The organism is Streptomyces durocortorensis (genome assembly GCF_031760065.1).
Classification (GTDB): domain Bacteria; phylum Actinomycetota; class Actinomycetes; order Streptomycetales; family Streptomycetaceae; genus Streptomyces.
Window position 1 is genome coordinate 57,672 of record NZ_CP134500.1, and the last position, 57,671, is coordinate 115,342.

General features: G+C 72.7%; 40 protein-coding genes (1 of these 40 only partly in view). 18 read left to right on the plus strand and 22 right to left on the minus strand.

What is annotated here, in order from left to right; all coding sequences use genetic code 11:
* The 4 genes from RI138_RS00265 to thpR all read left to right on the plus strand — a co-directional run.
* Positions 1-67: the final stretch of an ArsR/SmtB family transcription factor gene (locus RI138_RS00265; RefSeq protein WP_311118220.1), read on the plus strand. 932 nt of this gene lie to the left of the window's left edge; 67 of the gene's 999 nt are visible here — the last part of the coding sequence; its start codon lies off the left edge, out of view; its stop codon occupies positions 65-67.
* A gap of 610 nt (positions 68-677) precedes the next feature.
* Positions 678-2,021, plus strand: a complete 1,344-nt coding sequence (locus RI138_RS00270) for a COG1361 family protein (protein ID WP_311118221.1) — start codon at positions 678-680, stop codon at positions 2,019-2,021.
* Between the two features lie 236 nt (positions 2,022-2,257).
* Complete coding sequence (locus tag RI138_RS00275) at positions 2,258-2,632, plus strand: hypothetical protein (protein WP_311118222.1); 375 nt, start codon at positions 2,258-2,260, stop codon at positions 2,630-2,632.
* 179 nt (positions 2,633-2,811) lie between these two features.
* A complete protein-coding gene (gene thpR / locus RI138_RS00280; RefSeq protein ID WP_311118223.1) occupies positions 2,812-3,432 on the plus strand; it encodes an RNA 2',3'-cyclic phosphodiesterase in 621 nt (206 codons plus the stop codon).
* A gap of 3 nt (positions 3,433-3,435) precedes the next feature.
* Here the strand turns inward: thpR and RI138_RS00285 are convergent, their stop codons facing one another.
* Positions 3,436-3,963 carry a MarR family winged helix-turn-helix transcriptional regulator gene (locus tag RI138_RS00285; protein WP_311118224.1) on the minus strand — a complete coding sequence of 176 codons (528 nt, stop codon included), beginning with the start codon at positions 3,961-3,963 and terminating at the stop codon, positions 3,436-3,438.
* Between the two features lie 112 nt (positions 3,964-4,075).
* Here RI138_RS00285 and RI138_RS00290 point away from each other — a divergent pair, with 112 nt between their 5' ends.
* A complete protein-coding gene (locus RI138_RS00290) occupies positions 4,076-4,486 on the plus strand; it encodes an Ohr family peroxiredoxin (RefSeq protein ID WP_311118225.1) in 411 nt (136 codons plus the stop codon).
* Here RI138_RS00290 and RI138_RS00295 read toward each other — a convergent pair.
* A complete protein-coding gene (locus RI138_RS00295; RefSeq protein WP_311118226.1) occupies positions 4,476-6,053 on the minus strand; it encodes an alpha/beta fold hydrolase in 1,578 nt (525 codons plus the stop codon). The genes RI138_RS00290 and RI138_RS00295 overlap by 11 nt on opposite strands.
* A gap of 92 nt (positions 6,054-6,145) precedes the next feature.
* Here RI138_RS00295 and RI138_RS00300 point away from each other — a divergent pair, with 92 nt between their 5' ends.
* A complete protein-coding gene (locus tag RI138_RS00300) occupies positions 6,146-7,111 on the plus strand; it encodes a MerR family transcriptional regulator (RefSeq protein ID WP_311118227.1) in 966 nt (321 codons plus the stop codon).
* Positions 7,112-7,314: 203 nt separating this feature from the next.
* Here RI138_RS00300 and RI138_RS00305 read toward each other — a convergent pair whose 3' ends face one another.
* Positions 7,315-7,749, minus strand: a complete 435-nt coding sequence (locus RI138_RS00305; RefSeq protein WP_311118228.1) for a hypothetical protein — start codon at positions 7,747-7,749, stop codon at positions 7,315-7,317.
* 98 nt (positions 7,750-7,847) lie between these two features.
* On the opposite strand from RI138_RS00305, the gene RI138_RS00310 reads away from it, so the two are divergent.
* Entirely contained in the window at positions 7,848-8,741 is an 894-nt protein-coding gene (locus RI138_RS00310; RefSeq protein ID WP_311118229.1) for an alpha/beta fold hydrolase, read from the plus strand.
* A gap of 141 nt (positions 8,742-8,882) precedes the next feature.
* Here the strand turns inward: RI138_RS00310 and RI138_RS00315 are convergent, their stop codons facing one another.
* From RI138_RS00315 to RI138_RS00330, 4 genes are all read right to left on the minus strand, one after another.
* A complete protein-coding gene (locus RI138_RS00315) occupies positions 8,883-9,962 on the minus strand; it encodes an alpha/beta hydrolase (RefSeq protein WP_311118230.1) in 1,080 nt (359 codons plus the stop codon).
* Positions 9,959-12,592, minus strand: a complete 2,634-nt coding sequence (locus RI138_RS00320; RefSeq protein ID WP_311118231.1) for a thioester reductase domain-containing protein — start codon at positions 12,590-12,592, stop codon at positions 9,959-9,961. Before RI138_RS00320 ends, RI138_RS00315 begins: the two co-directional genes overlap by 4 nt.
* Before the next feature lie 35 nt (positions 12,593-12,627).
* Positions 12,628-21,690: an SDR family NAD(P)-dependent oxidoreductase gene (locus tag RI138_RS00325; RefSeq protein WP_311118232.1), complete on the minus strand. Its 9,063-nt coding sequence runs from the start codon at positions 21,688-21,690 to the stop codon at positions 12,628-12,630.
* Between the two features lie 200 nt (positions 21,691-21,890).
* On the minus strand, positions 21,891-23,624 hold the full coding sequence (locus tag RI138_RS00330) for a fatty acyl-AMP ligase (RefSeq protein WP_311118233.1): 1,734 nt from the start codon (positions 23,622-23,624) through the stop codon (positions 21,891-21,893).
* Between the two features lie 179 nt (positions 23,625-23,803).
* Here RI138_RS00330 and RI138_RS00335 point away from each other — a divergent pair, with 179 nt between their 5' ends.
* Positions 23,804-24,448, plus strand: a complete 645-nt coding sequence (locus tag RI138_RS00335; protein ID WP_311118234.1) for a TetR/AcrR family transcriptional regulator — start codon at positions 23,804-23,806, stop codon at positions 24,446-24,448.
* Between the two features lie 71 nt (positions 24,449-24,519).
* On the opposite strand, the gene fabI is transcribed toward RI138_RS00335, so the two are convergent.
* On the minus strand, positions 24,520-25,299 hold the full coding sequence (gene fabI, locus RI138_RS00340; RefSeq protein WP_311118235.1) for an enoyl-ACP reductase FabI: 780 nt from the start codon (positions 25,297-25,299) through the stop codon (positions 24,520-24,522).
* Positions 25,296-26,159: an alpha/beta hydrolase gene (locus RI138_RS00345; RefSeq protein ID WP_311118236.1), complete on the minus strand. Its 864-nt coding sequence runs from the start codon at positions 26,157-26,159 to the stop codon at positions 25,296-25,298. The genes fabI and RI138_RS00345 overlap by 4 nt, the downstream gene beginning before the upstream one ends.
* Before the next feature lie 146 nt (positions 26,160-26,305).
* On the opposite strand from RI138_RS00345, the gene RI138_RS00350 reads away from it, so the two are divergent.
* The 9 genes from RI138_RS00350 to RI138_RS00390 are packed head-to-tail and all read left to right on the plus strand — an operon-like array spanning position 26,306 to position 35,003.
* A complete protein-coding gene (locus tag RI138_RS00350) occupies positions 26,306-26,479 on the plus strand; it encodes a hypothetical protein (RefSeq protein WP_311118237.1) in 174 nt (57 codons plus the stop codon).
* The gene (locus tag RI138_RS00355) at positions 26,476-27,426 is read left to right on the plus strand and encodes a hypothetical protein (RefSeq protein WP_311118238.1); all 951 of its coding nucleotides are present in this window, start codon (positions 26,476-26,478) and stop codon (positions 27,424-27,426) included. The genes RI138_RS00350 and RI138_RS00355 overlap by 4 nt, the downstream gene beginning before the upstream one ends.
* Positions 27,423-27,773: a 4Fe-4S dicluster domain-containing protein gene (locus tag RI138_RS00360; protein WP_096625188.1), complete on the plus strand. Its 351-nt coding sequence runs from the start codon at positions 27,423-27,425 to the stop codon at positions 27,771-27,773. Before RI138_RS00355 ends, RI138_RS00360 begins: the two co-directional genes overlap by 4 nt.
* Complete coding sequence (locus tag RI138_RS00365; RefSeq protein WP_373558719.1) at positions 27,766-29,535, plus strand: fatty acyl-AMP ligase; 1,770 nt, start codon at positions 27,766-27,768, stop codon at positions 29,533-29,535. Before RI138_RS00360 ends, RI138_RS00365 begins: the two co-directional genes overlap by 8 nt.
* On the plus strand, positions 29,532-29,798 hold the full coding sequence (locus RI138_RS00370) for a MoaD/ThiS family protein (protein ID WP_096625184.1): 267 nt from the start codon (positions 29,532-29,534) through the stop codon (positions 29,796-29,798). The genes RI138_RS00365 and RI138_RS00370 overlap by 4 nt, the downstream gene beginning before the upstream one ends.
* 2 nt (positions 29,799-29,800) lie before the next feature.
* A complete protein-coding gene (locus RI138_RS00375) occupies positions 29,801-30,637 on the plus strand; it encodes an acyl-CoA thioesterase family protein (protein WP_311118239.1) in 837 nt (278 codons plus the stop codon).
* Positions 30,634-32,376 carry an acyl-CoA dehydrogenase family protein gene (locus RI138_RS00380; RefSeq protein ID WP_311118240.1) on the plus strand — a complete coding sequence of 581 codons (1,743 nt, stop codon included), beginning with the start codon at positions 30,634-30,636 and terminating at the stop codon, positions 32,374-32,376. Before RI138_RS00375 ends, RI138_RS00380 begins: the two co-directional genes overlap by 4 nt.
* Positions 32,377-32,688, plus strand: coding sequence for an acyl carrier protein (locus RI138_RS00385; RefSeq protein WP_311118241.1), 312 nt, complete (start codon positions 32,377-32,379; stop codon positions 32,686-32,688).
* Positions 32,685-35,003 (plus strand): acyl-CoA dehydrogenase family protein, encoded by a 2,319-nt coding sequence (locus tag RI138_RS00390; protein WP_311118242.1) that lies wholly within the window; start codon positions 32,685-32,687, stop codon positions 35,001-35,003. Before RI138_RS00385 ends, RI138_RS00390 begins: the two co-directional genes overlap by 4 nt.
* 52 nt (positions 35,004-35,055) lie before the next feature.
* Here the strand turns inward: RI138_RS00390 and RI138_RS00395 are convergent, their stop codons facing one another.
* The 12 genes from RI138_RS00395 to RI138_RS00450 form a co-directional block, all read right to left on the minus strand.
* Positions 35,056-35,490, minus strand: coding sequence for a nuclear transport factor 2 family protein (locus tag RI138_RS00395; protein ID WP_311118243.1), 435 nt, complete (start codon positions 35,488-35,490; stop codon positions 35,056-35,058).
* Positions 35,491-35,500: 10 nt separating this feature from the next.
* A complete protein-coding gene (locus tag RI138_RS00400) occupies positions 35,501-36,685 on the minus strand; it encodes an FAD-dependent monooxygenase (protein ID WP_311118244.1) in 1,185 nt (394 codons plus the stop codon).
* A 1-nt stretch (position 36,686) separates the two neighbouring features.
* Positions 36,687-43,964, minus strand: a complete 7,278-nt coding sequence (locus tag RI138_RS00405; RefSeq protein ID WP_311118245.1) for a non-ribosomal peptide synthetase — start codon at positions 43,962-43,964, stop codon at positions 36,687-36,689.
* Between the two features lie 98 nt (positions 43,965-44,062).
* Positions 44,063-45,514, minus strand: coding sequence for a DHA2 family efflux MFS transporter permease subunit (locus RI138_RS00410; protein ID WP_311118246.1), 1,452 nt, complete (start codon positions 45,512-45,514; stop codon positions 44,063-44,065).
* A gap of 172 nt (positions 45,515-45,686) precedes the next feature.
* Positions 45,687-47,141, minus strand: coding sequence for a class-II fumarase/aspartase family protein (locus RI138_RS00415; RefSeq protein ID WP_311118247.1), 1,455 nt, complete (start codon positions 47,139-47,141; stop codon positions 45,687-45,689).
* The gene (locus tag RI138_RS00420; protein WP_311118248.1) at positions 47,138-49,108 is read right to left on the minus strand and encodes an FAD/NAD(P)-binding protein; all 1,971 of its coding nucleotides are present in this window, start codon (positions 49,106-49,108) and stop codon (positions 47,138-47,140) included. Before RI138_RS00420 ends, RI138_RS00415 begins: the two co-directional genes overlap by 4 nt.
* Before the next feature lie 64 nt (positions 49,109-49,172).
* Positions 49,173-50,069, minus strand: coding sequence for a prephenate dehydrogenase (locus tag RI138_RS00425; protein ID WP_311118249.1), 897 nt, complete (start codon positions 50,067-50,069; stop codon positions 49,173-49,175).
* Positions 50,069-50,986 carry a phytanoyl-CoA dioxygenase family protein gene (locus tag RI138_RS00430; protein ID WP_311118250.1) on the minus strand — a complete coding sequence of 306 codons (918 nt, stop codon included), beginning with the start codon at positions 50,984-50,986 and terminating at the stop codon, positions 50,069-50,071. The genes RI138_RS00425 and RI138_RS00430 overlap by 1 nt, the downstream gene beginning before the upstream one ends.
* A 50-nt stretch (positions 50,987-51,036) precedes the next feature.
* A complete protein-coding gene (gene hppD, locus RI138_RS00435) occupies positions 51,037-52,104 on the minus strand; it encodes a 4-hydroxyphenylpyruvate dioxygenase (protein ID WP_311118251.1) in 1,068 nt (355 codons plus the stop codon).
* A 16-nt stretch (positions 52,105-52,120) separates the two neighbouring features.
* Positions 52,121-53,386, minus strand: a complete 1,266-nt coding sequence (locus RI138_RS00440) for a beta-ketoacyl-[acyl-carrier-protein] synthase family protein (RefSeq protein ID WP_311118252.1) — start codon at positions 53,384-53,386, stop codon at positions 52,121-52,123.
* Entirely contained in the window at positions 53,383-55,032 is a 1,650-nt protein-coding gene (locus tag RI138_RS00445) for a class I adenylate-forming enzyme family protein (protein ID WP_311118253.1), read from the minus strand. Before RI138_RS00445 ends, RI138_RS00440 begins: the two co-directional genes overlap by 4 nt.
* Positions 55,033-55,204: 172 nt before the next feature.
* Positions 55,205-55,468, minus strand: coding sequence for an acyl carrier protein (locus RI138_RS00450; protein ID WP_096625159.1), 264 nt, complete (start codon positions 55,466-55,468; stop codon positions 55,205-55,207).
* Between the two features lie 18 nt (positions 55,469-55,486).
* Between RI138_RS00450 and RI138_RS00455 the strand changes: the two genes are divergently transcribed.
* The gene (locus RI138_RS00455) at positions 55,487-56,155 is read left to right on the plus strand and encodes a 4'-phosphopantetheinyl transferase family protein (protein ID WP_311118254.1); all 669 of its coding nucleotides are present in this window, start codon (positions 55,487-55,489) and stop codon (positions 56,153-56,155) included.
* Here the strand turns inward: RI138_RS00455 and RI138_RS00460 are convergent.
* The gene (locus RI138_RS00460; protein WP_311118255.1) at positions 56,125-57,585 is read right to left on the minus strand and encodes a class I adenylate-forming enzyme family protein; all 1,461 of its coding nucleotides are present in this window, start codon (positions 57,583-57,585) and stop codon (positions 56,125-56,127) included. The two genes, RI138_RS00455 and RI138_RS00460, sit on opposite strands and share 31 nt — an antisense overlap.
* Positions 57,586-57,671: the final 86 nt, after the last annotated feature.

Genomic DNA, 57,671 nt, shown 5'->3' on the forward strand with positions numbered 1-57,671 from the left:
CGGCCGCTCCGTCCTCTACGCCCGCACCACCACCGCCGAGACTCTCCTTCAAACTGCCTCCGGCTGAGGCTCCGAAAGTCCACCCCCGAAGGACTTCCGGGGCCGACCGCCAAGGTTCCCGGCCGGGAGTTCCGGTGCGCCGCGGGGCGGTCTCGCCTCCTTCACCACCGAGGTGGCCGTGCTACTCCGCGCGGTCCCTTCCGGCGCCTGGCTGGACTGGGCGGATGGCGTCGTTCCGGACCACTCCTGTGGCACGTCTCCGGCCGTCGACAGGCCACAAATGCCCTGGGTGTCGGCCCCGGCGCCGACAGAGCCGAGCTGATGCGGTACAAGTCGCCTGCGCGCGCAAGACATCACCCAGATCCCCGTCGCCCCGCGAACCAGCCGGTCCACCGTCGACCGGATCAGCCCCCGGTGGTACGTGCAGAACGCCCACCCACTCCGCACGTGCCCCATGCGCTGCGAGCGACCTCACCCCATGGCGGAAGTCCCTGACGAGAATCCATCACAGAGTCGGGCCACACGCCGGTTACGCGGTTCGACGGCGGGGGCCGATGTGTTCGCAGGGCCCGGGTCTGATCGTCGTACAACCCTGGGTCTTTCTTGATCGTCTTACCACTGCCGGTGGCGTACCAGCCACCAGGCGGGAGTGCACAGTGCCCAGTTACTGGAGAACCATGAGACCCGTCACCATCCACCCCTTCGTACGCCTCGGCGCCAGTGTCGTCGCCACCGCCGGAATCCTGCTGGCCGGCTTGTCCGCACCGGCGTCCGCCACGGAGTCCGACCAGCTGTGGATCGAGGCGCCGTACGAGACCAGCCTGCAGACAGGCGCCGAGACCGGCACCCCGGTCGATGTCGGCCTCTACCACGACAACGACAACTTCACCGTCACGGACGGGCGTCTCACCGTCGACGTCTCCGGCATCGCCGACGTGGGCGAGGTGACCTGGCCCGAGAACTGCGTACCGAGCGGGACGACCGCCGTGTGCACTGTCGCTCAGGTGCCCACGATCGGTCCGGAGTACAGCCCTCAGGTACGGCTCGATGTCCGTGCCGCCGACGGTGTCGAAGCAGGTGCCCAGGGCCGTATCACCTACGCCGCGACCGCGACGGGCGGGCCGGAGGGATCGTTGGAAGCACCCCTGGACTCCTTCGAGACGACGCTCACCGTTACCTCCGGCCCGGATCTCGTCCTGGGCGGGGTCACCCCCATCGAGAACACCGCACCGGGCACCGTCCACACGGTCCCGCTCTCGGTGACCAACAAGGGCAAGGAGCCCGCCCAGGGCTTCACCCTGGACATGACCGCCTCGTACGGGATCGGATTCGGCTCCCGCCACGACGCGTGCGCCTACACGCAGACGGGCGGTGACTACGCCCCCATGGCCCGCGCCCAGTGCGCCTTCGACCAGGTGCTCCAGCCCGGTGACACCGTCACCCTGCCCCAGCCGCTGAAGATCTCCGTCGCGGGCCACGCGCTCAAGGAGCGCCTCGACATCAGCGTCCAGCCCGGAGGCGGTGCCCCCGACTCCGACGAACAGGACAACTACGAGTCCCTCACCGTGAACGTGCCCAACACCGCCGACTTCGCCGTGCGCGGCTCCCGGGTCAGTGGTGCCGCCGGGGACACCGTCAAGGCCGCCCTCACCTTCCGTAACAAGGGGCCGGGCTGGGTCGGCAACCTCGGTTCCGGTGACTCGGTCGCCCTCGTCGACTTCACGGTTCCCGAAGGCGTCACCGTCACCCGCGCGCCCACAGCGTGCCAGCCCCGCACGGAGGCCGGCGGTTCCCGGACGGGCCGCGTCGGCGCTCCCCGCTACATCTGCGAAATGCCGTACTGGGTGCTGGAGAACACCGTCCGCACCTTCCGCTTCGATCTCCGCATCGACACCGTCATCCCCGACACCAAGGGCCGCGTGAGCCTCCAGCCGGTGATCACGGGCACCGGCTTCCCGCACGATCCCAAGCCCGGCAACAACAAGGGCTGGGTGACCGTCAACCCGACCCCCACCGCGTAGCAGCCGATACCCGGTGAGGGAACCCCCGCCCCACCCACCCCGGAACGCCCACCTGGGCCTCCAGTCCGCCGGACGGGTGGGGTGGGGTGGAGGTCCGTGAGGGGGCGGCGGGGCGGCCCGTCGCTCAGCTGCGGGGAGCAGCTGATCACCGTCAGCCCGGCACCGCTCACGCTCCCCCGGAGGCCGGGCCGGGGATCCGAGCGCACCATGGAAGTGAGACCCGCGGAAGGCCGATCATGGACCCGGCACAGCGTCGCTGGGGTGGCGAGCCTGAGCCCGAACCGCCTACCCCCCACTGGGAACAAGGCGCTCGTCCAGGCGGCCCGGCAGCTCCGGGAGCAGCCCCGCCCAGCCGGAGGAAGCACCGCGTCTTCTTCTGGTGCTTCCTGGCCGTCCAGATCCTCTTCATCGTCTGGATCGTCACCGGTATCGCCGCGGTCAGCGGAACACCGGCCGAATGCCAAGGACTCACCGGCAACGACCTGCAACTCTGCAAGGACGCCCGGGACGTCGGTGCCGCCATCGGCGTCGGGTTCATCGTCGGACTCTGGGTAGCCGTGGACTTCATCCTCGCCCTCACCTACTCCATCCACCGGCTGACCCGCCGGTAGCCCCACGTCATCGGCTCGCTGCAAGGCAGCACGGGCAGCCCCTTCCGCAGTCCCCATCGCACCGCGGCCTGATGTGGCCTGCCCCGTCCTGCCCTGCGGAGGCTGACGTCCCTGACCGCGTCGCGCACCGCCGCCACCCGCACGACCGCCCGGGACGGTCGGCACGTACGGTACGGCAGGTGAACCAACCGCCCGACGCACTGGCCGGCCCCTCTTCAGACGTCCCTGCCCGGACCTCGACAACCCGCGTGTTCCTCGCACTCGCCCCGCCCGACGACGCGAAGGACGAACTGGCACAGGCCTTGCGCCCGGCCTACGACGCCTACCCCCGCATGCGGTGGAACCGCATCGAGGACTGGCACATCACCCTGGCCTTCCTCGGTGAAATCCCCGTCACCACCGTCCCGCCCCTCATGCCTCCGCTCGCCCGGCTCGCCGCACAGCACCGGCCGCTGCAACTCGCGATGCACGGCGGAGGCCACTTCGACCAGCGGGTCCTGTGGAGCGGGGTCACCGGGGAACTCGAAGGGCTCCACCGGCTCGCCGACGACGTACGCACGACTGTCAGGGACTGCGGCGTCCGGTTCCCCGAGCGGCCGCTCCGGCCCCACCTCACCCTCGCCCGGTCCCGCCGGGGCGACCACACCACCGCCGCCGAGGCCGCCGCCACGCTCACCTCGTTCGCCGGCCACACCTGGCAGGCCGGGCACCTCCATCTGGTCGGGAGCAACACCGGCCGGGGCCCCGGCCCCATCCACTACCGGACCATCACCACCTGGGACCTCGGCCACAGCGTCTGACACTCAGTAGGTGTCGGCGGCCTTCCCAAGAGTCGCCGTGAGACGGCCCAGTACCTCCTGCAGTCCGAGCACCTCCTCCACGGACAGGCCGGTGGCGGCGAGCACGCCTCGGGGCACGGACAGTGCCCGGTCGCGCAGTTGCGTGCCGTCTTCGGTCAGGTCGATCAGGACGGAGCGTTCGTCCTCACGGCTGCGTTCGCGCCGGACCAGTCCGGCCGCCTCCAGTCGCTTCAGCAGCGGCGAGAGCGTCCCGGAATCCAGGTGCAGCCGCTCCCCGATGGCCTTGACCGGCTGCGGGCCGTCCTCCCACAGGACCAGCATCACCAGGTACTGCGAGTAGGTGAGGCCGAGGTCCTTCAGCGCCTGCCGGTAGAAGCCGCCGAACGCACGTGACGCGGCATGCAGCGAGAAGCAGACCTGGTGGTCCAGCCGCAGCAGTTCCGCGTCAGGGACCGCCGAGAGGTCGGGGTCGGCGGAGGGGTCGGGAGGCGAGGCCTTCGCGGTGGCGGGCGCCTTCGGGGCAGCGGTCATGGAACCAGCGTACCGCCGACCATGTGATTCAGTTGCACACAACTGCGTTGTGTGCAATCTTCATGGCAGCGGCCGCGACCACCCCGGTCGCAGCCCCAGAGGAGGGTCACCCATGGACGCGTTGTACACCGCCGCCGCCACCGCCAACGGCCGCGAGGGCCGGGCCGTGAGCTCGGACGGCCAGATCGACCTGCCCCTCGCCCTGCCCCCGGCCCTCGGCGGCAACGGCAAGGGCACCAACCCCGAACAGCTCTTCGCCGCCGGCTACGCGGCCTGTTTCGCCAGCGCGATGGCGGCGGTCGGCCGTGAGCTGAAGGTCGACACCAAGGACGCCTCCGTGACCGCCGAGGTCTCCATCGGCAAGGACGGCGACGGCTTCGGCCTCGCGGTCGTCATGCGCGTGGAGCTGCCGGACTCCCTCGCGGGCGAGGCCGGCCAGAAGCTGGTCGAGGCCACCCACGCCTACTGCCCCTACTCCAAGGCCACGCGGGGCAACATCGACGTCGAGCTGGTCATCGAGTAGCCGTAGCCGTCAGGCGGGCCAGCACCGCGGCCACGGCGCGGTGCACGGCCTTGCGAGCGTCGTCGTCGGCCGGGTCGAGCGTCTCGAAACCGTGACGCCCCCGCGGTACGTCGATGACCTCGACGTTCGCCCCGCAGCGCTCGGCCTCCTTCAGGAACTCCTCGACCGTCGCGGCGATCGCGGCGCTCTCGCGTCCCGCTCGGACCACCACCACCGGCAGCTGCCCGGCGTGGGCCACCGCCCGGACCGGATGGAAGCGGGGCTCCGCCAGCCCCCAGCCCGGCAGCGGCGACAGGATCGGATAGTTCGCCGCCACGCAGCGCAGCCATGCCGGACGCGCCGTCAGCCAGTCCGCGGCCAGCGGGCCCCCGCCGGAGAAGAACCACAGGGCGACCCGGTCCGCGTCCACCCGCGGGTCGGCCCGCACCCGCTCCAACGCGTCGGCCACGTCCGCGGCCGCCCGCTCGTAGTCGGTCACCGCGTGCAGGCGGTGGTCGAGCGTCACACCCACGGCTCCCAGCCCGGCGACGTGGCGTGCGTACCCCTTCAGAGTCGGCCAGTCCCGAGGGGTGGGCCGCGCCTCGGCGGGCACCGGGCCGCCGTGCACGAACACCACGGCCGGGTGTGGCCCCGGGCCGTCCGGCAGGTAGAGGTCGGTGTTCCCGGTCCGTTCGCGGGGGCGTTCGGGTACGTCGAGGAGGAACGGGCGCAGATGGGCGGGCGGGCCGGCCGCATCGGCGGAGCTCAGCCGGTGGCCCCCGCCCGCCGCCGCCTCCGTGAGGACCTCGGCCAGCCGCGTCGGGCAGGACAGCATCGGCCAGTGTCCCGTGGGGAGTTCGAAGAAGGTCACCCGCGGCCCGGCCAGCGCCTGGAGGGCCGGTTCGCCGACGTCCACCATCATCTGGAGCATCTCGATTCCCGGTCCGTTGCCGGTGCACAGCACGCCGGTCACGGGCACCGCCGCCACGGCTCCGGTGAGCCTCATCGGCTGGAGGAGTGTGCCCAGCGGCTGCGGCGCCGCGAGGGCGGTGAGCCCGTCGAGCGCCGCTTCGGAGAGCCCCGCGGTGCTCCCCCAGCGGGACCACTCGTCCCGGGCCGGGGGCGGCAGGGCACCGGTCGTTCGCCCTCCGCCCCCGGCCAGCTCCTCGCGCAGGCGCCCGTCGGGTACGGCGGCCAGCGCCGGGACGCCGTCCTGCGGCATCCCCGCGTCGAGGTGAACGATCCGGGCGATCGACCGCGGGCGCCGGTCGGCCGCGCCCAGCACGGGGTGGATGCCGTAGTCGTGACCGACGAGGACGATCTCCCGGCCCGGCTCCGCTCCCTCCCGCGCCTCCGCATCCGTAGCAGCCTTCGCCTTCGCCTTCGCTTCCACTGAGTCGATCACCGCCAGCACGTCCGCGACATGGGTCTCCAGGTCGACGACCGCGCCGGGATCCTCGGGGCGCCTGCCCAGTCCGGTAAGCGCCACCGTGTGCACCTCGGCGCCGTCCGCGGCCAGTCGCGCGGCTGTGTCCCGCCATACGTACGGGCCGGTGAAAGCCCCTGCCACCAGGATGAATACGGCCATGGCCCCTCCTCGTCACGCTGTCTCCCGCATACCGGCCCGATCTCCGGCAGCGCTCGCCGGTACCGTAGGAACTCCCCCTGAGGGAGGTTCAAGTGTTCTCGTCGTACGACGGCCTGTGCAGCATCGGCGAACTGGCCGAGCACGCGGGCGTCAGCGTCAAGACCGTCCGTTTCTATTCGGACAGCGGACTGCTGCCGGAGGCGTCCCGCAGTGGGGGCGGGCACCGCAGGTACGCTCCGGAGGCCGTGGAGCGGCTGAGTATGATCCGCTCCCTGCGCGGCCTCGACCTGGCGCTTCGCGACGTGCGCCGCGTCCTTGACGGACAGCAGGATGAACAGGACGGGGCGGGGAGCGTTCTGGAGGACGCCGTGGCCGGTCGGCTGCGTGCCCTGGGCTCCGAGCTCGCGGCGTTGCGCTGGCGGGAGGCCGCGCTCCGGCTGGTGCAGGAGTGCCCGGCCGCCGAGCGGGCCGCCCGGCTGCGGCTGGTGGGGGCGGTCGCAGCCCCGCCGAGCACCGCGCCCCTGGCCCGTTTCTGGCGTGCGTGGCTGCCGCCCCGGATGCCCGCCCGGTCCGTCAGCACGTTCCTGGAGGCGGCGGTGCCGCAGCCGCCCGAGGGCCCCCGGCCGGCGCAGGTCCTCGCCTTCGCCCGGCTGCACGCCTTCGTGACCCGTCCGTGCGGGGACCGCGGCAGCGGCCCCTGCCAGCCCCGGGCGCACCGCGGCGCGGGGGCCCGTGCGTCGGCGGTGCTGTACGCGGGGCTGGCCGAGGCGTACGGGCTGGCGGGCGGGGCGATGCGGCGGGGTGCCAAGCCCGCGCCCGGTGAGGCGCTGGACGGTTTCGTGGACGCGTACGCGAGCACGTACGGCACCCACGACAGTCCGGGCTTCCGCCGCGTTCTGGCGGGCCGGCTCGCGGCCGATCCGCGCATCGACCGGTACTGGGAGCTGACCGCCGAGGTGATCAGCACTCCCGGCGGCCGTCCCGAACCGACTTCGGGGTCCGCGCACGACTGGCTGCTCGACGCCCTGGACGTACAGGTGAGGGAGACGGGCGGGTAGGGCGGGCGCGCCATCGGCGGAGCGTCGGGCTCCGGCGTCCCCTCCGCCGCACAAGGCCCTCATCCGTTCATCCGTACCAGGGCCTCCGCCGTATGCGACCCTCAGCCGTTCATCCGCACAAGGGCGCCTCCGCCGTATGCGACCCTCAGCCGCCATCCGCACAAGGCCCTCAGCCTCACAGGGACTCTCAGCCGCCGAGGGGGTCAGGCCGGCCAGGCGGAGCGGCCCGAGAGCAGCGAACGTGCGGCTTCCTCGGTGGCGTCCCGGTCGAAGTGCTCGGTCCGCCAGGTGGTCGAGCGCATACTCCCCCGGTCCCGGTAGGAGCGCATGATCCTCCCGTGGTCCTTACGGGCCACAAAGGCGTAGAGGTCTCGTTCGGCCCGCCACACGGAGACGGAGCCCGAGCGCGGGCGCAGCGGATGGGGGTCCGCCCACAGCCAGAGGCCGACCGCGCCTTCGAGGTCCTGCCAGACCTGCCGCAGGGCGATTCCCGCGACGGTGACGCCCGGCGCCGTCCACGGGCGGTGCGGGGTGAATTCGGTGACGCTCACGACGGCCTCGCCGTCCGCTGAGCCCCCGGACGCGGGCTCCCCTGCCGGGCCGGGCTTCCATGGCGTGAACCAGATGGTGGCCGACATGGCGTTCCCCTCGTGAGTGGCCGGCTGCGGCTCTTATAAAAGCACGTCCGTTCGTGCTAACATATCACGCTCCTGATGCCGACCGAGGAGTTCCGAGCATGGCTCGCACCGAGGCACTTGCCAGCACCGCGCTCAACATCGCCTCCCGAGTCTCGGGACGGCTTGCGGGCGCGGGCGCCTACGCCCTTTTCCACATGCCGCTCGCCCGGAGCAGGATGCGGACGAGCGAACGGGAGCTGTTCGGCACGGCGGAGACCACACGGCTGAAGGTCAGCGGCAAGTCAGCGGTGGTCTACCGCTGGGGCAACGGCGAGAGGCCCGTGCTCCTGGTGCACGGCTGGCAGTCGCGCGGCTCGCGGTTCGCCGACTTCGTTCCCGGGCTTCTGGAACGCGGCTACAGCGTCATCACCTTCGACGCGCCCGGTCACGGCGACGCGAGCGGCCGCAGCACCACCATCCTGGAGTACCGCCACATCCTCACCGAACTCCACGAGCAGTACGGTGAGTTCGAGGCCGTGGTCGCGCACTCGCTCGGCGCCCTGGGCTCGATCTTCTCCTTGGCGCACGGGGTGAAGGCGAAGCGGATCGCCACCATCAGCGGGGTCTGCGACTTCGAGTATCTGATCGAGGAGTTCTGTGCCGCCGTCCCCCTGCGCCCCCAGCTCAAGGCGCTGCTGCGCGAGCGCGTCGGGGAGAACCTCTTCTCCGTCCTGCCGGTCGAGGAGCGGCCGTTCTCCGCGGTGAACGCGGTCACGGCCCTGGACATGCCTCTCCTGGTCGTGCACGACGAGGACGACCCCAGGATCCTGGTGGAACAGGGGCACCGGCTCGCCGGTGCGTTCGGCGATCAGGCTCGGCTCGTCGTGACGAGCACCCTCGGGCACCGTCGGATCCTGGGCGACCCCGATGTCGTCCGGACCGTCCTGGACTTCGTCGCGCAAGGGCCGGACCGGGCCGCCGAGGCGGGCACCGAGGCTGCCGCGACCCCCTGAGGCGCCCTGGGCGACGCGTGCCGGACCTCCCGGCACCCGCTTGCTCGCGTCTCCCGTTCTTCCCCTTCTCCCGTCTCCCCAGCTCTACGCGCGACTGGACCCCGGAGGGCTCCTCGGCCTCCGGGGTCCAGTCGCGCGTCGTCACCTGTGTTCGTCGAGGAACTCCAGGATGTGCCCGAACACGTCCAGCGCGGCGCCCCGTCCGATGAACGCGTCGAGGTGGCCGTAGCCGGGGATCTCCGTGTACCGCACGTCCAGTTGCGGCTGACGGGCCGTGAGGACCTGGTAGCAGAGCTTCTGGGAGTCCAGCCACATGCCGTTCTCGCTGCCGGAGATCAGCAGCACGGGGCAGTCGATCCGGTCGGCGTGGTCCAGGGCGTTCTCGGGCAGTGCCCGGTAGCGGTCGTCGTTCTGGTGCCAGCGCACCATGCTGCGGGCCAGGGCGACCCGTCGCAGATGCGGCAGGATCCACAGCGGGGCCGGGCCGAGGAGCTGGGCCAGCCGGTCGTGGGTGGTGTCGTGCAGATTGTCGTGCACGTACAGCGAAGCACCCACGCCCCAGGCTGAGTTGCACAGGATCTGGCAGGTCGGGTCGGGGCAGTCGGCGCCTCTGGACGCCAGGGCGAACAGCGGCGTGTAGCGCGACCAGAACCCGACCTTGCGGAAGTCCACCGGGATGTGGTCGAAGCGGGACCGGAGCAGTTCACCTGCCATCGTCATCTTCAGCGACGTCCGGCCGGCCAGCTTGGGCGTCAGGAACACCCCTTGCGCCACCACGCCCGCGAGACCCGGCACCAGCCCGGCGGCCATGCTCATCGACAGCGAGAGCGCGCCGATGCAGTGGGCAACGGCGAACAGCGGCCGGCCGCCGATCTCCCGGCGGATGTGCCTGACCGCGGCGGGGATGTCGTAGAGGGCCACGTCGTCGTACGTGTACCGGCGGCCGGTCTCGTTCCACGGGAGTCGGCAGCTGCCCCGCCAGTCGAGCAGCCACGGCTCGTATCCGTCGTCGAGCAGGACCTCGACCATGTTGCGGGTCTCGGGCAGCAGGAACATGTCCGAGGACGCGGTGTGGCCGTGCAGGAGCAGCACCGCGGGCCGGTCCTCGCGGACGCCGGGCCGGACCCTGGTGAGCCCCAGCCGCAGGCCGTCGTCCGCCCGGAAGGGTGTCTCCTCGATGTGCGCTCCGTCGAGGCGCGCGTACAGAGGCCGCAGGGTCATCGCTTGCGCTCCCTCGGGGTCGGGGCTGGGGGCGGGGTCGGGGTCCGGCGCAGGTCGAGCAGGTCCGCGCCGACCCGGGCGAACGGGCCTGCCATCCCGCGGCCGATCTCCAGGCCGAACCAGGTGAGCCAGGTCATCTTCGCGAGCCGCTTCTCCTGGCCGGACAGGCGGGGATCGACGCGGATGCCGTCGATCTGGTCCCGCAGGTAGCTGTCGGTGGGAACGACGATCTCGCCGTGCAGCGTGGCTGGTTCACCCTCGCGGCCGATCTCCACGGTCAACGCGCGTGTCTGCCGCCACAGGTCGCGCCGCGCCCGGGCGAACTTCCGGCCCTCCAGCCACCACCGGCCGCCGTCGCCGTCGCACAGCCGCAGCCGGTAGCGCAGCAACGGGTGCCGCAGGCCGTGGTCGAGCGGGATGCCATCCTCGGGGCGGACCCACAGGTCGCCGTGCTCGACCACAAGGGGGTCCGGGTGCAGCAGCGGGCAGGAGATCTCCCCGCGGACGTCCACCCGGCGCTCCTCGGCCAGCTGGTACATACCGGCGATGGACAGGGTGAACGCCGCCGAGCACGGGGTGCGCGCGGCGCCCCCGACCCGGCCCAGAGCCCCTTCCATGGTCTCGGGGAACCACAGATAGGGCTGGTCGGTGCGGGCCGGGAGCCGGGCGAGACCGTCCCGGGCCAGCTTCTCGAAGGTCCTCAGCTGCTCCTGCATGCCGTAGCGGGTCGAGGCCGGCAGATTCTGTTCGGCCACGAACGCGTCGGTGCGCTCGGCGGTGGCCGCGGGCGCCGTCAGGGACGCCTCGCAGAGCTTCGCGGCGGTGGGGCTCGCCAGGACCCTCGCCAGGAATTGGAGTTCGGGGACGGGGTCGGCCCGGAGCCGGGCCACGACGTCGCTCCGCCACTCCTCCCAGCCCTGGACCCGTACGTTCATGCCGCCGAACCGCATGTCGTGGACGACGTCCGCCAGGGAGTTCGGCGTGCCGCTGAGGTGGTAGGTCCGGCCCCAGGCTTCGGGTTCGCAGATCGCGGCCACCGCCACCCGGCTCACCCAGTCCACCGGGGCGGCGTTGAGAAACCTGAACGCGGGGACCGTACGGAACCGGCTGAACACCGACATCATGCCGCTGCTGAGGTCCTGGGGGTTGCTCGCCCCGGTCCTGGTGTGGCCGCCGATGCCTCCCGGGCGCAGCAGCGTGACGGCCAACCCGTGCTCCCGGGCCCGCCGCAGGACCGCCTCGGCGGCCCACTTCGACTTGTCGTATCCGGCGACCAGGGCGTCGATGTGGGCGACGGGGTCGTCCTCCCCCATGGACTCGATGCCGACCTCGTTGAAGACCGCGATGGAGGAGATGTGGTGCAGGGGCTTGGGCCGTCCGGCGGCCGCCAGTTCCGCGAGCGTCAGCGGTCCGAGCACGTTGCTGGCGCGCAACGACCGGTAGCCGCGCAGGAAGTCGACCGCCGCGGCCACGCTCACCACGGCGTCCAGTCCCTCGGCCAGCGCCTCCCAGCGTTCGTCCGGCAGCCCGAGATGCGGCTGCCGGATGTCCCCCGGTACGACCGTCACGCGTCTGCGGATCTCCCCGGACCACGGCAGGGCGAAGCGCTTGAGCGCCTCGCCGAGGCGCCGGGTGCCTTCCTGCTCGTCGGCGGCCCGCACCAGGCAGTACACGTGCGCTTCGCTGTGCCGCAGCAGATCGAGCAGCATGTGGCCACCGAGGAACCCGGTCGCCCCGGTCAGCAGGACCGTGCGGGGCACGGCGGGCTCCGGCCGACGCACCCAGGGCAGGCCGTCGGCGCGGGCCAGGTCGGCGAGGATCAGCTCCAGATCCTCGTCGGCTCCGGTCGGCGCGGACGCGGGGGCGGGGAGGGTGGTGTTCCTGGCCTGCACCGCGCGCGGCACAGACGCCGACACAGGCACAGGGGACGCAGGCACAGGCAGCTTGGCCGGCTCCACCGGTACGGGCAGGGCGGCTCGCTCGGGCGATGGCGGTGGTGCGGCACGCTCGGGCGGGACCGGCAGCGACGCTTCGTCGGACTCCGACGATTCGGCTCGGTCCGCCGGGACCGCCGGCGACGCTTCGTCGGACGTCGGCGGTTCGGCTCGGTCCGCCGGTATCCGTACCGGCTGTGCGTCTCGCTCCGCCGACTGCGCTCCCGCTCGCTCAGGCCGCATCGGCTCGGCCTGCGGCCGGATTCCGTTCGTCCGGAGCGCTCGTTCGGCCAGGCGTCGGGGCCGGGCGTCGGCGAACACGTCGTCGAGGCTCAGCTCCAGGCCGAGGTCCCGGGACAGCTTCACCACGAGCGCCACGGCGTCGACCGACGTACCGCCCGCGTCGAAGAAGTCGGTGTCGGGTGCCATCTCCGCGCCCGGCAGCAGACGGGCCGCCTCGGCGGTGATGGCCCCGGCCAGCCGCTCCGTCTCCCCAGTGCCGCCGACCGCCGGAGGCTGCACCGGGTCCTCCTGGCCCGCCCGGTCCGCCGCGTCCGCCGGTTGTGCCCCCGGTCTGACTCTGGCCAGCAGGTCGGCCACGCTGAGCGGGCCTCCGCCACTCTCGGCCCGCTCGCCGGTCCGCTGCTGCCCGGTGCCCGGGCGGCGGGCCGGCGTGTCCTCGTTCAGTTCCCCCATGGTGTGCCTCTCACGGTGTGGGCTGCCTTCCGTCATCACTGCCGCCAGGACCGGAACGCCCGCAGCTGCCGCGGAGTCGTCTCGGCCTCGATGCCCGGGTCGTCCGGGGCTCCGCCGCCGAGCGCCGCGATCAGGCGCCGGGCCGGAAGGTTGCGAGGGGTGGGCTCCGCCGTCAGCCGCACGGTGGCGCGGCCGAGGGTCTCGGCACGGTCGGCCAGCCACTGGAGCAGCCGCTCCTCCACGCCGCGGCCGAGCACGCGGCAACTGAGCAGCCAGGCCAGGACGTCCAGGCGGGAGGCTTCCTGACGCAGCGCCAGCAGGCCGATCTGGCCGTAGTCGCCGAACCGGTCGCGGGCCGCGACGGTCCAGACCTCGCCGTCCTCCCGCCACCGCTGAAGGTCGCCGCCGTCGGCCGACCGCTCGCGCAGCGTGAACTGGTTGGTACGCCGGATGAGCTGGGCCGCCCGCTGCGTGTCCGGCTCGGCCAGCGGACGGATGTCGAGCTCCAGCTCCAGCTGTTCGAGGAACTCCTCGAACCCGGCCTGTTCCCGGGCCGCGTCGCGGGCCCGCTCCTGGCGGTAGAAGTCCGCGCGCAGCCCGTCCTCGGCCGTGGCCGCAGCGGGTATCAGGGGCCACAGCCGGGCCAGGAACGGTTCGAGTTCGCCGGCCGCCGGGCAGGTCACGGAGAGCACCTCGGGCAGTGCGGACCGCATGGCGGCGATCTCCGCCGGGTTGTCGTCGAGGAAGAGGAAGCTGTCCGGACCCAGGTTCATGGTCCGGGCGGCCGCCTCCAGGCGGTCGGCTTTGCGGCCCCATCCGGCGTCAAGCACGCTGAAGTGTTCCGCCCGCAGCACGCTGTCGGGACGCTCCAGGACGGCCCGTACGGTGGCTTCGTCGTTGTTGCTGATCAGGACCAGCAGGGTCCCGGCGGCGCGCCACCGCAGCAGTCTCCGGGCCAGGAGCGCCCGGGCTCCGCCGAGGTCCACGCCCTCCGGTCCGCTCTCCCCCGCCACTCCGCTCCACAACGTCTCGTCGCCGTCCACCGCGATCACCTTCGGCGGGGTACGGCGGACCGTCGCGGCGGTCTCGGCGAGCGTGAGGGCGACGGCCGCCTGGAACTCGGGGGTGAACGGCAGGTGGGCCAGCGTGTCCGTACGCTCGTCGAACCGCTCCTCGACGACATGGTGGCGGGTCCAGTCCTCGGGGCGCAGGACCGCGATCCCGGGCAGGTCCGAGAGCACGGCGGCGACATCCCGCTCCCACCGCTCGTACCGGGCCTCACGCCGTCCGGACGGCAGGAACCCGACGATCAGCGGCAGCCGCGTCCGCTCCGACAGGGCTCGCAGGGCGTCCGGATAGGCCGTGCGGAGTTCGTCGAGCAGTTCCTCGCTCACCGGCCCGAACCGTTCCAGGTCGACCGCCCGCACCAGGACGGTCCCGATCTCCGCCGAGGGGTCGGCGAACACCCCGGACGGGTCCTTGAGACTCGCCAGCACCTGGTGGTAGGGCGCCTCGACGACCTGGGGCGGGGTGCTCGGCGTCCCGTCGGCGGGGTCTGCGGCCCAGGCCGCCGCGCAGAGCAGGGGGAGGTCTCCCAGGGCGAAGGTCGCCGCGACGGGGAGCGTACGGGGCCGGGCGGGCGGCGGGGCGGTCGCGGTCACGCTCGTACCCGCCGCCGGGTGCTCCGGCCGGACCGGGGCGGCCGGGTCGTCGGCCACCTCCTCCAGGAGCTGGAGGAAGTCGGCGGCGAGCGCGGCGCAGGCCGCCTCTTCGATGATGTCGAGGTTGTGGTCGAAGCGGAGCTGACCGGCGTCCGGCGTCATGATGATCATGAGGTCGAGGTCGGAGTGCCCCGTCCCGACCGGAAGGATCTCCAGGGCGTCGAGTTTCGCAGAGGACCGGATGTAGTTGAAGTAGACCTCGACCATCGGAGCGTTCTCCCGGTGCAGCCCCTGCTCGGCGAGCACGGCCAGGGTGTCGGAGAACATGGCGCCCTTCGCCAGCACCCGGTCGAGCCGACTGTCGGTGCGGCGCAGCACCTCCTCGATCCGCTCCCCCGCCGTGGCCTGCGCGGGGAAGGGCACGGGCACTCCGAAGAAGCCGACGGCACCGGGGGCGTCGACATGGATGCGGGTGTCCACCGGGACGGCCAGCACGAACCGGTCGCGCTGCTGCTTGCGGGCGAGCAGCACCGTCAGTACGCCCAGGGAGAAGGCGGCCGGGGTGATCCCGAGCTGTCGCGCCCGGGACGACACACGCGGCATGAGTCCTTCGGGTATCGCCAGGGTGAGGCTGCCCGCCCGGAACGACCGTACGGCCGGGCGGGGGTGTGTGAGCGTCAGGTCGAGACGGCGGCTTCCGGCGAACTCCTCCCGCCGGGCGGCCGCATCCGGCGGCCCCGCCGAGGCGCGCGACGGGCGCGGGGACGTGGGCTGTGCCTCCAGCAGCAGGTCGATGTCACGGTTGGAGACCCCCTCCCCGAGGGGTGTACCCGACAGCTCGGCGTCGATCTCGGCGGCGACGATCAGGAGCGACTGCAGATCGCTGACCGCGTGATGGGCTCCGAGGAGCAGTGTCTGTCCCGCTTCGGCGCCGTCGATCAGCTCGAACCGCCACAAGGGTGCGGTCGTTACGTCGAAGGGTGCGCCGAGCAGTTCACTCAGCCGGTGCCCTGCGTCCAGCTCGGCGTCGGGCGCCAGGTTCGACCATCGGAGCGGGGAACGGGCCGGGGCCCTCTCGGTTCTCATCCGCCGGTCGGAGCCGGTGTCGTTGACGATGGAGGTACGCAGTGCGGCGTGCCGCCCCGCGAGGCGGGTGAGGATGTCCGTGAGCCGGGCGCGGGTGGTCGGCTCGGTGAGCCGGAACGCGAGGCCGATCGTGTGCGCGGCGCTCGGAGTGCCGTGCTGGGCCGCGCGCAGGAGCCGGACGACGTCGCGGGTGGCGGGCCTCAGCTCGACGTCGTGTGTGTGCGGGTCGGTCTCCGGGTCTGTGCCCGACGCCGGGCGTCCGAGGCCGGTGTCCGACGTGGGGCGTCCACGGCCGGTGTCCGATGTGGGGCGGCTCCCGGAGGTGTGGCCGGTGGCGGGCTCCGCGGCGGAGTTCCGCGCGGACAGCGCGGTGTGCAGTTCCTCGGCGAGACCGCGGATGTCGGCCGCCGAGAACACGGCGGACGCGGACAGTTCCACACCGAGGTCACGGCCGAGGGTGTTGCGCAGGCGGACGATCATCAGGGAGTCGAGCCCGATCTCCTTCAGGCCCTCGGTCGCGGCGACCTCGTCGGCGCCGCGCCCGGTCAACTCGGCCACCGTTGCCCGTACATGGGATTCCAGGAGGCCGGTCCGCTCCGTGTCCGTCCGGGCTGCCAGTACCTCGCCGAGCACTCCTGCGGCGGCCTCGGCGGCCACGGGTGCGGCGACAAGGCCATGCAGGAGGGGGCGGGTCCGCACCTCGTCCGGGTCGCGGGCGAGGGCATCCCGGTCGAGGGCGAGGGGCACGAGCTGGCGGCGAGCGGTGGACAGCACCCGGTCGAACATCTCGCCGCCCTGCTGCGGGGAGAACGGGACGAGGCCCGAACCGCTGGCCGCGGCGGTGCGCTTCGCCGATCCGGCGACCATGCCGATGTCGGCCCAGGTCCCCCAGTCGAGGCTGAGGGCGGGCCGGCGGACGAGGGAGAGGTGGTGCGCCCAGGCGTCCATGAAGGCGTTGGCCGCGGAGTAGGGGCTCTGTCCGGCCGAGCCGAGCAGCCCGGCGGCCGAGGAGAACAGGACCGTGGTCTCCGCTTCGGGGACCAGCTCCGTGAGCAGTACGGTGCCGAGCACCTTGGGGGCCATCACGCGCCGGATGCGCTCCGGGGTCAGGTGGTGCAGGGTGGCGTCGTCGAGCACGCCCGCGGTGTGGATGACCCCGGTCACGGGGCCGCAGTCCGCGCGGAGGGCGTCGAGGGCGGCCCGCAGTCCGCCACGGTCGGCGACGTCGGCCCGTACGAGCCGGACGGCGGTTCCGCGCCGGCGCAGGCTCTCGATCCAGCGTGTCGCGGCCGCGTCGGGTGCGCTGCGGCTCAGCAGGGCGAGCTGCCCTGCCCCTTGGCCCGCCAGGCGTTCGGCGACGACCCGGCCGAGACCGCCGAGTCCGCCGGTGATCAGATACGTTCCGTCGCGGCGGACCGTTCCGCTCCCTGCCTGGTCGGGACCGGTGTGCACGAGGCGCGGTACGAGACGGCCGTTGTCGCGCAGGGCCACGAGGTGTTCGTCGTCCGCGTGCCGCAGCTGGGTCCACAGCGCGTCCTCGCCTCCGTGGGGCGGGAGGTCGACGAGAGTGGTGTTCAGTTCCGGGTGCTCCTGGGCGACGGCGGTGCCGAAGCCCCAGCCGATGGCCTGCTGGGGGTGCGTCACCTCCGTGCTTCCACCGGCTGCTTGGCTGCCCCGGGTGATCAGGAAGAGTCGTGGGGACGGGTGGTACGCGCGTCCGGAGAGCGCCCGCACCAGGTTCAGGGTGCTGACGGAGCAGAGCAGGGCGGCTTCCGCGGCCGTCCCGGCCGATTCGACGGCCGGGGCGTCCAGGGCGAAGAGATGGACCACCCGCGCGGGCGGTCCCTCGGCGAAGGCCTCGTCGAGGAGCCGCGGGAAGTGCTGCGGGTCTCCCGGGTCGACGGTGTACCGTCCGGGTGCCTCGACGGTGTAGGCGCCGCCCTTGCGGGCGATCACGTGCGGGGTGGCGCCGAGGCGGCGGGAAAGGCCGTCGGCCACGCCCGTGTCGTCGGCCAGGATCAGCCAGCTGCCCGGGACGGGCTGTTCGTGCGCGGACTGTTCCCGTGCGGGCTGTCCCTGTGCGGGCTGTCCCTGTGCGGACTGCGTCTGTGACGGCTGTCCCTGTGCCGACTGGCTCTGTGACGGCTGTCCCTGTGCGGCGGGGCGGGGCTGCCAGCGCACCTCGAAGAGCGCTCCGTCCAGGGTGGACAGCGCGGCGAGCTCGACCCCCTCGATCTCCAGGAGCAGTTGTTCGTTCTCGTCGAGGAGCCGGACGTCCAGGGTGACGGCGTCGTCGTCCACGGCGCGCAGGCGGCATGCCGACCAGACGGGCGCGGTACGCAGGCCGGTGAGGCGCAGCCGCCCGGCCCTGCGCGGCACGAAGGCCCTGCCCTTGAGGGCGTCCCCCACCAGGGCCGCGGTGTGCAGGGCCGCGTCGATGAGGACCGGGTGCACCAGATGCCCCGCGCGGGGTGTCCGCGCCAGCCTGCCCAGCGCCCCCGACGGCCCGCCCCAGCCCCCCTCCAGCATGCGGAAGGCCGGGCCGTAGTCGATGCCGAGCGCCGCGAGGGCCGCGTAGGCGTCGGTCACGTCCGCCTCTCGGGCGCAGTCCTCCCGTAGCCCGGCCGGGGTCATGGCCGGCTCGTGTCCGGGTTCGCCGGTGGCGGGGACGACGCGGCCGCCGACGTGCCGGACCCAGGGTGCTCGCCGGTCGCCGGCCGGTCGCGAGGCGATACCGAAGGGCCGGACACCGTGTTCGTCGGCGGGTTGCAGGACCAGCTGGAGCTGTACGGGGACGTCGTCCGTCAGCTGGAGCGGCCGCTCGAACGCCACGTCGTGCAGTTGGACGTCCGACGCGGCCTGGAGCACCGACACCGCTTCGAGGGCCATCTCCAGGAAGGCGGCCGCGGGCAGCCAGACGGCCCCGGCGACCCGGTGGTCCGACAGATAGGACGAACGCCGGTCACGCAGGTCGATACGGGTGTCGAACAGGTGCCGGTCCGGTACGTCGCTGGACTCGACGTGGACGTCGACGAGAGGTGTCCCGTGGGGCCCGGTGGGCGCGGTGTCGGTCCAGTGGCGCCGTTCGGACCATGCGTAGGTCGGCAGGTCCGCCCAGGGTCCGTCGGGCACGAGGCGCGGCCAGCTGATCCTGCCGCCGGCGGTGTGCAGTTCGGCGGCGGCCCGGTCCAGGCAGCCGGGTCCGTCCTCGCCGCGCTTCAGGGAGCCGACGGCGATCAGGTCGTGGCCGGTCTCCTCGGCGACGGCCCGGGTGGCGGTGATGAGGGCCGGGTGCGGGCTGAGTTCGACGAAGTGGCGGTAGCCGTCGGCCGCCATGCGCTCGACGGTGGCGGCGTAGCGGACGGGTTCGCGCAGATTGCGGTACCAGTACGCGGCGTCCAGCGGCTCGCCCGAGACGCGTTCGGCCAGGACGGTGGAGTACCAGGCGACGTCCGTGGGTCGGGTCTCGATGCCTTCCAGGTCGTCTAGGAGCGACGTGCGTACAGGGGCGACCTGGGCGCTGTGCGAGGCGTAGTCGATCTTCACCTTTCGGGCGAAGATCCGCTCGCCCTCCAGCTCGGCGAGCAGTGCCTCCAGGTCCTCCGCATCGCCGGACACCACGGTCGAGGTGGAGCTGTTCACCGCGGCGACGGACAGGCGGCCGCCCCACGCGTCGAGACGGGCCTCGACGTCCGCCCGGGACAGGGCCACCACGGCCGTCCCGCCCGTCCCGGCGATCGTCGTGAGGGCCTGGGCGCGCGTCGCGATCACTGCGGCGGCGTCGTTGAGGCTGAGCGCCCCGGCGACGCAGGCCGCGGCGGCCTCGCCCTGGCTGTGGCCGACCACAGCGTCCGGCCGCACCCCACGGGACCGCCACACCGCCGCGAGCGCCACCATGACGGCGAACAGCGCGGGTTGCACGACATCGACGCGGTCCAGGGACGGCGCGCCCGCGTCGCCGCGGAGCACCGCCAGGACGGACCAGCCGGTGTGCGGGCGCAGAGCGGCGTCACAGCGGTCGATCTCGTCGGCGAACAGCGGGGACGCCTCCAGCAGATCGCGCGCCATGCCCGCCCACTGCGTCCCCTGGCCGGGGAAGACGAAGGCCACTTTGCCCTCGGTTCGCGCCTGCCTGGGCCCCACGACGAGCTCCGGCGACGCCTGCCCGGCGGCCAGCGCGCGCAGTCCGGTCAGCAACTCCTCGCGCTCCCGTGCCACGAGCACCGCACGCCGCTCGAAGTGGGTACGGCGGTGGGCCAGGGTGCGGGCGACGTCGGGCAACGGCAGTGCTGGGTCGGCGGACAGCGCGCCGAGGAGCCGGTCCGCCTGCCCGTACAGCGCGGGCAGGGTGCGGGCCGACAGCGGGAAGAGGGTGATGGGGCGCTCGGGGGTGGGGGCTTGTCCGGCGGCCGCGGCGGGCGGTTGGCCGGAAGCCGGTGCGGGCGCTGGACCCGTGGCCGAGGCGTCCACGCGTCCGGCGGCCATGCCGTGCGCTTCTTCGGCGGCCGGTGCGGGCGGTTGTTCGGACGCCGGAGCGGCTGCTCGCCCGGAAGCCGCGTCGGCCGCTCCCCCGAGAACCGCGTCGGCCGTTCGCCCGGACGCCGCGTCGGCCGGCCTCCCGGAAGCCGGTTCGGCCAACCGTTCCTCCGGGGCCTCTTCCAGCACCACGTGGACGTTGGTACCGCTGATTCCGTAGGCGCTCACCCCCGCCCGGCGGGGCCGTGGGCCGCGTGGCCAGGGGCGTGGGCGGGTGCACAGTTCCAGGCCGCCGCCCTCCCAGTCGATCTGCCCGGTCGGGGTCTCGGCGTTCAGGGAGGCCGGGATCCGCTCGTGCTGCAACGACAGCACCGTCTTGATGACGCCCGCGATGCCCGCCGCGGCCTGTGTGTGGCCGATGTTGGACTTCAGCGACCCCACGGCGAGCGGCCGGTCGGCGGGGCGGCCGGGGCCGAAGACCCGGGCCAGGGCCGTGCCCTCGATGGGGTCGCCCAGTGGCGTGCCGGTGCCGTGCGCCTCGACGTAGTCCATCTCTTCGGGGCGCAGGCCCGCGGCCTTGAGCGCGGCCCGGACGACGCGTTCCTGGGCGGGGCCGCTGGGGGCGCTGAGCCCCTGGCTGCGGCCGTCCTGGTTGGCGGCGGAGCCCTTGACGACCGCGAGCACCCGGTCGCCGTCGCGGCGGGCCTCGCTCAGCCGTTTCAGCAGGACCAGGCCGCTGCCCTCGCCCCAGACCACGCCGTCGGCGTCCTGGGCGAAGGGGCGGCACCGGCCGGACGCCGACAGGCCGCGGAGTCTGCTGAACTCGACGTGGCCGCGCGGACTGACCATCAGCGTCGCGCCCCCGGCCAGAGCCAGGTCGCAGGTGCCGTCGAGCAGTGCCTGTGCGGCCAGGTGCAGTGCGACGAGCGAGGAGGAGCAGGCGGTGTCGACGGTGATGGCGGGGCCCTGGAGGCCGAGGTGGTAGGCGATGCGGCCGGAGGCCACGCTGGAAACCGTGCCGGTGCCGACGTACCCGTCCAGTTGCTCCATCCCGGCCGCGCCCAGATAGCCGCTCTGGTAGAGGCCGATGTAGACGCCGGTGGCACTGCCGTTCAGTGACGCGGGCAGGATTCCCGCCCGTTCGACCGCCTCCCAGGCGGTCTGAAGCAGCAGACGCTGCTGGGGGTCCATCGCGGCCGCCTCCTGGGGCGGGATGCCGAAGAACTCCGCGTCGAAGCCGTCGATGGCGTTCAGGTATCCGCCGCGCAGCGAGTACGCCTTGCCCGGGGCGTCCGGGTCGGGGTCCAGGAGTGCCTCGGTGTCCCAGCGGTCGCCGGGGGCGTCGGAGACGAGGTCCGCGCCGGCGGCCAGCCGCCGCCACAGAGCCTGCGGGTCCTCGGCACCGGGGAAGCGGCAGGCCATCGAGAGGACCGCCACCGCGTCGGTTTCCGGCGGTGCCCCCGTGTCCCGCTCCGGTGGGCCGGACACCGGCGATGCCCCCGGTTCCCGCTCGCGTGAGCCGGACGTCGTCGTGGCGGAGGGGCTGTGCGGGGCGGAGCCCCTGGCTGCCGACGGAGGCGGCAGGTCCGGGGCGTCGACGCTCGCGGCCGCCCGGGCGATCGAGGCCACGGTGGGGTGGTCGTAGACGAGTGTCGGACTCAGGGGCCGGCCGAGTTCCTCGGAGAGCCGTACGCCCAGCGTCACCAGTTCCCGTGATCCGAGGCCGAAGTCGGCCATCGGCCGGTCCCGTTCGACCTGTGTCTCTTCGAGACCGGCCGCGGCGGCGACGGCCTGGGTCAGCCAGGCCTCGATCCTTTCGGGCGTGGCGGCCCGGGGCGGTGCGGGCGGGGTCTCGATGGGCTTCTTCGCGGGCATGAGGGCAACCGTCTCCGCAGGCTGGGGTCTGGGGATTCTTCTTCGCGCCCGGTCGGCGGGCCGTGCGCCGCCGGTCCGTTCTGGTCCTCCGTGGGCGGGGCCGTGCAGCGTCGGTCCTCCGTGAACGGGGCCGGGCATCGCGCGGCGGGCGCCGGCGTACGGTGCCGGGGCGCGACCGGGTCTCCGGGCCGGGATTCCGGTCAGCTCGTGGCGGCGGGCGGCTGGGCTTCCGCGACCGTCGCGAGCGTGCCGTCGAGGTAGGCAGCCCGGCAGGCCTTGCGCTGGATCTTGCCGCTGGAGGTCTTGGGGAGGGTCCCGGGACGGATCAGGACGGCCTGCCGCAGTGACAGCCCGTGGGCCTCTCCGACCGCACCGCGGATCGCCGCCTCGACCTCGGCGCACTCGGGGCGGGTCGTCGCTGTCGTCTCGGCGACGACGACCGGGTGTTCGCCGTCGGTCCCGCCGTCGACCGAGAACGCGGCGATGCAGCCCGGGCGGATCGCCCGGTGGGCCGTCTCCGCCGACAGTTCCAGGTCCTGGGGGTAGTGGTTGCGCCCGTCGATCACGAGCAGGTCCTTGAGCCGACCGGTGATGTACAGCTCCCCACCTCGGAGGAAGCCCAGGTCGCCCGTGCGCAGGAAGCCGCCCCGGCCGTCCTTCAGGGAGGCCCGGAACGCCTCGCGGGTCGCCCGCGCGTTGCGCCAGTACCCCTGGGTGACGCTCGGCCCGGCGACCCACACCTCCCCGATCCCGCCCTCGGGGCACTCCTGTTGCTCGTCGTCGGCGATGACCACGGTGAGGCCGGCGCCGGGCGGGCCGCAGCTGACCAGCTCGCTGCCCGTCTCCGTTCGCTCACCGGGCCGCGGGGCCGTCATCGGCTCCAGGCCGACCGGTCCGCCGCTCACCATCAGCGTCGCCTCCGCGAGGCCGTAGCCGGGGTGCAGTGCCTCTCGGCGGAACCCGGCCGGGGCGAAGGTGTCCGCGAACCGCCGCAGCGTCGCGGCCCGTACCGGCTCGGCCGCGTTCAGCGCCACCCGCCACCGGCTCAGATCGAGGCCTTCGAGCAGCCCGGGCGTGGCGTCGCGCAGACAGAGTTCGTACGCGAAGTTGGGCCCGCCGCTGGTGTGCGCCCGGTACCGCGACAGCGCCGTCAGCCAGCGCTCGGGCTTCTGCAGGAAGTGCAGCGGGGAGAAGAGGGTGGATGTCCCGCCCAGGAAGAGGTTGTTCAGCACCGGGGCGATGAGGCCGAGGTCGTGGTGGACGGGAAGCCAGCTGACGTAGAGCTCCCCGCCCCACTCCTCGACCGTCTCGGGGGTGTGGCCCATGCCCCGGGACAGGACGCGCTGATTGTCCATCAGGTTCGCGTGGCTCACCATCACTCCGCGCGGGGCGGAGGTGGAGCCCGAGGTGTACTGGAGGAAGGCCAGCGAGTCCGGTGCGATGGCGGGCGGGCGCCAGGCGGCCTCCGCCTCGTCGGGGATGTCCTCCGTGGCGATGCAGAGGGCGGTGTCCAGCTCCGGGAGGTGTTCGGCCGTCGCGCCGAGCTCGGCGATCACCTGTTTGCTGCCCAGGATCACCGTGGCGTCCGCGTCGGCGATCAGTCGCCGTACCCGGGCGACGGCCCGTTGGCTCTGCTTGCGGCCCTGGGGCGGCAGGCCGGGTACCGCCACGACGGCGGCAGCCAGGCAGCCCAGATAGGTGCCGATGAACTCCAGGCCGGGCGGATGGAGCAGGATCGCCCGGGTTCCGGCGAGGCCCTGCTCCTGCAGATGGCCGCCGATGGCCCGGGAGCGCCGGGCCAGGTGGCCGTAGGTCCATTCCTGGACCTCGCCGTCGCAGTCCCCGTCGGCCAGGAAGCGGAAGGCGATCTTCTCGGGGTGCAGCGACGCCTGCGTCAGCAGTACGTCGACCATCGAGCGAGCCGATTCGGGCATCGGTTGGTCCCTCCCCCATTGCACGGCGTACCGGCGGTGAACGGAACGGACGGTAATCTTATCGCACGACCGTTCGCACACTTATACTCTCACACACTGAACGCACAGTCGTCTACTTTCTCAGTACACTGAACCTTGCACGGCACCACGAGGGTCCGGCCCAGGAAGGGTAGGCAGACATGGCAGCGACACACACCGACGGGCGGATCGCGCGCGGGAACCAGACGCGTCAACTGATCCTCAAGCGCGCCGTGGACATCGCCTCCGTCGATGGCCTGGAAGGCCTCTCCCTGGGACAGCTCGCGACCGAGCTGAAGCTCAGCAAGAGCGGGGTGTTCGCCCTGTTCGGCTCCAAGGAGGACCTCCAGCTCGCCACGGTCCGGGCCGCCATCAAGGTCTACCTGGAGCATGTCGTCCAGCCGGCCCGCGATCTGCCGCCGGGGATCGGCCACCTGTGGCGGGTGTGCGACGGCTGGCTCGACTACTCCCGGCAGCGGGTGTTCCCGGGTGGCTGCTTCTTCTACTCGGTCTCGGCCGAGTACGACGCCCGGCAGGGCAAGGTCCACGACATCCTCGCGGCGGCACGCACCAACTGGGTCACGTTCCTCGAACAGTCCGTGCGGGACGCGCAGGTGGCGGGCGAGATCGACGCGGAGGCCGACGTGCCCCAGCTCGTGTTCGAGCTCGCCGCGCTCATGGAGATGGCCAACGCCGAGTCCGTCCTGCACAACGAGTTCAGCAGCTACGACAAGGCGGCCAAGGCCATCCTCAACCGTCTGCGCGGGGTGGCGACCGACCCGTCCCTGGTCCCCGGCTCCCCCTGACACGACGGCCGTCACGCGGTCGGCGAGGACCCGGAAACGAAGCCCTCGCCGACTGCCGCCGAAGGACGGTGTCACGCCCCGATGGCGTGCACCCCTCCGTCGACATGGACGATCTCGCCCGTCGTACGGGGGAACCAGTCCGAGAGCAGCGCGACGACCGCACGGGCCGCGGGCTCCGGATCGGACAGGTCCCAGCCGATGGGGGCCCGGGTGTTCCACACCTCGCGGAACGTCTCGAACCCCGGGATGGACTTGGCCGCCATCGTCTTGATCGGCCCGGCGGCCACCAGGTTGCAGCGGATGCCGTGCGGCCCGAGATCCCGGGCGACATAGCGCGAGGTGGATTCGAGGGCGGCCTTGGCCACCCCCATCCAGTCGTACGCGGGCCAGGCGACCTGCGCATCGAAGTCCAGGCCCACGATCGACCCGCCGCGCTCCTCCATGAGGGGCAGGGCCGCCACGGCCAGGGCCTTCAGGGAGTACGCGGACACCTCGACGGCCGTGGCGACGGAGTCCCACCCGGCCTGGAGGAAGTTGCCCCCGAGCGCGTCCTGCGGGGCGAAGGCGATGGAGTGCACCACCCCGTCGAGCCGGGCGTCCGGGCCGACGCTCTCCCTGATCCGGCCCGCGAGGCTCTCCAGGTGCCCCTTGTCCTGGACGTCGAGTTCGATCAGCGGCGCAGGCCGGGGCAACCGCCTGGCGATGCGTTCGACCAGACCGAGCCGGCCGTACCCGGTGAGCACCACCTCGGCGCCCTGCTCCTGGGCGATCCGGGCGGTGTGGAAGGCGATGGAGGACTCCATCAGCACCCCGGTCACCAGAATCCGCTTACCCGTGAGTATCCCGCTCATCGCGCCGCCACCTCGGCCTTCCGCTCCCGCACGCCCTCGCCCGCCGTGACGAAGTCCGCTATCTCCTGGACGACTTGGGGCGCGCCCAGGATGCGCTGGTGCCCCAGCCTGCGCGTGACGACCAGCCGGGCCCGGTCGCCGAAGGCCTCGGCGATGCGCCTCCCCTGGCCGACATCGACCATGGTGTCGTCCTCGTCGTGGATGACCAGGAGCGGAACCGTCACGTTTCCGGAGCCGCGGAAGACCGAGAAGCGGGACCACATGTCCGCCTCCCCCGGGTACACCTGCCTCTCCAGGCGGCCCCGCACCTCCGCGTCGAGGTGCGGTTCGAGGTTCAGCCCGACGGTGAACGCGTCCACCAGGTAGGCGAAGTCGGGGACCGCGCTGATCGCCACGACCCGACGGGCGCGCACCCCTTCCTGAAGGGCGACGAAGGTCGCCGTGGCACCGAAGGAGTGCGCCACGATGGCCTCGAACTCGCCGTGCACTCGGTGGAGTTCGGTGATGATGTCGAGGTAGTCCAGCATGGTGGCGGTCTCGCCGGTGGCCTCTCCGTGGCCGGGCGCGTCGAACACCACCGGACTGAAGCCCAGCTCCAGCAGCCGGTCGACGGCCTTCGCGTAGCGCGACGCGCGCGACTCCCAGCCGTGGATGAGGAGCACCGGACGCTCACCGTCGCCCCACCGGTGGACGACCGCCACCTCGCCATTGACGGTCAGTTCGCTCGTCCGGGCGCGCTCCATGACGCTCCGCTCGTCGGGCCTGGGCCTGCTGCGGCCCTGAGGCCGCCGAAAGAGGTCGAACAACTGCTCACCCCGGTCGCTCAGGGCCACGTCTGCGGCTGCCGTAGCGGGATCCATTCCACACCCTCCAGATCGATCGCGAACGGCCGAGATATTAGCACGATCGTTCGCTCACATTTAGCGATCAACCGCACGGAACCATAAACATGCACGGACGGTCGTGCTAATGTCTCCACGGTCAACTCTCCCCTTTGGAGGCCGGTATGACGCCCCCGCACTCCGCTTCCCCCGTCGGTGAAGCGCTCGACACCAGCCCCGGCCCGAACCAGTGGATCAAGGACCACTTGGACGGCCTGATCGATGAGCACCTGCTGCCGGACACCCCCTCGTCCGTCACCGCCACCCCGTCACCGTCCGAGGAGAAGCTGCTGCCATGACCGATGCGGACACCACACAGCGCCTGGGTATCGCCGTCGCCTCCGGAATGCTCAAGGGCGTGTACGGCCACGGCGTGCTGTCGGCCTTCGAGGAGCGGGGGCTGCGCGCGCAGGTGTACGGGGCGGCCTCCTCCTCCGGGCTCTCCGGGGGCCTCGCCGCGATCGGCCACGCCCGGCAGACCGGCGTGGACTACTGGATCGGTGCGGCCGGGGGCGTGGCGGAGAAGGGCATGAGCCGCGTCGCGCTCGACAGCATCGAGGAATACGGCCCCCTGCTGCGCGAGGGGCTCTTCCGCCCCGGGGCACCGGAGTTTCTGCTGGCCACCAGCAAGGTCACCAACGCGGCGGCAGCCGAGACCACCCAGGGGCCGGGGGCCAAGGCGCTCGGCAAGGAGCTGCTGCGCAACGTCTTCTCCGGGGACCGGAGCTGGGTCCAGGCGAACCTGGCCGCCGCCGTGTTCTCCTCGCACGCCGAGGCGGGGGGCGAGGAGCCCCGGCTGACGGCGGAGAACTACGACGCGGTCGCCTACGCCTCGACGCGCATGCTGCACGCCTGGGCCCTGCCGGCCGAGGTCGGCGGAGAGGCCTACGTCGACGCCTCCTACACCTGCTCCTGCCCGGCACGGGAGGTGGCGGCCAAGGGCGTGTCCGTCCTGATCGCGGTCGGCAACGACCCCTTCCCGCTGTTCCGGGACCTCTACGCCTCCGAGGAGGTCGCCGACGGCTCCGTCCTGGACGGGGCGCAGGTCCTGGTGATCAAGCCGGAGGAGGACCTCAAGCACCTGGGCGTCGACTACGCGGCGGCGTCCCCGGAGGGCCTGGTCAAGGCCTACGAGCGCGGCCTCGACGAGGGACACCGCTTCGTCGAGCGGCACGCCGGACTGCTCGGCGCGTTCATCGCGGGCAGCGGCGGCCGGACGGACGGGGCAGAGGAGGCCGGAGCGTGACGCACGTGGTCACCGAGCAGTGCGTCCACTGCAAGTTCGCGGAGTGCATCACCTACTGCCCGGTCGCCTGCTTCCGCGAGGCGGGGACGTTCCTGGTCATCGATCCCGACGAGTGCATCGACTGCGGGAACTGCGTGGAGGCGTGTCCCGCCGACGCGATCTACCCGGAGGACGAGCTGCCGCCCGAGCTCATGCCCGCCCTGGAGTGGAACTCCCGCCTGTCGGCCGAACTGCCCCTGGCCACCACGCGCGTTGTTCCGCTGCCGGACGGCGAGGAGTGGCGGGGGAAGCCCGACAAGTGGGCCTCGCTGCCGACGGAACAGGCACCGGGTGTCCTCCTTGAGTGAGCACAGCTTCGCCTCTCTGCTGCGCGAGCGGGCGCTCCTGCGGCCCGATGCCGTCGCCTACCGGTTCGTCGCGGACGACGAGTCCGCCGAGGAGATCACCTACGGTGAGCTCGACGAGCGGGCCCGGGCCGTCGCGGCTGCCGTGCTGGCGGCGGACCGGGGGCGGACCGGGCCGGCGCTGCTGCTCTTCGCTCCGGGGCTCGACTACCTCGCGGGCCTCTTCGGCTGCTTCTACGCGGGCGTGCCCGCAGTGCCCGCCTTTCCGCCGGACGCGAGCCGGCTGTCCCGTACCCTGCCGCGGCTCGCCGCGATCATCGAGGACGCCGGGGCCGATGTCGTCCTGACGACCTCGGATCTCGCAGCGCTCATGGCGGACTGGCTCGCGACGGCGGTCGACGGGCATGTCCCGCAGGTGATCACGACCGACGCACCGGCCGAGGACGGCGGGCCCGTCCCGGCGGTCCGCCCGGACGGCCTCGCACTGCTCCAGTACACCTCGGGCTCCACGGCGCTCCCCCGCGGCGTGATGCTCAGTCACACCCGGCTGCTGGCCAACTGCCAGGAGATCGCGCGCGCGTTCGGGATGCACCCGGGCAGCTCGGGCGGGCTGTGGCTGCCTCCGTACCACGACATGGGGCTGATCGGCGGAATCCTCGCCCCGCTGGCCGCCGGGATCCCGGTGACCCTCATGTCGCCGGTGACCTTTCTGCGCCGTCCGACGGCGTGGCTGCGCATGGTCTCCCGGTACGGTGCGACGATCACCGGCGCGCCGAACTTCGCGTACGACCTCTGTGTGCGCCGGGCCACGGACGCCGAGGTGGCCGAGCTGGATCTGTCCGGCGTCGAGGTCGCCTTCACCGGCGCCGAGCAGGTACGCGCCGAGACGATGGAGCGCTTCGCCGGGCGTTTTAGGCAGAGCGGCTTCCGGCCCGCCTCGTTCTACCCGTGCTACGGGCTGGCCGAGGCCACCCTGTTCGTCACCGGCGGCAAGCCGCTGGACGGCTGGCGCACGGTGGAGGTGGCCCGGGACGCGCTCGCATCGGCTGCCGCCGCCGTGCCCGCCGAACCCTCGCAGAGCTCCCGTTCGCTGGTGGGCTGCGGGTACCCGGGGCCCGGCACCCGGCTGCTGATCGCCGATCCGGCCACCCGAGAGCCGCTGCCGGACGGCGCGGTCGGCGAGATCTGGGTGGACTCGCCCGGGGTCGCCGACGGCTACTGGCGGCGCCCGGAGGAGAGCGCCAGGACGTTCGGCGCGAGCGCGACGACCGGGGACGGCCCCTATCTGCGCACCGGTGACCTCGGGTTCCTCCGGGACGGCGAGCTGTTCGTGACGGGACGGCTCAAGGACCTGATCGTCGTCAACGGGCGCAACCTCGATCCGGTCGACGTCGAGCGGGTCTGCGAGGCGTCCGTGCCGGGCATCCGCCGCAACTGCGGAGCTGCCTTCGCGGTGGACGGCCCGGACGGGGGCACCGAGCGCCTGGTGGTGGTCTACGAGACCGGCACCGGCGACGAGGAGGGGCACCGGGCGGCCGTCGACGGCATACGGCGGGCCGTCACGCGGGAGTTCGGCATTCCGCCGTACGCCGTCGTCCTGATCGCACCGCGGACGATCCCCAAGACCTCCAGCGGGAAGGTGCAGCGTCGGCTGACCCGCCGTATCTGTCTCGCGGGCGGGCTCCAGGAGCTCTTCCGCGACGAGCGGGCGCCGAGTCCCGCCACCGGGCCACACGATCGCATCGACGAAAGAGCCGCACGATGATCTTCAAGGTGAGGGGCGTCCTGCTCCGGTTCACGGACTACGAGAACGAGATCGAGATCGAAGCGACGACGGTCCGGGCCGGGCTGGCCGGGCTGACCGAACGCTACCCCCACCTGGGCGAGGTGCTGCTCGACCGCACGGGCGAGGTGCGCCCGACACATCTGATCGCTCTGAACGGCGAGCGGCTCACCAGGAGCGAGCTGGAGCGCGAGGCGGCCGAGGACGACCGGGTGGACATCGTCACCGCGGTCTCCGGAGGCTAGGGATGGCGCGCAGCTCCGCCTACGAGACCGTGCTCGACGCGGGTCTTTTCACCCCGGACCAGTTGCAGCCCACCGCGGTCGGCCGGCTCGCCTTCCAGGCGGGGACCCGCTGGATGCGCGATCACGTGTGCAGCCATCGCATGCTGGTGAGCGAGCACCGGGTGGGGTTCGTACTGTGGTCCTACCAGCTGGAGTACGTCCAGCCGCTGCGGTTCCTTGACGCGGACGAGGCGCTCGTCGAGGTGACCGCGCGCGTCCGCGGCCCGCGCGCCTCGCAGCTGGAGGTCACGATGACGCTCGAAGGGCCGGCCGGAGTCGCGGTGCGCACCCGGGCCGCGTCCGTACCGCTGGGGCTCAGCGGCGACGCGGCGCTCTCCGGCTCCCCCGTGCCACTGCCCGCCGCGCTCGTCGCCGCCTTCCGCGACGACGAGATCGAACGCGCTCCGCACCGGTCGCGGGTCCCCGCCCTGCGGGCCGGTTTCGAGCGCGACGGGCAGCGACTCGCTGTGGATGTCTCGGAGTTCCGTGTGCACCGCCATCACTGCGAGGTAGCCGATCAGTGGTACTGGGCCGAGACCCTCGGCTTCGCGGCGGGCGCGCGCGAGGAACTGGTGCGCAGGCACGGCAGGGCGGTCCCCGAACTGCGCCGGGCGCAGGCCGGGCCGGTCCGCCGGATCGATGTGACCTGGCTGCGGGCCGGACAGCTGTGGGACCTGATGCGGGTGCGCACGAGCGCCCACCGGACCACTGAGGGGCTCGCCTTCGTCCATGAGCTGGGGCTCGCCGAGGACGAGGGCGGACCCGGCGGTCCGTACGCCGTGGTGGTGGAGCGAATATGACCCTCCTGGACGACGGACCGCAGGCCGGGCCCGGGACGGCACCGCCCGTGTTCCGCGCGGCGGAGCGGATCGAGCGGGCGCTCGGCTGCCCCTTCGATCCGGGCAGCGGGATGTCCCTGGTCGGCGGCGTGCGCGCCGACGAGCTGGAGGCCGAGCCCGTCGCGGCGTACGAGGCCGCTTGGGAGGCCGGGCTGCACCGGCATCTGGTCCCCGTGTCCGAGGGCGGCCTGCTCACCTCGTTCGAGTCGCTTTCGGCCGTGGTGCGGGCGGTCTCGCGCCGCGATCTGGCGGTGTCCGTGGGTCTTGGGTCGACGCTCCTGGCCGCGACGCCGGTGTGGATCTGGGGGGACGCCGCTCAGCGGGCGCGGGTGGCCGGTCAGATGCTCGGCCGCGCCTGGGGCACGGCGGGCATCAGCGAGGAGTCGGCGGGCAGCGATCTGCTCGCCACCACCACCCGCGCCGCCCCGGTCGCGGGCGGATATGTGCTCGACGGGGAGAAGTGGCTCGTCGGCAACGGGCGGCGCTCCTCGTTCGCCACCGTCCTGGCCGCGTCCGATCCGTCGTACGGACTGTTCCTGCTCGATTTCGACGCCCTCGGCGGCGACGGGGTGAAGCGCCTCGACAAGGTGCGTACGCACGGTCTGCGCGGCCATGATCTGAGCGGCTTCGCCCTCAGCGGCTGCCGGGTCGGCGACGAGGCCCTGATCGGGCGGCCGGGGCGTGGCATCGAGATGGTCTCCGGAATGCTCCAGTTCACCCGGACCCTGGTCGGTGCGGGCAGCCTCGGTGCGGCGGACACCGCACTGCGGATCGCGCTGCGGCACGCCCGCGGGCGCATGCTCTACGGACGTCCGGCGCTCGCCATGGCGCCGGTGCGTTCCCTGCTCGCCGGTGGCTTCGCCGACCTGCTGGTCGCGGAGTGCACCGAGCTGGCCGCCGCGCGCGGGCTGGATGTGGCGCGGCAGCGGATGGCGCTGTGGTCCGCGGTGGCCAAGTACGTGGTGCCGGGGCTGTGCGTGGACACGGTGGACGCCTGCGGTCAGGTGCTGAGCGCCCGCGCCCATCTGCGCCAGGGGGTCGCGGGCGGCGCCTTCCAGAAGCTGCTGCGCGATGTCGCGGTCACCCCCGTGTTCGAGGGCACCGAATTGGTACAGCTCGACACGGTTCGGGCCCAGTTGGCGGGTGCGGCGCGGCGCCGCGGGGCGCCCGCCGGGCTTCCGCTGTCGCTGCTCTTCGGGTTCGGCGACCCGGCGGGGTCGCCCGCGCCGCGGGAGCTGCGCCCGTCGATCACGTTCGGGGGCACCGACGAGGTGGTCGGTCTCCTGGACGGGGCGGTCGAGGAGCTGGCCGATGACCGGGAGCTCTTCACCCTGGCCCGGCAGATCCTGACGGTGCGTGACCAGACCCGGCAGGCGTTCTCGCGGCTCGGCACGGCACGGACGTCCGAGGCGTACGAGACCGCCCGTCGGCACTGCCTGGTGCATGCGGCGGCCTGCGCTCTGCACACGTGGCACCAGCGCCGCGACACGTTCGGCCACCTGGCCGCCGACCGGGCCTGGCTCTCGCTCGTGCTGCGCCGCATCCTGACGCGTCTGGGCCTGCCGACGGAGCCCGACCCCGAGGCGGAGGAGGCGCTGGTGCGCCGGCTCGAAGAACTCGACGACGCCGACCAGGCCTTCTCGCTCGTACCGCTGCGGCTCGCACCGCAGCACCGTGACCCGGCACCCCGGCGGAGCTGAGTGCCGCCCCGATCCCACCAGGAGTACGCCATCACCACCGCACACCTCGACCGTCCGGACGCCGCCCCCGAGCCCCTGACCGGCTGGCTTTCCTCCCTCATCACGGAGCTGCTCGGCCTCGACGGGCAGCTGCCCGCCGATCAGCCGCTCGGTGAGATCGGCATCGACTCGCTCACCGCCGCACAGCTCTCGGTCGAGGTCGAGGAGCGCACCGGCGCGTATGTGGCACTTGAGCGCTTCCTCGGCGACGAGACCCTCGACGATCTGGTCGCGTCGGTGGCCGACGGCGTGACCCCCCGGGCGTCGGCGTGACGGCCCGGCCCCGTGCGGCCGACGTGATGAACCGGGCGGGCGCATCACGCCCCGGCCGGGGGCATCCCACGCTCGACGCGGAGGTGGAGCACGTCCGGCGCGAGGCCCGGCACAGGTTCGCCCGTTTCGTCCTCGACTCCGCCAACCCGGGCTCGTACTTCCGCAACCAGGCGCGGCGGCCCCTGGACAGAGGGGTGTTCGAGGAGGCGGGCGGCCTCGGTCTGATGCGGTTCTCGCTGCCCGTCGAGGCCGGGGGCGAGGGGCGGGACAAGCTCGCCTGGGGTGTGGTGGTGGAGGAGATCGCCCGGCTCTCGCGCGATCCCGGCTTCGCGGTGCTGCTCGACATCAGCGTCGAGATCACCGAGCTCATCATCTCCAGCGGCACACCGGAGCTGATCGAGCGCTACGTCCCCGATCTCCTGGCGGGCCGCCGCTTCGCGGTGCAGGGCGCCTACGAGAACCGGGACCCTTACGACTTCACGACCACGGCCCGTCTGGAGGACGGGGTCTGGGTCCTCAACGGTGCCAAGCGCTTCCTCGCCGGGGCGGCCTTCGCCGATCTGTTCGTCCTGTTCGTGCGTGACGAGGCGTCCAACGACATGCTCGCCTTCGTGGTCGAGAAGGACGATCCGGGTGTGGCACCGGTTCCCATGGACACCATGGGCCTGCACACGATGGGCCTGGGCCAGGTGCTCCTGCACGACGTACGGCTGCCGCCGTGGCGGCTCCTGTGGCGCGCCGACGCGTTGAGCGAGCTCAACACGTACGCGCGGATCCGCCGGACGATGAGTGCGTGCGGTGTGCTCGGCGCCCTGGACGCGGTCGTCGACCAGTGTGTGGACGCGCTGGCCGGGCGCAGGCGCGGCGGGCGGCCGGTCCTCGACCACACCAATGTGGAGCGTTCGGTCGGTGAGATGCGCATGCTGCTGCAGAGCGCCCGGGCGAGCGTCTACCGTGCCCTGGACGGCACCCGTTCGGCGGACCGTGACCCGTACTTCGACGAGCTCGCCACCGTCGCCAAGCACCAGGCCGCCGAAAGCGCTCTGCACGTGGGCCGGTTGGTGATGGGGTTGCAGGGCGGTGAGGCGTACATGGCCACGTTCCCCTGGGAGCGTTTCATGCGCGACATCCTCGGGCTGGTCTCCGGTCAGGGCTCCCAGGAGACGCTTCTCATCCAGCTGGGCCAGCGCTCGATCGTCGGCCGCGAGGGCAGGCAGGTGCGCGAGGACGCCGCCGAGCGCTCCGTCGCCGGGCTCGCCGATTCCTGGTGGGCGATGCACGCCGTGGCGGCGAGTGGCGGTGCGGACGGGTTCGCGGGCCCCGTGGCCGAGGTGGTGTCGGCGGCCGGGCTCGACCCGGTCGGGCAGGCGTCGCGCGAGGAGGCGGCGGCGCTGCTCGGTCGTGCTCACGCTCTGTGGGCGGCCGTCTGCGCGGGTGCCGCGCCCGACGCGCTGCCGCAGGGTCCCGCGGGTCCGGCGGAGGGGCCGTTCGCGCGGCATGCGACGAGGGCATGGGCGCTGCTGGCGTGTGCTGTCGCGGAGCGGACCGGGCTGCTCGCCCGGCTCCTCGCACCCCGCACGGTGAAGGAGGCCGCCGGGGAACTGCCCGTGGTCCTGGCCGAAGGGCTGCTGGAGGTTCTGGTGGACGCCGGGGTGGTGCGGCGCGACGGAGAGGGCCGCTACGCGGTCGACGAGGGCCTGGAGCGCGTGCTCATCGGCGGTCCGCGGTCCGCCGCGTTCGCCGCGCGGCTGCGGCGGGCGGTGACCGGGGGCGCCCGGCTGATGTCCCCGGCGGGGGTCCTGGGGCGGGAGTCGGCGCCCGGTTGCGGGGACGAAGCGGCGGCCCTGGTGGACGCGTTGGTCCACTCCCTGCTGGGGCGGCTGGAGGGTTTGCCCGGGGTGCTGGAGCGGCCGGGCGCGGCGGTCGGGTGTGCGGCCGGTGACGGTGGCCTGACCGCGGCCGCACTGTCCCGGCACGTCCCCGGTGTTCCGGTGCTCGGCGTGGAGGAGGCCGACCGGCTCGCTCTCGTCTGGCTCCCGGTCGCCGGACTGCCGGGCGAGGAGCTGCGCCGGGCGGTCGTCTCGGCCGCGGCCGCGCTGGTGTCCGGCGGGTGGGTCGTACTGCCCTGTCCGCTTCCTCCGAAGCGCCCCCTGGGGGCGGCGGTGGTGCGCCTCGGCCTTGCCGTGGCCGGTGGCGCCGTGCTCGCGGACGGCGAGGTCGAGAGGTTGCTGCGGGCGGCGGGGCTGAGCCATGTGCGGACGGCCTGGGAGGACCCGGCCCTCGGTATCCGGCTGGTCGCGGCCCGGCGCCCTTAGGGCACCAGGCCCCGGGCCGCCGCCGGAGGCGGCCCGGGGCCGGACCGCTGTCTCAGTCCCGGCCGAAGAGCGTCGAGGAGAAGTACTCGGTGTCGAAGTACTCGCGCATGCTCCGGATCTGCCCGTCCCTGACGGTGAACTGGGCGCTGATGGGCAGGACGTAGGGGGCGCCGCCCCGTGTCGTGGCTCGCGTGACGCACTCCACGGCGACCTCCTCGCCCTCGGCGATCACGTGGTGGACGTCGACCGTGTAGTCGGCCGTCGGGTCGAAGAGTTCGCCCATGGGGATGAGGAACTTCCCGGCGATCTCCGCGAGTCCGGTCCAGGTTCCCGCTACCGGGTGGCTGCCGGGTATGCGGTAGACGGCATCGGGGGCGACCAGTTCGCCGATCGCCTCGGCGTCACGGTCCCGCAGGGCCTGGAGGTAGCGGTGCACCACGCTCTTGGCGTCACGGTGTGCCTCGGCGCGGATGGCGGTGGTGGTCATCGTCTCTCCTTCAGTTCGCCGGTGCGTCGTCGAGCAGCCGGGGCGTCAGGGCCCGCTGGAAGGGCTTGAACAGGACGGATTGCGGTGCGTGGCGCAGGTAGGCGTCACGTACGGCGCGCAGCACGGGGTTCTCCAGTTGTTCGAAGCCGCCGAACCGGCGGGAGACCTCGACCATTTCCCGGGTCCGCTCGCGCCGCAGGTTCTCGTAGCGGCGCAGCGCCGCGAGGGTGTCCGTCCCGGCGGCCAGGCACTGCGCGAGCACCACGGCGTCCTCGATGGCCGTGCTGCCGCCCTGTCCGAGGCTGGGCAGCATCGGGTGGGCGGCGTCGCCGAGGAGGGTCACCGGGCCCTCTCCCCACTGCTCCAGGAAGGGGCGGTCCTGGGCGGGTACGGCGACGATGTCCTCGACGGGGGTGGTCGCGATGGCCTCGCACACCTCGTCCGCCCACCCCGTGTAGGCACGGACGATCCGGTCCTTGTCGCCGTCCCAGCGGCGGGCCTCGTCGGCGGGCATGTTCAGCGTGCCCCACCAGTAGGCGCGGCCCTGGCCGACGTCGTGGATGCCGAAGCGCTTTCCGAGGCCCCAGTAGTGGGCGTTGAACCCCTGGGTGATCTTCGGGTGGGCGAAGGGGGTGACGGAGAGCCAGCAGAGGAATCCGCCGTACCGCGGGCCGCTGTCGTCGGCGGTGCGTCGGCGGCGGACGGCGGAGTTGATGCCGTCGGCGCCGATCAGGATGTCGCCGGTGTCCTCGCGGCCGTCCTCGAAGCGGACCCGGACGCCGTCCCCGGTGATCTCGTAGTCGGTGGCGGCCGCACCGAGCGAGACGGGCAGTCCGCCCAGTGCGTCGAGCAGGGCGGCCTGGAGGTCGCCCCGGTACATCGCCACGCTGGGCGCGCCGAGGCGGTCGCCCGCGGTCTCGACGGGCAGGGACCGCAGGGTGCGGCCCTTGTCGGTCATGATCTCGGTGTGCAGGATCGTCTGGCCGCGCTTCTCCAGCCCGAGGTCGATGCCGAGAGCCCGCAGGGCGGCCACGGCGTTGCTCATCACGGAGATGCCGAATCCGGCGGGGCGCAGGTCGGGGGCCCGTTCGTGGACCGCCACGTCGATGCCGACGCGGCGCAGGGCCACGGCCGTCGCCAGGCCTCCGATGCCGGCTCCGATCACGATGGCCCGGGGGCGGGTGCGCTGTGACACGTCAGTGTCCCTTCTCGGCGGTACGGGATGGGGAGGGGAGGGCCGTGGGGTGCGGTGTGCCGTCGCTCGTGTGCCGTGCCGCCTCGGCGACGGCCCGGGCGAGGTGCGCCACGTGCGGCTCCTCCATGATCGAGAGGTGGTCGCCGGGCACGTGGACGACCTCGACCGGGCCCGCGGTCATGGTGTGCCAGCCGTTGGCGGGGTCGGTGTGCCGGGTGCTGCCCGCCTCGTGCATCGCGCGCAGGACCTGCGGCAGCGGTTCGGTGGCCCGGATCAGGGTGAGGCCTTCGGTGGCGGGGCCGGGCTCGTAGTCCTGGGTGGCCCGCCAGTTGGACTCGTACACCCGGAAGAGGCGGCCGACGAGCGACCCCTTGCTGTCGGGCGGGAGGATTCCCTCGTCGGCCGCGACCCGGGCGATGAAGTCGAACTTCTCGTCGAGTGAGGTGAGTTCGGCGGGGATGGTCTCCAGCGGCGAGTCGCCGCCCCGGCCGAGCAGCAGGAGTTCCCAGAAGAACCAGCCGAGCAGTGCCTCGTCGGTGTAGGCGCGGCGCTCCTCCACCGGTCCCAGGGCCACGGTGTCGAGGAGGATCACCGCGGCGACCTCCGCTCCCGATGCCCTCAGCCTGCGCGCCATCTCGAAGGCCACGAAGCCTCCGAAGGACCAGCCTCCGATGGTGTACGGGCCCTCGGGCCGTACCCGGCGCATGGCCGCGATGTAGCTCTCGGCGATCTCGGGGACCGTGCGCAGGGGCTCGGTCCCCGGGTCGCCTCCGGCTGCCTGGAAGGCGTACAGCGGCTGGTCGTCGGGCAGATGGCGGGCCAGCGGCAGGTAGCAGAGCACGTTGCCGCCCATGGGGTGGGCCAGGAACAGCGGCGGCCGGTCGCCTTCGCGGCGGATCGGCACCAGCGGGTCGAAGCCGATCTCGGCGCCGCCCGAGCGCAGCTTCGCGGCGAGAGCGGCCACGGTGGGTGCGGCGATGAAGCCGGAGATGGGGAGGGAGACGCCGTATCGCTGCTCTATCAGGACGACGAGCCGCATGGTGGTGAGCGAGGTGGCGCCCAGGGCGAAGATGTCGTCGTGGATGCCGATCCGGTCGAGGCCGAGGAGTTCGCCGAGCAGCTCCGCGAGGGTGCGTTCGTACGCGTCCCGGGGCGCCTGGCCGTCCTGGGCGGTCCGCCGGGCCGGGGGCAGGGCCCGCAGGGCCGCGTCGTCGCGTTTGCCGCTCGGGGTCAGGGGCAGGGCGGGCAGCCAGGTGAAGTGCTGCGGGACCATGAACTCGGGCAGGGTGGTACGGAGTTCGGAGGTCAGCAGGTCCAGGTCGGTCCCCTCCTCGTCACCGACCAGGAAGGCGGCCAGGACGGTCTGCCCCTGCGGGGTGCCGCGGGCGACGACCGCGGCCTGCCGGACGTCGAGGTCCCGGTGGCGTGCCGCGAGGGCGACGAGGGCGATCTCGGCCTCGGCGGGCTCGACCCGGTAGCCGCGGATCTTGGCCTGGGTGTCGGACCGGCCCGCGTAGGCGAGGGAGCCGCCGGGCAGGACGCGCCCCAGGTCGCCCGTGCGGTACGCGGTGGTCTCGCCGTCGGGGCCCTCGACGCGGACGAAGCGTTCGGCGGTCGCGGCGGCGGCGCCGAGGTACCCGTCGGCGAGCGCCGCTCCGGTCAGGTACAGCTCGCCCAGGACGCCGGTGGGGATGGGCCGGCCGAGGGCGTCCAGGACCTGTGCACCGGCCCCGGGCAGGGGGGTGCCGATCGGCACGAGCGCCGGGAAGGCCGCCGGGTCGCCGGAGAGGGTGTGGCGGGTGACCACGTGCGTCTCGGTGGGACCGTACTGGTTCTCCAGGATCGCGCCCGGCAGTGCGGCGACGAGGGCGCGGATCTCCTCGGTGACCCGCAGTTGTTCGCCGGAGGACACGATCACCCGCAGTCCTCGCGGGGCGGTGCCGAGTGCCCCGTACGCCTCGGCGAGCTGTTGCAGGGCCACGTACGGCAGGAAGATACGTGCCGCCCCGCTCTCGTCGAGCAGCTTCAGCAGCAGCCTCATGTCCCGTCGTTCGTCCTCGGTGATCAGGCGCAGGGTGCCTCCTGAACAGAGCGTGGAGTAGATCTCCTGGAAGGAGACGTCGAAGCTGAGGGGTGCGTACTGGACGGTGGTCCGCCCGGCGGCCGCGCTCGCGGCCCGAATCTGCCAGCCGGTCAGGTTGGCGAGCGAGCGGTGCGGCATCACGACGCCCTTGGGGTGGCCGGTGGAGCCGGAGGTGAACAGGATGTACGCGGTGCTGTCGAGGCCGACCGTCCCCGGCAGTACGCTCGGCGGTTCCGCGTCCGCGTCCGTGCCCTGGTACGCCGTGCCGAAGAGCGACTCGGCGCTCAGGAGCAGGTCCGGGTCCGGCAGCAGTCGGGCGTCCTCGGTGCCGGCGATGATCCGGAAGGGTTCGGCCTGCTCGACCATGGCGGCGAGCCGGGCCGGGGGGTAGGCGGTGTCCAGCGGGACGCAGGCGGCGCCCGCCTTGGCGGTGCCGACGATGGCGGCGACGGTCTCCGGCGAGCGGCCCATGGCGATGCCGACGCGCGCGCCGGGACGGGCGCCGAGGGCGAGCAGCCTGCGGGCCACCCGCTCGGCCTGCTCCCGGAGTTGGCGGTAGGTCCAGGTCCGGTCGCCGGTGGTGACGGCGGGTGCGTCGGGGGTGCGGTCGGCCTGCCGGTCGAAGAGTTGGACGACGTCCTCGGTGTACGCCGTGCCGTCCTGGTCCCCGTCGTGCCGGGGGCGCGGTGGCCGTCCGGCCAGGGAGGCGAGGTCGGGCTTCTCCTCGGGCCGGGTGACGAGCCGGCGCAGCACCTCGCTGTAGGTGTCGGCGAACAGCTCGGCCTGGGCGGGGGTGATGCTGCGGCCGTCGCCGTCGATGCGCAGTCCGAGCGTGCCGTCCACGGGGTGCAGGAAGGCGTTGACGAGGAGCTGGAAGTCGGTCTCCTCCCAGGTCGTGAACTGCTCCAGGTGGACGTCGGGCAGGCGCAGTACGTCGGTGAGCGTGTGGAAGTGGACGTAGTTGAACGCGGTGTGGAGCACCGGGCTTCCGCCCTGGTCGGTCTGCATCGCGCTCAGCGGGTAGCGCTGGTGGGGGCGGCCTGCGGTCTCCTGCCGGAACAGGTCCCGGGCCACGTCGATCCAGCCGGGCCCCGCGGTCGCGGGGGTGAAGCGCACGGGGACGGTGTTGAGGAAGAGGCCCACCATGCGGTCGGCGTCGGCGCGTTCGGGCCGTCCGTGGGTGATCACGCCGGTGGTGAAGTCGTCGGCGCCGGAGAAGAGGCGCAGGGTGAGGCAGTGCGCGGCGAGCAGCACGGACTTCACGGGCAGGGCGTGCTCCTTGGCCACCGCGCGGGTCCGGCGGGTGAGGTCGTCGGGCAGGACCGTGCGGTGGGCCACGTGGGTGGCCCCGCCCGGGGGTTCGTACGTTCCGAAGCCGTCGAGCCGCAGGGCGTGCGCGCCCGCGATCCGGCGCCGCCAGTGTGCACGGGCGGCGGGGTCCGCCTCTGATTCCCGTTCTTCTCGCACGTGGTGGGCCGGGGTGGGCAGTTCGCTGTCGGGAACGGCGGCGGTGTCCGCGCCGAGGTGGTGCAGGTAGTCCTGGAGGAGCTCCCGCAGCAGGTTGGCGACGCTGCCTCCGTCGAGCAGCGCGTGGTGGAAGCTGAGCACCAGGTCGACCGCGTCGTCGCGGACATGGGCGCGGAACAGGTGGAGCGGTGCCCGCTCGAAGACGTAGCGGTGGAAGCGGCGTTCCTCGATGTGCCGGGCGATCTCGGCTTCCGCCTCGTCGTGGGCGCGTCCCCGCAGGTCGGCGATGTCCAGGCCGCCCGGCGCGCTCGCGTGCACGATCTGCATCGGCTCGCTGAGGCCGCCGAGGTCGAAGGAGGAGCGCAGAGCGGGGTGGCGGGCCACGAGGCGTTCGAAGGCGTCGCGGAAGTGTGTCTCGTTCCAGTCCATGACCAGGCGGTAGCGGAAGACGTCGTGGTAGACGGCGGAGTGCTCGTCCCGGCGGCTGTGGTAGGCGAGCCCCAGTTGGAGCCGGGTCAGCGGGAAGGCGTCGACGGCTCCTTCGAGGCGGGCCCGGTCGACGTGGGAGACGAGGGCGAAGGGAGGCAGCTGGGCCTTGGGGGCCGAGGTCTCGGTGCTGTGCGCCGCGAGCCGCGCGACGGTGGGGTGCTGTACGAGGTCGTCGAGGGAGAAGTGGAGGCCCTTCTGTTCGGCGAGCGCGCGGATGCGGAGCATCAGGAGCGAGTCGCCGCCCAGGGCGTGGTAGTCGTCGTGGATGCCGACCCGGGGTGCCTGGAGCACCTCGGCCCAGACGCCCGCGAGCAGCTTCTCGGCCGGGGTGCGGGGTGCCGCGCCCGGGGGTCCGGGCGGGGCTGTGTCGGGTGCGGGGAGCCTGCGGCGGTCCAGCTTGCCGTTCGGGGTGAGCGGGATGGTGTCGATACGCTGGAAGTGGGCCGGGATCATGGCCTCGGGGAGGGTTCCCGCCAGCCGGTCGCGCAGGAGGGCGGCGCTCAGGTCGTCCTCGGCGACGTAGTAGCCCGCCAGGAACACGCCGCGCCCGGGAGCGGTGCGGTCCACGACTGCGGCGTCCCGCACCCCGGGTATGCGGCACAGGGCGTCCTGGACCTCACCCGGCTCGATGCGGTGGCCGCGTATCTTGACCTGCCCGTCGATCCGGCCGAGGTACTCCAGGGTGCCGTCGGCGAGCCAGCGCGCGAGGTCGCCCGTGCGGTAGAGGCGGCCGCCGTCGACGAAGGGCGCGTCGGTGAACTTCTCCCGGGTCAGTTCGGGCCGGTTCAGATAGCCGCGGGCCACGCCGACGCCGCCGACGCACAGCTCGCCGGGGACGCCGACGGGCTGCGGTTCACCGGACCGGTCCAGGACGTACAGCTCGATGTTGTCGATGGGGCGGCCGATGGGGACCCGGGTGACGGGTGCGCCGTCCGGTGGGGCGCAGGTGTACGCGGAGACATCGACGGTGGCTTCGGTCGGGCCGTACAGGTTGACCAGGCGGGGTGCGCCGCCGGAGCCGAAGACCCGGTGGAACTGCTCCACGCGGCCGGGTGACAGGGCCTCGCCGCTGCAGAAGACGTGCCGCAGCGTCCCGGCCGCGGGAAGCAGTCCGGGCGACTCCTCCAGCAGGTCCAGGAACGGTCCGAGCATGGAGGGGACGAAGTGCAGGACGGTGACCTGCCGTTGGCCGACCGCGCGCAGGATCTGCCGCGGGTCCTTCTCGCCGCCCGGCGGCAGCAGCGCGACGGACGCTCCCTCCAGGGCCCACCAGAACAGCTCCCACACCGATACGTCGAAGGAGATCGGGGTCTTCTGCAGCAGCACGTCGTCCGCGCCGACCGGGAAGGTCCGCTGCATCCAGGCCAGGCGGTTCACCACGGAGCGGTGCTCGACCATGACGCCCTTGGGCCGGCCGGTGGAGCCGGAGGTGTAGATGACGTAGGCGAGGTCGCGTGGGCCCGCCTCGGCCCGTACCGGGGCGGTGGGGCCGTGCAGCAGTTCGCCGACCGGGCAGAGCACTGTGCCATCGGGCACCGGTACGGGCGGGGCCGCCGAGTCCGTCACGACGGCCCTGGCCGCGCTGTCCTCGATGATGAAGGCGATGCGCTGCTCGGGGTGTCCCGGGTCCACCGGGACGTAGGCCGCGCCGGACTTGAGGATGCCGAGGACGGCGGGGAGCAGGTGCGGGCCGCGTTCCATGAGGACGGCGACCCGGTCGCCCGTCCGTATGCCGCGGGCACGCAGGGACCGCGCGACCTGGTTGGCCCGGGCCTCGAGTTCGGCGTAGCCGATCGGTTCCTCGCCGTCGGCGGCGAAGACGGCGGCCCTGGAGGGTGCGCGGACGGCCTGTTCCTCGAAGAGTGCGTGCAGGGTCGTGTCGTCGGCGAACGGGATCCGGGGGCCGCGGGCGAGGCGCCGCAGCTCGTCCTGTTCGCGTTCGCCGGTCATCACCAGTTCGTTCGCCGGTCGTTCCGGCTTGGCGAGGCCGTTGGCGATCAGGGACGTGAGGTGCTCGACGAGTGAGGTGATGGGCAGATCGTCGTCGAACACGTCGGTGGCGTAGCGCAGTTCGACCTGGAGGTCCGCACTGCCGCGGGTGGTGACGATACTGACGACCAGCGCCTCGTCCTGGTGCGGCGGCGCGGTGAACCTCACTCCCCCGCGTACCACGCCCGTCACCTCCAGCGGTTTGCGCAGGGTCATGTAGGTCAGGGTGACGTCGAAGAGCCGTCGTTCCCGGGACCCGTCGGCGGGCAGCTCCCGCAGTACGTCCCCGACGGGCAGCCGCTGGTGCTGCGTCAGCAGACCGGCCGACTCCCGCACATCGGCGGCGATGGCCAGGAGGGACTTCCCGTCGGGCACCTCGATGCGCAGCGGCAGCGTGTTGGCGTACTGCGCGACGGTGGTCAGCTCGGTCCTGGTGCGCCGGTTGAGCAGGGGTATGCCGATCACCGCCTGCTCGGTGCGGTGCACCCGGGCGAGCCAGGCGCCGAGTGCGGCGGCGAAGAAGGGGAAGGGGGCGCTGCCGTGCTCCTTGAGGGTGTCGGCCACCTCGCCGGGGAGCGTGAAGGTGTGGAAGCCGAAGGCGGGAGTGCCTTCCTGCCGTCGGCGGGGGAAGCAGTGGAGGTCGGTCGCCGCGAGTTCGGCACGGTGGAAGGCCCGGTCGTCCGCCTCCTCCCGGGAGCCGAAGTAGGTGTCCCGGCCGGTGACGGCGGTCAGCGCCGAGGGGGCGGGGGGCCGGTCCCGGGGTTCCTGGCCCCGGGAGAGGCGGGCGTAGTCCTCCAGCACTTCGGTGTGCAGGATCTCCGCGCCCCGCCCGTCGAGGAGCAGGTGGTGCGCCTTCAGGAAGAGGTGGAGCACCTGCTCGCTCTCGCGCAGCAGCACCGCGTGGAAGAGCCGCCGGTCCCGCAGCTCGAACGGGACGGCCATGGCCCGCTCGCGCCAGGTCCGGCACGCGGCGGCGGGGTCGGGCTCGGCGGAGAGGTCGACCAGGTCGACGGCGGGCTCGCCGTCGACCGTCAGCGTGTCGGCGAGCCACTGCCGGGGCACGCCGTCGAACTCGTCGAACCGGAGGCGGAAGGTGTCGTGCCGCGCCAGTGCACGGGCGAAGCAGGTACGCAGCAGTTCGCCGTCCAGGGCGCCCGTGAACCGCTCGAAGACGGCTCCGTTGAACTGGGGGCTGCCCGGTGTCCGGGATTCCGCGAGCCAGATGTCCCGCTGGTACGGAGACAGCTGCACGTTCTCAGCGCTGATGAGCTTGTCCGTTCGTGAGCGGGTGCCCTGCCGGGCACACCGAAGGCGTCCGGGCGCGGATCGGCCCGGTCCTCGGACAGGCCCTAGGAGGCCTGGCTGCCTCGTGGGCGGAACACCGGGGCGACCGCGGCGGCGGCCACGGCTCCGATGGCGCAGGCGAGGAAGACCTGCAGATACCCCTCGGCATCGAGGACGTTGTGGCGTTCGATGATGGCGGCGAGGGCGGCGATGCCGAGGGCTCCGCCGACCTGGCGCGTCGTCATGAGCAGGCCGGTGCCGGAGGCGAAGCGCTGCGGCTGGAGCGAGGCGGTGGCCGCGTTGGAGATGGCGGTCAGCGCGGCGCCGATGCCGAGGCCGGCGACGATGCCGATGGGGAGCCAGAGCGCCAGGTAGGCGCGCTCGGCGTCGAGGAGCAGGTACATCGCGGCGCACGAGGCGCCGAAGAGCGTGGAGCCCACGGCGAGCGCGGCCCACTGGGCGCGGGGGCCGACCCGGCGTCCCACCACGATGGCGCCGACGGCGGCGCTGAAGGCTCCGGGGGTGACCGCCAGGCCCGCCTTGAGCTCCGAGTAGCCCCAGACGGCGTTGAGGAAGAGGAGGGTGCTGAGGAGGTAGGCGTACATGGCCGCGCCGAAGAGCAGCGAGGAGACGTTGGTGGCGGCGAAGACGCGGTTGCGCCACAGGTCCCACTCGATGGCGGGTGCGGGGTGGCGCCTGGAGAGCAGCAGTGCGGTCACGACGAGCACGGCGCCGCCGGTCATCAGGGCGAGGACCCTGCCGCTGCCCCAGCCCCATTCCGTTCCCTGGGTGACGCCGAAGACGACGCCGCCGATGCCGAGGGCGAGGGCGAGGGTGCCCACCGGGTCGGGGTAGCGGCGGCCGCTCGGTGTATCGGCCGCGAGCCGGGCCGCGATCACGACGATGGCCAGGCCGATCGGCAGGTTGATCAGGAAGACGCTGCGCCAGCCCCATACGTCCACGAGCAGCCCGCCGAGGCTCGGTCCCACGGCAGCGGCCATGCTGCCGACCGCTCCCCAGACCCCGACGGCGATCTGGCGGCGGGCCGGGGGGGTGTGCTGGAGCACCAGTCCGAGTGCGGAGGGGATCATCCCTGCGGCCGCCACTCCTTGCAGGGCGCGGGCGGCGACGAGCATCGGCACGTCGACGGCGAGGCCGCTCAGTACCGAGGCGAGGGTGAACAGGGCTGTGGACCAGAGGAAGAGCTTCTTGCGTCCGATGACGTCGGCGACCCGGCCCGCGACGGCGAGCAGCGCGGCGAACACCACGGTGTAGGAGGTGACGACCCAGGTCAGCTGGGACAGGGAGGCGTCGGGGAAGTCGACGCGCAGGTCGGAGAAGGCGATGTTCACGACCGTGGTGTCCAGCACCGCGAGGAAGGTCGCGCCGGAGGCGACGAACAGTGCCAGCTTCGCGGCGGGTGAGGCACCCGAGGAGCCCTGCGGCCGCTGCCCGTCGGCCGGTGCCGCGTCGTCCGCCGGGTTCGCCCCGGCCGACTGCGGTGAAGCGGTGGTCATGCGTAGCCCCTTCGTCAGTGGGTCCACGGCTTGGACCCGGGGATGAATATAAACGATCGTGCGTGCATTTAAAGGGGCGAGCGAGGGGCAGGTCCGTGGTGCGCGGGTGTTGATGGGGCTCCCTCCCCCGGCGAGGACAGACCGCCCTCACCGGGGGGGGGCGAGCGCCTGTCTACGGGGTGTCGGACATGCTCTGGCGCGGGGCGTAGTGCCGCAGCGCCCGTGCCGTCAGTTCCTCGGCGGCGCCGGTGTATCCGGCCGGGTCGAGCAGCCGCTCCAGGTCCCGTACGCCGAACCGCTCGGCGATCACGTCCTCACTCAGGAGGACCTCGGCGAGCGGCAGGCCCGAGGCGGCCGCCGTGCGCGCGGCCCGGCTGATGACGTCCTTCGCGGCGGCCTTGCCGAGCACGGGTGCCAGGACGGCCGCCAGCCGCTCCGAGACGATCAGGCCACCGGTCAGGTCCAGGTTGGCCCGCATGCGCCCGGGCGAGACCTCCAGACCGGCCACCAGCTCGCGTGCGGTGTGCGCGGCCCCTCCGGCGAGCCGCAGACACTCCCGCAGCGGCTGCCATTCGGCGTGCCAGGCGCCGGCCGAGCGCTCGTCCTCGGACAGCATCGTCTGCGCCAGCACACCGGCGTACGCGGGTACTTGCAGGGCCGCCGAGCGGATCAGCGTGGCGAGGGCGGGGTTGCGTTTCTGCGGCATCGCCGACGAGACCCCCCGGCCCGCCGCGGCGGGCTCCGCGAGCTCGGCGGTCTCGGTCCGGGCGAGCGACTGGACGTCCACGGCGATCTTCCCCAGCACGCCGGTGGCCAGGGCCAGTTCGGCGCCCAGCGCGGCGATGGGGGCGCGGTGGCTGTGCCAGGGCAGGGCCGGGGCGGACAGACCCGTCTCCGCGGCGAACCGCTCGGCCAGCCGGGCCGCGTAGCCCTCGGCCGCGGTCTCCTGCCGCGCTTCGCGGTGCAGCCGTTCGTATTCGACGTAGCCCGCCAGCGTGCCCGCCGCGCCGCCGAGTTGGACGACCAGGCCGTCGGACCTGAGCCGGCGCAGCCGCTCCCTCGTGTCGCAGACCGCCGCCAGCCAGCCCGCCGCCTTGAGGCCGAAGGTCGTGGGGACCGCGTGGAGCGCCAGCGTGCGCCCGGCCATGAGCGTCTGCCGGTGCTCGTCGGCCAGCGTCCGCAGGGACGCGGCGATGCCGTCCAGATCCGCCGCCAGGAAGTCCAGGGTCCGTCCGGCGACCAGCATCAGCGCGGTGTCGAAGATGTCCTGGCTGGTCGAGCCACGGTGGACGTAGTCGGCGGCGTCGGGGGCCTTGGCCGCCACCAGGGCGGTGAACGCCTGGACCACGGCCACCACCGGGTTGGCCGCGCCCCGGCTGAGCACGGCGATCTCCCGCAGGTCCAGCCGCTCGGCACGGGCCAGCTCGGTGATCGCCTCTGCCGCTGCGCCGGGTACGTTGCCGAGGCCCGCCTGGGCCCGTACCAGCGCGGCCTCCGCGTCGAGCAGCGCCTGGAGCCAGGCTCCGTCGGACGTGGCCGCCTCCGCCGGGGTTCCGGCCCGCACCGGGCTCAGCAGCCCGGCGTCGATGGTGTCAGCGGCGTGTGCGGGCGGGGTGGTGGCGTTCACCTTGTCAGTTCTCCCATCATCTCGCTGTCCTGACGAAGACCCTGGGCCAGCGCCAGTACGGCGTGCGCGATGGCGTCCGAGTCCTGGAGTGTCACGGAGTTCACCCCGGGACGTATCCCCGCCGCCGTGGCCCAGTGCACGGACTCGGTCGGCACCCCGAAGGCGAAACGACGCGGATGCGCGCGGCCCTCGGCGTCGATGACGTGGAACGGAGCGTCGGTGACGGCGAGTCCGCCGGTCTCGTACACCGTACCGTCGGGGCCCGCGACCTCGTAGGGGCGGCACTGGCCGGTGTCCAGGAGCTGGAGCAGCAGCGGGTCGGCGGTGGTCCGCAGATCGATCTCCGGCAGACGGGCCTCGACCAGTGTGGTGGCCCGGGTCAGCGAACCGGGGACCGCGGCGGACTCGATGGTGAACGCCCGGGCGTCCTCGTCCGTGCCGGAGCGGACGTCGGGGCCGAGAACCCGCAGGACACCGGCCTCGATGAGGGCGATCGCCTCCTCGATCCGGCCGGCGGGCGGGCCGATGGAGAGGAACGCGTTGAGCGGTGTGTACCAGCCGTCCAGGTGCTGCCGGTGCGAGCTGCCCGTAAGGCCGCCGTGGTCGATGATCAGCCGGAGTTCGTTGCGCAGATCGCGCAGTACGTCGAGGGCGGCCTTCAGCGGTCCGGCCACGTTGCCCTCGCGCGCGGCCCGCAGGTCCTCGCGCAGATGGCCGAGCAGCCAGTCGTGGAAGTCGCGCGGCGAGGCGAACTCCCGGTCCGCGTGCGGGCGGGCGATCCGGTCCCAGTTCCAGTGGTCGTGCGGACCAATGCCGAACTCCGCGAGGACGTCGAGCTCCTGACCGCTGCCCGGCTTCGCCGCGAGGTAGCGCGCCCGTAGCCGTTCCGCGTCGCCGGAGCGGCCGTCGGCGGTGAGCAGCGTGGCGTAGTAGACGGTCTCGACCTCCTTGCTGACCAGCGGCCAGACCGTGGCCTGGAAGTCGATCCCCTCGTGCCGCCGGGCCTGCTCTCGCAGCTCCCGGATCACCTCGTCGGTCAGCACGGCGGGCTCGTGTCTGCCGTGGGCGCCCTTCTGGTTCTCGCCCCGGGAGTGGAAGGGAAGACCTCGGCGGGAGCCTGCGACGAGCCGGGGTTCGCGGCCTGAGGGCAGATAGACCAGCCGGTCCGAGCGGCGGACGAAGCGGCCGCCGCGGCCGTGGGTCAGCAGTGCCATGTAGTCGAAGAAGTTCAGACCGAGTCCCAGCAGCGCGACGGTCTCGCCCGGCTCCACCGGCGACAGGTCCACGTCCGCCGGGTTGGCGGGCAGCACGTAGCGCAGGCCGTTGGCGTGGGCGAAGCCGCCGAGTTCGGTCTGCCGGCGGGACCGGCGTACGGGCAGGTGCCCCTGGGCGAGGACCACCGCGTCGAGACCGTCGATGAGCACCCCGTTGTCGAGCAGGACGCTCTGGAGGCAGCCCGCCTTCCCGCTGTGGGGCTCCTCCTCGATCGCCACCGCCCGGGCCCGGTGGACGACGGTGGTCAGCCGTCCCGGCGCGGTCCGGGTGACCCGCTCGAAGACCCACTCCAGATAGTGCCCGTAGAACGCACGGGTGGGATAGGAATCGGGGCCGAGCGCACGCGCCTCGTCCAGCAGCCGCTCGTCGCGCTGCCGGTCGTCCATGGGGCCGACCAGGGTCAGGAAGCGCGCCCATTCGTAGAGGCTGGGTCCGGGGGCGAGCACCCCGTCGATCCGGACGCTCTCGTCGGTGAACATCGTGACCTGGGAGGCCACGGTGTTCATCAGCAGGTGTTCGGGCTGGTCGGTACGCCACACCTGACCGGCCCCGGGCGGATACGGGTCCGCCACATGCACCGTGATCGGCACCTCGTCCGGCGCCGACCCGGCGTTCGCGCACAGCCGTTCGAGGACGGAGAGCCCTCGGGGCCCGGCACCGATGAGGCAGACGTCGAGCCGTCGGCTGGTCATAGTCAGTCTCTCCACTGAATCGGAAGTCATGTAGGTCCGCGCCCCGGCCGCGGGTGGCCGTGGGTCAGTTGGCGGCGGCCACACCGCTCAGCCGCAGCCCGCCCGGGGCCTTCGCCGGAATCCGGCCCCGGCCCTGTACGCCGCGGACCAGGGCCGTGGTGAGGTGCGCCCGGCTGGTGAGGTGGCGCTCCGGCGCGTCCGAGCCGAGGTCGCGCAGGGCGTCCACGACCGTGCGCAGTTCGAGGGCGACCTCGCCGAGCACCTCGGCGACGGCGCGCGCGTTGGAGCCGACGATGTCGGTCCACAGCTCGGCGTCCCCCGCCGCGATGCGGGTCGCGTCGCGCAGCCCCTGCCCGGCGAGCTGGAGTTCGCTCTCGTCACCGTCCAGCAGCCGGGCGGCCAGCAGGCTCGCCACCATGTGCGGGGCGTGCGAGATCAGGGCCACCGCCCGGTCGTGCTCCTCGTGGCCCATCACGACCGGGCGGGCGCCGCACAGCTCGGCGAGTTCCGTCGCCCGGCCGACGGCCCGGCGACCGACGCCCGCCGCCGGGGTGAGCACCCAGGGGCGGCCCTGGAAGAGGTCGCCCTGGGCCGCGAGCGGGCCGGACTGCTCCCGGCCCGCCATGGGGTGTCCGCCCACGTAGCGGCTGAGGTCGCAGCCCAGGGCGGCCGCCTCCGCCTGCGGCTTGGCCTTGACGCTCGCCGCATCGGTGTAGTCCTCGGCCAGACGCAGCTGCTGGTGCTCGTGCAGAGCCGATGCCACGTGCTGCGGAGGAACCGCGAGGACCGCCAGGTCCACGGGCGTACGCGGGGCGCCCACCAGACCGGCGCCGAGGTCGGCCGCGGTCCGGGCCGCCTCCGGGTCCCGGTCCAGCAGATAGGTGGTCACGCCCCGGCCCCGCAGGGCCAGGGCGATCGACGTACCGATCAGGCCGGTACCGACCACTGCGGCACTGCGCATCAGCGGCTGCTCCACAACAGCGGCAGGTACTCGGGGTCGCTGTAGTCCGGGGTGCCCTCGGCGGTCCTGCGCACCAGCACGTCGTGGTTGTACGCGACCTGCGCACCGTCCGAGCGGCGGAAGTCGCGGTAGCGGTTCCCGCCGTCCTGGAGGTGGAAGGAGATGGCCCGGCGCGGCCGGTCGCTGACGTTCGGTCCGCTGCCGTGGTAAGTGCGGCAGTGGTGGAAGTTGACGTGGCCCTTGGGGATGCGGACGGGGATCTTGCGGACCTCGACGCCGTTGTAACGGGCGTTCTCCTCCAGCATGACCTCCAGCTCGCTGCGGTCGCGCTCGGCGAAGTGCAGGGAGGTGGCGTCGTTGTCCGCGGTCTCCTTCCAGTTGTGGCTGCCGTCCACCATGGTGATGGTGCCCATCTCCTCGTCGCAGTCGTGGAAGGGGATGAACGCGGTCAGCATCCGCTCGGAGGTGGACGTGGACCAGTAGTGGCGGTCGAAGTGCCAGGGCACGATGTTCGACGTCTCCTCCGCGACCGGCGGCTTGAAGATCAGCGTCGACTGGAAGACCCGGATCTCCTCGGCCTCGGCGAGCCGGGCGGCCACCGCGCCGAGCAGCGGCTTGCGCAGGATGCGGCCGATCGTGTCGTCCTCGTAGTGGATGTAGTCGTTGTGCCGCTGCACATCGCCGTGCTCCGGCTCCCAGTAGGCGAGCTTGGGCGGGCGCACGGGCAGCGTGCGGTCGCGGTGGCCGGCGTAGAAGCGCTCGCTGGCCGACTCCAGGAGGTCCACCTCCTCGTCGGTGAACAGCTTCTTCGAGAGGAACCAGCCGTGCTCGGCGTAGAAGAGGACGTCTTCGTCGGAGGGGAGCAGCTCCCGCTCCTCGTCGGTCAGGGTGAAGGCTGCGGATTCCTGAACAGTCACGGATCTTCCTTCGGTGCGAGTGACACGGTGCGTACGGGCGGGGCGGCGGATCAGGCGGTCGTCGCCTTCTCGCGTGCCACCGCCTCGTAGAGGGCCTTGATGTTGCCGCTGCCGAAGGTGCGGGCCCCGTGCCGGTCGATGACCTCCCAGAAGAAGGTCTTCCGCACGTGCAGCGACTGGGTGAAGATCTGGAAGACCTGGCCCCAGTGGTCCTGGTCGACCAGGACGTTGGTGCGCCTGAGGTCCTCGATCTTCAGGTCGGGGCGGCCGAGGCGCGCCTCCAGCTCGTCGTAGTAGGTGTCCGGGGTCTCCAGGAACTTCACCCCGCGGGCCTCCAGCGCGGGCACCGCCTTGACGATGTCGTCGGCGAGCAGGGCGAGATGCTGGACGCCGGCGCCGTTGTGGCGGGCCAGGAAGCCGTCGATCTGGCCGGGCTTGCGGTCGGTGACCGGCTCGATGAGGGTGAAGGTGACCTTCCCCGAGGGGCTCTGCACCACCTTGGAGTCCATGGCCTGCTCACCGACCTCGATGAACTCCTCGAAGATCTGGTTGAAGCCGAAGACCTTCTCGTAGAAGGCGACGGTGGGCCGCAGCAGGCCGGCGGGCAGGCAGATCGCCGCGTGGTCCACGGTGCTCAGCAGCTCTTCGCTCCGGTCCGGGTCCTCGGCGAAGATGTCCATCACGCCGGGCAGGAACTGCTCCCGGTCCCCGGAGCGCTGGACGAAGCGGTGGGCGACGTCCCCGAAGCCGAGCACGGAGGCGGTGACGACCTCGGTGCCGTCCTTGCTGTGCGTCTCGGGCTCCTCGACGGCGGTGGCGCCGCGCTCGATCGCCAGGGCGAACGCCTTGGCGGCGTCGGTGACCTCGAAGGCGATGTTGGCCACCCCGTCGCCGTGCTGGGCCACGTAGGCGGCCGCCGGGTGCTTCTCGCTCAGTGCCGAGGTCAGGACGACATCGATGCCGCCCTGGCGCAGCAGCAGGGAGCGCCGGTCGGCCTGGCCCGTCTCGGGGCCGGCCTGGCCGCAGACCCGGAATCCGAGCGCGGTGCAGAGGAAGAACGCCGACTGCTGTGCGTCCCCGACGTAGAACTCGACATGGTCGACGGCTCCGATTTGCACGTCTGTTTCCCTTTCTCTAGCGCTTCTTGCGGGTGCTGGCCGTACCGAGCAGCAGGCTGACGTTGTGGCCGCCGAAGGCGAACGAGTTGGAGATCGCGGCCTCGATCGGCTGCGCTCTGGCCTCGCCGCGCACGTGGTCCACATCGCAGGCCGGGTCGATCTCGTCGAGGTTGTGGGTGGGCGGCAGCTGGCCGCGCGAGATGGCGAGGGCGGTGAAGGCCGCCTCGACCGCGCCGGATCCGCCCAGGAGGTGACCGGTCATCGACTTCGTGCTGCTGACGGCCGGGGAGCGGTCGCCGAAGACGGCGCGGACCGCCTTCGTCTCGGCGATGTCGCCCAGTTTGGTCGCGGTGCCGTGGGCGTTGATGTAGCCGATGTCGTCGGGGACGAGCCCGCCGGTGGCGAGCGCCCCGCGCATGCTCATGGCGGCGCCCTCGCCGTCGGGCCGCGGCGCCGTGGGCCGGTACGCGTCGGTGGTGGCACCCCAGCCGAGGAGGTCGGCGTAGCCCGCCGCGCCGCGCGCGTCGGCGTGTGCGGCGCGCTCGACGACGAGCACGCCCGAGCCCTCGGCCAGGACGAAGCCGTTGCGGCGGCGGTCGAAGGGGCGGCTGGCCGCCTCGGGGTCGTCCCAGCTGTGGGCGAGCGCCCTGGCGTGGGCGAAGGCCAGTGCGGAGGTGGGGTTGAGCGGGGCCTCGGCCCCGCCGCAGACCACGACGTCGGCCTCGCCGTACCGGATGAGCCGGGCGGCCTCGGCCACCGCGTGGGCGCCGGCCGCGCAGGCGGTGGCGATCGCCGAACTCCAGCCCCGGATACCGTACTTGATGGCGATACGGGCGGCCGCCATGTTCGGCAGCATGCCCGGGAGCAGGTAGGGGCTGACGGCTGTGGGGCCGCGCTCGGTGCGGGCCTGGGTCTGTGCCTCGTACGTCGTCAGGCCGCCCGCTCCGCTGGAGATGACGACGGCGACCCGGTGCGGGTCCACGTCCTGTCCGACGACGAGGCCCGCGTCGAGCAGCGCGTCGTCCGCCGCGGCCAGGGCCATCAGGGCGTAGCGGTCGACGAGGCGGCCCTCGCTCGGCGGCAGTACCTCGCGTGCCTCGATGTCCGGTGCGATGCCCGCCACGTCGACGCTGCCGTCGAGCAGGTGGCCCTCCGGCGGCCTGCGCAGCCCGGACTTGCCGTGGAGAAGCGCGTCGAAGGTGGCCGCCGCGCCGCGGCCGAGCGGGGTGAAGGTGCCGAGTCCGGTGATGACGGCTTTCCCGTCCGCGGTGGGGCCGCTCATGCCGCCACCTCCCCGGCGGTCGTCGCGGTGCCGAACAGCTCGCCGTCGAGGAACCGGCGGCGCAGCAGGATCTTGCGGACCTTGCCGGTCGCGCCGAGCGGGATGCGGTCCGGGCTCACGGCGACGACGCGCTCGACGGTGCGGGCCACCCAGGGGTCGAGGGCGGCGAGGATCTCGTCGGTCCGGTCGGCCTCCTGGTCGGCCCCCGGGTCGAGGAAGAGCAGGACGGAGGTGGCGACCCCGTCATCGGTCCGTACGGCGACGACGGTGCATTCCAGGACGTCGGCGCACTGGGCGAGGACCTGCTCCTCGCAGAGCATGGTGTAGAGCTTGTGGCCCTCGCCGATGTCCACGGCGTCCACCAGCCGGTCGACGTGGTAGTAGTAACCCTCCTCGTCGCGGTAGACGAGGTCGCCGGTGAGGAAGTAGCCGTCGCGGCGGGTGCGGTAGGTGGTCACCGAGTCGTTCCAGTAACCGAGCGACAGGGTGGGGGCGTTGATGGCGAGCTGGCCCACCTCGCCGGTTCCGAGCTTCTCGCCGTCGTCGTCGACGACGGCGACGTCCGAGAAGGCGTGCGGCTTTCCGATGCACCGGCCGTAGCGGGTGGTCTCGGGGGTGTGCGTGATGAAGAACTGGGAGTGGCCCATCTCCGAGGAGCCGAGGCCGTCCACGAAGAACGAGCCGGTGCGCCGCTCGCGGCCCTTGGCGGTGATGGTCTGCCGTGAGCCGACGGCGATGAGCTTGCGGATGTGGGCCTCGTGCGCGCAGTCGCCGGTGTTCCACCAGGTGCTCACGGAGGCGAGGTCGCGCTGCGAGAGGTCCTCACCGGCCAGTTCGGACCAGGTGGTGGCGAAGCCGAGGACGCTGTGCGGCTGCCAGGACTCGATGGCGTCGAGCACCGGGCCGCCGGCCTGCTGGGAGAGAACGGCCAGCTGGGCGCGGTTGGTGAGGGCGAGGTTGACGGCGATGACGGTGGCCGCGTGGGCGGACGGCAGGGCGCCGAGCATCCGGTCGATGCCCTGGCCCTTGGGCAGTGTCAGCCGGTGCCGGATGGCCGCGAAGAGGCTGTGGTGCGAGTGGATGACGGCCTTGGGCAGGCCGGTCGTTCCGGAGGAGTGGGTGATGACCACGGGCTCGTTGCCGTGGTGCCGGTAGGGCTTCGGGGCGGCTGCGGGGTCGCCCTTCCCGAGGTCGGCGGGGTCCGCGAGCAGCGGGGTGGCGCTGCCGACGGAGGTCAGGGCGTCCCAGTGCGGGACGTCGGCTATGACGCCGACCGCACCGAGGCGCCTGATGTATTCGCCGACCTGGTCGACGGGGACCTTGCCGTTGATGAGGGCCGGTATCGCGCCGAGCCGGACCAGGGCCAGATAGCTGAGCACCTGGTCCGCGCTGGCCGTCACGAAGACGGCGACCGGGTCTCTCGGCTTGACCCCGAGGTCGTGCAGGGCGGCCGCCCGGGCTGCCACCCGCTCGCCCAGTTCGGCCAGTGTCAGGGCCTGCCAGGCCGGGTGCCCGTCCACCTCGGTGTCGAAGGTGAGGGTCGGTGTGTCCAGACCGGTGCCGCGGGCGAGGAGCTCCGTCAGCACGTTGCCGACGCCCAGTCTTTGGTCGGCCGCGAGTTCGGCGCGCTCGTTCTTCGGATTCATTCCCCGGTGTCCTTACTTCCTGGATCAGACTCGTTGCGTACGACAGGCCCTGGGGCGGTACGGGCGCGCCCGGTCCACCCGCCTCAGCGGTTCCGGGTCGCCCTCTCCCGCCCGTGCCCGGAGGCACGCGGGCAGGAAGGGCGTGCCCCGTGGGCCGGAACCGGCCCTGGACTCACTTGGCCGCGGCAGCGACGGACGCCCGCTCGACGATCTCCTTGACGAGGCCCGCGACGGTGAACAGCGCGACGGTCTCCATCTCGTCCTCCTCGAACTTCACGCCGTAGGTGTCCTCCACCTGGATGGCGACCTCGGCGACGGAGAGCGATTCGAGGTCGAGTCCGGCCGGGCCGAGCGGGGTCTCGCCGGTGACATCCGTGACGTCGTAGTTCATGTTCTTCAGCGCCTCGATGATGAACTTCTCAACTTCGGTGGACATTTGGTTGACTCCTCTTTCATGGACAGGCACCCGGGACTGGCCCCGGACACGGTGACGGTGCTGTGGTGCACCACGGATGGCGACGAGCGTCGGAAGGCGCACACCTTGCTGGTGCGGGCCGCGGCCGGAATGCTCGATGTCCCGCTATCCGAAATCTGGTTGGAGCATGAGGAAGGCGGCCGCCCGCTGCTCTGCGGGGCCGGGAAGCCGGTGCAGGTCAGCGTCACGCACGGACGCGGGTCACTGGCTGTCGCGCTGACTGGCGGGCCGTCTGTCGGGGTGGATGTGGAGGTCGTACGCCCACTGCGTGCCGAGGCGATGGCCCGGGCGTGGCTCGACCCGGTCGAGACGGCCTGGGTGACAGGGCTCGCCGAGGAGGAACGGTCGACCGCGTTCCTGTGGTTGTGGACGCAGAAGGAGTCGGTGGGCAAGGCGCTCGGCCGGGGCCTGCGCCGGGGCGGGATGAGCCGCCGGGTGCCGCTTCCGGAGGCCTGGCCACCCGGCGGGGGCCTGCCGCCGGTGCTACGTCCGCTCCCGGCCGATCGGGAGGTGGCCTCCGCCGCCGTCCTCGTCGACGGCGGGCGCCGTGTCATCGGCGTCGCCCAGTGCGTCGGGACAGGGAGCGAGGAGCGCTCCGTCGCGACACGCGTCAGGGTTCAACGGGTTTCTCCCGCCGTGTGCAGCTGAGCCGGTGGCGCGGCGGCCGCGGATCTCACCGCGGCGCGGAGGATCTCCGCGTTGCGGACCGGCTTGCCGGTCGCGGTGCGCGGGAGTTCCGTCAGCAGGTTCAGCGAGCGTGGCCGCTTGTACGGTGCCAGGCGGGCCGCGAGGCTGTCGGCGAGGCCGTCGAACACGGCCTGTTCGTCGACCATCACGAAGGCCTCGATTCCGGTGCCGTGCACCACGACGGCCTCGGAGACGCCCGGCAGGGCCGAGATGGAGGCCTCGACCTCGGAGAGGTCCACCTTGAGTCCGCCGATGGACACTTGCGAGTCGAGCCGGCCATGGACGGTGAGCAGTCCGGTCACTTCGTCGATGCTGCCCGCGTCCTTCGTGCGCAGCCAGCCGTCCACGTAGCGTGCGGGGTCGGTCAGCCCCACATAGGGGCTCTCCGGCAGGCCGAGGAGGATCTCTCCGTCGTCGACCCGCACCCGCATGCCGGGGGCCGGGGTCAGGGCGGGGCGGTCGGCCCCGGTGAGGTCGGTGGCGATGACACCGGCCTCGGTCATCCCGTACATGACGCCCAGTTCGGCGCCGTAGCCGGTGGTGAACCGTTCCCGGACGCTCTCCTTGACCAGTTCGCCGCCGGTGATCATCCGTCGCAGCTGGGGCAGCCGGGGCGGTGTCCGGGCCGCGGCGAGCACCGCTGTCTGGGAGGGGACCCCGAGGACGGTCGTGGGCCGGTCCCCCGCCGCGACGGCCTTGAGGATGCCGTCGACGGACTGCCAGGCGGGCAGGACCACCTGCGCCCCGGCGGCGAGTCCGTGGAGCAGCCCCCCGACCAGGCCGAGCACATGGACGATCGAGGCGAGCACCACGGTACGTTCGCCCTGGCGCGGGAACCCGTCCAGCCGGGCGTACCGGTCGAGCTCCGCGAGGAGGCTGCCGGCCGTGCGGCCGATGACCTTGGAAGGGCCCGTGGAGCCGGAGCTCAGTTGCAGCAGAGCGTGTTCCGAAGCGGCCGGCCGGCCGCCGCGCAGTGGGGTGATCCGGGCGTCGACGTCGAAGAACCCGCGCAGGGTGCCGGTGACGTCGACCGCCGGTTCGATGACCAGTTGCGGCGCCAGCCGCGCGACCGCCTTGCCGACCTCATGCGTCGTCAAGCGGTAGTCGAGCAGGGCGACCTGGGCTCCGCTGCGCCATCCGGCGAGCATCGCGACGATACAGCTCAGAGAGGGCGGCAGCCGTACGGCAACGGTGCCTCCGGCGACCAGGCCGGCCGCTGCCAAGCGCTGCTGCTGTTCCCCGACGAGCCTCCTGAGCTCGGCTCGGGTCACCGGTCCGCTCAGATACAGGGCGATTTCCCGCCCGTCCCCCTTGAGTAATACATCGTCAACCCAGTCGCCCTCGGCGCAAACGGGCCTTATAGGCGCCGTTCCCCCCACAGGAATCCCCACCCATCCAGAGTTCTCGGAAAGAGCCGATGAGCCGTCGGACAACTACGTCCTGGACGTATCGGCCATTCATCGCCGCGCTCATTTCC

What these genes read in the sequence shown, in the direction of transcription:
- RI138_RS00425 (WP_311118249.1), bottom strand. Translation starts at nt 50,069, where the DNA reads ATGCGCAGTGCCGCAGTGGTCGGTACCGGCCTGATCGGTACGTCGATC.
- RI138_RS00285 (WP_311118224.1), bottom strand. Translation starts at nt 3,963, where the DNA reads ATGACCGCTGCCCCGAAGGCGCCCGCCACCGCGAAGGCCTCGCCTCCC.
- RI138_RS00315 (WP_311118230.1), bottom strand. Translation starts at nt 9,962, where the DNA reads ATGACCCTGCGGCCTCTGTACGCGCGCCTCGACGGAGCGCACATCGAG.
- RI138_RS00325 (WP_311118232.1), bottom strand. Translation starts at nt 21,690, where the DNA reads ATGCCCGCGAAGAAGCCCATCGAGACCCCGCCCGCACCGCCCCGGGCC.
- RI138_RS00330 (WP_311118233.1), bottom strand. Translation starts at nt 23,624, where the DNA reads ATGCCCGAATCGGCTCGCTCGATGGTCGACGTACTGCTGACGCAGGCG.
- RI138_RS00355 (WP_311118238.1), top strand. Translation starts at nt 26,476, where the DNA reads ATGACCGATGCGGACACCACACAGCGCCTGGGTATCGCCGTCGCCTCC.
- RI138_RS00455 (WP_311118254.1), top strand. Translation starts at nt 55,487, where the DNA reads ATGGACAGGCACCCGGGACTGGCCCCGGACACGGTGACGGTGCTGTGG.
- RI138_RS00375 (WP_311118239.1), top strand. Translation starts at nt 29,801, where the DNA reads ATGGCGCGCAGCTCCGCCTACGAGACCGTGCTCGACGCGGGTCTTTTC.
- RI138_RS00295 (WP_311118226.1), bottom strand. Translation starts at nt 6,053, where the DNA reads ATGGCCGTATTCATCCTGGTGGCAGGGGCTTTCACCGGCCCGTACGTA.
- RI138_RS00290 (WP_311118225.1), top strand. Translation starts at nt 4,076, where the DNA reads ATGGACGCGTTGTACACCGCCGCCGCCACCGCCAACGGCCGCGAGGGC.
- RI138_RS00410 (WP_311118246.1), bottom strand. Translation starts at nt 45,514, where the DNA reads ATGACCACCGCTTCACCGCAGTCGGCCGGGGCGAACCCGGCGGACGAC.
- RI138_RS00370 (WP_096625184.1), top strand. Translation starts at nt 29,532, where the DNA reads ATGATCTTCAAGGTGAGGGGCGTCCTGCTCCGGTTCACGGACTACGAG.
- RI138_RS00350 (WP_311118237.1), top strand. Translation starts at nt 26,306, where the DNA reads ATGACGCCCCCGCACTCCGCTTCCCCCGTCGGTGAAGCGCTCGACACC.
- RI138_RS00440 (WP_311118252.1), bottom strand. Translation starts at nt 53,386, where the DNA reads ATGAGCGGCCCCACCGCGGACGGGAAAGCCGTCATCACCGGACTCGGC.
- fabI (WP_311118235.1), bottom strand. Translation starts at nt 25,299, where the DNA reads ATGAGCGGGATACTCACGGGTAAGCGGATTCTGGTGACCGGGGTGCTG.
- RI138_RS00420 (WP_311118248.1), bottom strand. Translation starts at nt 49,108, where the DNA reads ATGACCAGCCGACGGCTCGACGTCTGCCTCATCGGTGCCGGGCCCCGA.
- RI138_RS00275 (WP_311118222.1), top strand. Translation starts at nt 2,258, where the DNA reads ATGGACCCGGCACAGCGTCGCTGGGGTGGCGAGCCTGAGCCCGAACCG.
- RI138_RS00445 (WP_311118253.1), bottom strand. Translation starts at nt 55,032, where the DNA reads ATGAATCCGAAGAACGAGCGCGCCGAACTCGCGGCCGACCAAAGACTG.
- RI138_RS00450 (WP_096625159.1), bottom strand. Translation starts at nt 55,468, where the DNA reads ATGTCCACCGAAGTTGAGAAGTTCATCATCGAGGCGCTGAAGAACATG.
- RI138_RS00335 (WP_311118234.1), top strand. Translation starts at nt 23,804, where the DNA reads ATGGCAGCGACACACACCGACGGGCGGATCGCGCGCGGGAACCAGACG.
- RI138_RS00380 (WP_311118240.1), top strand. Translation starts at nt 30,634, where the DNA reads ATGACCCTCCTGGACGACGGACCGCAGGCCGGGCCCGGGACGGCACCG.
- RI138_RS00305 (WP_311118228.1), bottom strand. Translation starts at nt 7,749, where the DNA reads ATGTCGGCCACCATCTGGTTCACGCCATGGAAGCCCGGCCCGGCAGGG.
- RI138_RS00270 (WP_311118221.1), top strand. Translation starts at nt 678, where the DNA reads ATGAGACCCGTCACCATCCACCCCTTCGTACGCCTCGGCGCCAGTGTC.
- RI138_RS00310 (WP_311118229.1), top strand. Translation starts at nt 7,848, where the DNA reads ATGGCTCGCACCGAGGCACTTGCCAGCACCGCGCTCAACATCGCCTCC.
- RI138_RS00320 (WP_311118231.1), bottom strand. Translation starts at nt 12,592, where the DNA reads ATGGGGGAACTGAACGAGGACACGCCGGCCCGCCGCCCGGGCACCGGG.
- RI138_RS00395 (WP_311118243.1), bottom strand. Translation starts at nt 35,490, where the DNA reads ATGACCACCACCGCCATCCGCGCCGAGGCACACCGTGACGCCAAGAGC.
- RI138_RS00345 (WP_311118236.1), bottom strand. Translation starts at nt 26,159, where the DNA reads ATGGATCCCGCTACGGCAGCCGCAGACGTGGCCCTGAGCGACCGGGGT.